Origin of the sequence: Streptomyces sp. NPDC005820, from assembly GCF_040630255.1 — a bacterium.
Lineage (GTDB): Bacteria > Actinomycetota > Actinomycetes > Streptomycetales > Streptomycetaceae > Streptomyces.
In genome coordinates this window covers 113,769-169,861 of sequence record NZ_JBEXXE010000008.1, presented here as the reverse complement: position 1 = coordinate 169,861, position 56,093 = coordinate 113,769, and the positions used below count along the sequence as shown (strand labels likewise).

At 71.4% G+C, this 56,093-nt stretch carries 53 protein-coding genes and 4 pseudogenes (2 of these 57 cut by a window edge); 40 read left to right on the top strand and 17 right to left on the bottom strand.

The features are described from left to right. On the bottom strand, positions 1-181 hold the start of the coding sequence (locus tag ABZ464_RS12365; protein WP_359274791.1) for an FCD domain-containing protein. Its footprint begins 554 nt before the window's first position; the window shows 181 of its 735 coding nt (coding positions 1-181); its start codon is at positions 179-181; the stop codon falls past the left edge of the window. Between the two features lie 93 nt (positions 182-274). Between ABZ464_RS12365 and ABZ464_RS12360 the strand changes: the two genes are divergently transcribed. The 3 genes from ABZ464_RS12360 to ABZ464_RS12350 are packed head-to-tail and all read left to right on the top strand — an operon-like array spanning position 275 to position 3,821. Further along, on the top strand, positions 275-1,636 hold the full coding sequence (locus ABZ464_RS12360; RefSeq protein WP_359274789.1) for a glutamine synthetase family protein: 1,362 nt from the start codon (positions 275-277) through the stop codon (positions 1,634-1,636). Between the two features lie 11 nt (positions 1,637-1,647). Next, positions 1,648-3,033, top strand: coding sequence for an aldehyde dehydrogenase family protein (locus tag ABZ464_RS12355; protein ID WP_359274786.1), 1,386 nt, complete (start codon positions 1,648-1,650; stop codon positions 3,031-3,033). Further along, the gene (locus ABZ464_RS12350; RefSeq protein WP_359274783.1) at positions 3,030-3,821 is read left to right on the top strand and encodes a 3-oxoacyl-ACP reductase; all 792 of its coding nucleotides are present in this window, start codon (positions 3,030-3,032) and stop codon (positions 3,819-3,821) included. The genes ABZ464_RS12355 and ABZ464_RS12350 overlap by 4 nt, the downstream gene beginning before the upstream one ends. 13 nt (positions 3,822-3,834) lie before the next feature. Here the strand turns inward: ABZ464_RS12350 and ABZ464_RS12345 are convergent, their stop codons facing one another. Continuing rightward, the gene (locus ABZ464_RS12345; RefSeq protein WP_359274780.1) at positions 3,835-5,037 is read right to left on the bottom strand and encodes an amino acid deaminase/aldolase; all 1,203 of its coding nucleotides are present in this window, start codon (positions 5,035-5,037) and stop codon (positions 3,835-3,837) included. Between the two features lie 2,650 nt (positions 5,038-7,687). Here ABZ464_RS12345 and ABZ464_RS12340 point away from each other — a divergent pair. After that, positions 7,688-8,527, top strand: a complete 840-nt coding sequence (locus tag ABZ464_RS12340) for a hypothetical protein (protein WP_359274778.1) — start codon at positions 7,688-7,690, stop codon at positions 8,525-8,527. Further along, positions 8,524-9,750, top strand: a complete 1,227-nt coding sequence (mycP, locus tag ABZ464_RS12335; RefSeq protein ID WP_359274775.1) for a type VII secretion-associated serine protease mycosin — start codon at positions 8,524-8,526, stop codon at positions 9,748-9,750. The genes ABZ464_RS12340 and mycP overlap by 4 nt, the downstream gene beginning before the upstream one ends. A gap of 19 nt (positions 9,751-9,769) precedes the next feature. On the opposite strand, the gene ABZ464_RS12330 is transcribed toward mycP, so the two are convergent. Next, on the bottom strand, positions 9,770-10,753 hold the full coding sequence (locus tag ABZ464_RS12330) for a serine hydrolase (RefSeq protein WP_359274772.1): 984 nt from the start codon (positions 10,751-10,753) through the stop codon (positions 9,770-9,772). 150 nt (positions 10,754-10,903) lie between these two features. Between ABZ464_RS12330 and ABZ464_RS12325 the strand changes: the two genes are divergently transcribed. After that, positions 10,904-11,635 carry an SseB family protein gene (locus tag ABZ464_RS12325; protein ID WP_359274770.1) on the top strand — a complete coding sequence of 244 codons (732 nt, stop codon included), beginning with the start codon at positions 10,904-10,906 and terminating at the stop codon, positions 11,633-11,635. 17 nt (positions 11,636-11,652) lie between these two features. Here ABZ464_RS12325 and ABZ464_RS12320 read toward each other — a convergent pair whose 3' ends face one another. Beyond that, positions 11,653-12,027 (bottom strand): DUF1844 domain-containing protein, encoded by a 375-nt coding sequence (locus ABZ464_RS12320; RefSeq protein WP_359274767.1) that lies wholly within the window; start codon positions 12,025-12,027, stop codon positions 11,653-11,655. A 398-nt stretch (positions 12,028-12,425) separates the two neighbouring features. Between ABZ464_RS12320 and infC the strand changes: the two genes are divergently transcribed. The 10 genes from infC (at position 12,426) to ABZ464_RS12270 (ending at position 23,169) form a co-directional block, all read left to right on the top strand. Then, the gene (gene infC / locus ABZ464_RS12315) at positions 12,426-13,115 is read left to right on the top strand and encodes a translation initiation factor IF-3 (protein WP_359275025.1); all 690 of its coding nucleotides are present in this window, start codon (positions 12,426-12,428) and stop codon (positions 13,113-13,115) included. 111 nt (positions 13,116-13,226) lie between these two features. Beyond that, a complete protein-coding gene (gene rpmI, locus ABZ464_RS12310) occupies positions 13,227-13,421 on the top strand; it encodes a 50S ribosomal protein L35 (RefSeq protein WP_004933563.1) in 195 nt (64 codons plus the stop codon). Positions 13,422-13,516: 95 nt separating this feature from the next. Then, the gene (gene rplT, locus ABZ464_RS12305; RefSeq protein WP_007495403.1) at positions 13,517-13,900 is read left to right on the top strand and encodes a 50S ribosomal protein L20; all 384 of its coding nucleotides are present in this window, start codon (positions 13,517-13,519) and stop codon (positions 13,898-13,900) included. A gap of 196 nt (positions 13,901-14,096) precedes the next feature. After that, positions 14,097-14,948, top strand: a complete 852-nt coding sequence (locus ABZ464_RS12300; protein ID WP_359274764.1) for an RNA methyltransferase — start codon at positions 14,097-14,099, stop codon at positions 14,946-14,948. A 55-nt stretch (positions 14,949-15,003) separates the two neighbouring features. Next, positions 15,004-16,092, top strand: a complete 1,089-nt coding sequence (locus ABZ464_RS12295) for an ATP-binding protein (protein WP_359274761.1) — start codon at positions 15,004-15,006, stop codon at positions 16,090-16,092. A gap of 133 nt (positions 16,093-16,225) precedes the next feature. Continuing rightward, complete coding sequence (pheS, locus tag ABZ464_RS12290; RefSeq protein WP_359274758.1) at positions 16,226-17,347, top strand: phenylalanine--tRNA ligase subunit alpha; 1,122 nt, start codon at positions 16,226-16,228, stop codon at positions 17,345-17,347. Next, positions 17,347-19,860, top strand: a complete 2,514-nt coding sequence (pheT, locus tag ABZ464_RS12285) for a phenylalanine--tRNA ligase subunit beta (protein ID WP_359274755.1) — start codon at positions 17,347-17,349, stop codon at positions 19,858-19,860. The genes pheS and pheT overlap by 1 nt, the downstream gene beginning before the upstream one ends. Before the next feature lie 189 nt (positions 19,861-20,049). Beyond that, entirely contained in the window at positions 20,050-21,024 is a 975-nt protein-coding gene (locus ABZ464_RS12280; protein ID WP_359274752.1) for a PP2C family protein-serine/threonine phosphatase, read from the top strand. A gap of 201 nt (positions 21,025-21,225) precedes the next feature. Continuing rightward, positions 21,226-22,566: a transcriptional regulator gene (locus ABZ464_RS12275; protein ID WP_359274751.1), complete on the top strand. Its 1,341-nt coding sequence runs from the start codon at positions 21,226-21,228 to the stop codon at positions 22,564-22,566. 66 nt (positions 22,567-22,632) lie between these two features. Next, a complete protein-coding gene (locus ABZ464_RS12270; protein WP_359274748.1) occupies positions 22,633-23,169 on the top strand; it encodes an NUDIX hydrolase in 537 nt (178 codons plus the stop codon). A 4-nt stretch (positions 23,170-23,173) separates the two neighbouring features. Here ABZ464_RS12270 and ABZ464_RS12265 read toward each other — a convergent pair whose 3' ends face one another. Together ABZ464_RS12265 and ABZ464_RS12260 are read right to left on the bottom strand one after the other, a co-directional pair. Further along, positions 23,174-23,431, bottom strand: a complete 258-nt coding sequence (locus tag ABZ464_RS12265) for a hypothetical protein (protein WP_359274745.1) — start codon at positions 23,429-23,431, stop codon at positions 23,174-23,176. A 182-nt stretch (positions 23,432-23,613) separates the two neighbouring features. Continuing rightward, on the bottom strand, positions 23,614-24,471 hold the full coding sequence (locus ABZ464_RS12260) for a 3-hydroxybutyryl-CoA dehydrogenase (RefSeq protein ID WP_359274743.1): 858 nt from the start codon (positions 24,469-24,471) through the stop codon (positions 23,614-23,616). A 187-nt stretch (positions 24,472-24,658) separates the two neighbouring features. On the opposite strand from ABZ464_RS12260, the gene ABZ464_RS12255 reads away from it, so the two are divergent. Further along, positions 24,659-25,903 (top strand): family 10 glycosylhydrolase, encoded by a 1,245-nt coding sequence (locus ABZ464_RS12255; protein WP_359274740.1) that lies wholly within the window; start codon positions 24,659-24,661, stop codon positions 25,901-25,903. A gap of 12 nt (positions 25,904-25,915) precedes the next feature. Here the strand turns inward: ABZ464_RS12255 and ABZ464_RS12250 are convergent, their stop codons facing one another. Continuing rightward, positions 25,916-26,119 carry a DUF1918 domain-containing protein gene (locus tag ABZ464_RS12250; RefSeq protein ID WP_340382228.1) on the bottom strand — a complete coding sequence of 68 codons (204 nt, stop codon included), beginning with the start codon at positions 26,117-26,119 and terminating at the stop codon, positions 25,916-25,918. A 305-nt stretch (positions 26,120-26,424) separates the two neighbouring features. Further along, positions 26,425-27,339 (bottom strand): DMT family transporter, encoded by a 915-nt coding sequence (locus ABZ464_RS12245; protein ID WP_359274738.1) that lies wholly within the window; start codon positions 27,337-27,339, stop codon positions 26,425-26,427. Between ABZ464_RS12245 and ABZ464_RS12240 the strand changes: the two genes are divergently transcribed. From ABZ464_RS12240 to ABZ464_RS12230, 3 genes are all read left to right on the top strand, one after another. Next, a complete protein-coding gene (locus tag ABZ464_RS12240; protein ID WP_359274736.1) occupies positions 27,338-28,786 on the top strand; it encodes a PLP-dependent aminotransferase family protein in 1,449 nt (482 codons plus the stop codon). The two genes, ABZ464_RS12245 and ABZ464_RS12240, sit on opposite strands and share 2 nt — an antisense overlap. Before the next feature lie 41 nt (positions 28,787-28,827). Beyond that, positions 28,828-29,280 (top strand): GNAT family N-acetyltransferase, encoded by a 453-nt coding sequence (locus tag ABZ464_RS12235; RefSeq protein WP_359274733.1) that lies wholly within the window; start codon positions 28,828-28,830, stop codon positions 29,278-29,280. A gap of 124 nt (positions 29,281-29,404) precedes the next feature. Then, a complete protein-coding gene (locus ABZ464_RS12230; protein WP_358994971.1) occupies positions 29,405-29,998 on the top strand; it encodes a histidine phosphatase family protein in 594 nt (197 codons plus the stop codon). Between the two features lie 155 nt (positions 29,999-30,153). Here ABZ464_RS12230 and ABZ464_RS12225 read toward each other — a convergent pair. Continuing rightward, positions 30,154-30,726, bottom strand: a pseudogene (locus ABZ464_RS12225) (MFS transporter); the annotation flags it as partial. 204 nt (positions 30,727-30,930) lie between these two features. Here ABZ464_RS12225 and ABZ464_RS12220 point away from each other — a divergent pair. The 4 genes from ABZ464_RS12220 to ABZ464_RS12205 all read left to right on the top strand — a co-directional run bounded on the left by ABZ464_RS12220 (position 30,931) and on the right by ABZ464_RS12205 (position 32,781). Then, on the top strand, positions 30,931-31,530 hold the full coding sequence (locus ABZ464_RS12220) for a flavodoxin family protein (protein ID WP_359274730.1): 600 nt from the start codon (positions 30,931-30,933) through the stop codon (positions 31,528-31,530). A gap of 47 nt (positions 31,531-31,577) precedes the next feature. Beyond that, positions 31,578-31,970, top strand: a complete 393-nt coding sequence (locus ABZ464_RS12215; RefSeq protein WP_359274727.1) for a nuclear transport factor 2 family protein — start codon at positions 31,578-31,580, stop codon at positions 31,968-31,970. A gap of 149 nt (positions 31,971-32,119) precedes the next feature. Beyond that, on the top strand, positions 32,120-32,536 hold the full coding sequence (locus tag ABZ464_RS12210) for a hypothetical protein (RefSeq protein WP_359274724.1): 417 nt from the start codon (positions 32,120-32,122) through the stop codon (positions 32,534-32,536). Continuing rightward, entirely contained in the window at positions 32,533-32,781 is a 249-nt protein-coding gene (locus tag ABZ464_RS12205; protein WP_359274721.1) for a hypothetical protein, read from the top strand. The genes ABZ464_RS12210 and ABZ464_RS12205 overlap by 4 nt, the downstream gene beginning before the upstream one ends. A gap of 32 nt (positions 32,782-32,813) precedes the next feature. Here ABZ464_RS12205 and ABZ464_RS12200 read toward each other — a convergent pair whose 3' ends face one another. Then, positions 32,814-34,259: a DUF1996 domain-containing protein gene (locus tag ABZ464_RS12200; protein ID WP_359274719.1), complete on the bottom strand. Its 1,446-nt coding sequence runs from the start codon at positions 34,257-34,259 to the stop codon at positions 32,814-32,816. Between the two features lie 83 nt (positions 34,260-34,342). Beyond that, complete coding sequence (locus tag ABZ464_RS12195; protein WP_359274716.1) at positions 34,343-35,557, bottom strand: beta-propeller fold lactonase family protein; 1,215 nt, start codon at positions 35,555-35,557, stop codon at positions 34,343-34,345. Between the two features lie 186 nt (positions 35,558-35,743). On the opposite strand from ABZ464_RS12195, the gene ABZ464_RS12190 reads away from it, so the two are divergent. The 4 genes and pseudogenes from ABZ464_RS12190 to ABZ464_RS12175 all read left to right on the top strand — a co-directional run. Next, a complete protein-coding gene (locus tag ABZ464_RS12190; RefSeq protein ID WP_359274715.1) occupies positions 35,744-36,889 on the top strand; it encodes a molybdopterin-dependent oxidoreductase in 1,146 nt (381 codons plus the stop codon). Further along, on the top strand, positions 36,886-37,290 hold the full coding sequence (locus ABZ464_RS12185; protein WP_359274712.1) for a hypothetical protein: 405 nt from the start codon (positions 36,886-36,888) through the stop codon (positions 37,288-37,290). Before ABZ464_RS12190 ends, ABZ464_RS12185 begins: the two co-directional genes overlap by 4 nt. Positions 37,291-37,387: 97 nt before the next feature. After that, positions 37,388-38,011: a hypothetical protein gene (locus ABZ464_RS12180; protein WP_359274710.1), complete on the top strand. Its 624-nt coding sequence runs from the start codon at positions 37,388-37,390 to the stop codon at positions 38,009-38,011. Positions 38,012-38,054: 43 nt separating this feature from the next. Further along, positions 38,055-38,285: pseudogene (locus ABZ464_RS12175) on the top strand (hypothetical protein); the annotation flags it as partial. A 1-nt stretch (position 38,286) separates the two neighbouring features. Here ABZ464_RS12175 and ABZ464_RS12170 read toward each other — a convergent pair. Together ABZ464_RS12170 and ABZ464_RS12165 are read right to left on the bottom strand one after the other, a co-directional pair. After that, positions 38,287-39,399: a HAMP domain-containing sensor histidine kinase gene (locus ABZ464_RS12170; RefSeq protein ID WP_359274708.1), complete on the bottom strand. Its 1,113-nt coding sequence runs from the start codon at positions 39,397-39,399 to the stop codon at positions 38,287-38,289. Then, on the bottom strand, positions 39,389-40,114 hold the full coding sequence (locus ABZ464_RS12165) for a response regulator transcription factor (RefSeq protein WP_359274705.1): 726 nt from the start codon (positions 40,112-40,114) through the stop codon (positions 39,389-39,391). Before ABZ464_RS12165 ends, ABZ464_RS12170 begins: the two co-directional genes overlap by 11 nt. 112 nt (positions 40,115-40,226) lie before the next feature. Between ABZ464_RS12165 and ABZ464_RS12160 the strand changes: the two genes are divergently transcribed. Genes ABZ464_RS12160 through ABZ464_RS12145 form a run of 4 tightly spaced genes read left to right on the top strand, consistent with a single transcriptional unit; the run spans position 40,227 to position 43,619 of the window. Beyond that, entirely contained in the window at positions 40,227-40,679 is a 453-nt protein-coding gene (locus tag ABZ464_RS12160) for a hypothetical protein (protein ID WP_359274702.1), read from the top strand. An 11-nt stretch (positions 40,680-40,690) separates the two neighbouring features. Continuing rightward, the gene (locus ABZ464_RS12155; protein ID WP_359274700.1) at positions 40,691-41,332 is read left to right on the top strand and encodes a DUF2064 domain-containing protein; all 642 of its coding nucleotides are present in this window, start codon (positions 40,691-40,693) and stop codon (positions 41,330-41,332) included. Continuing rightward, complete coding sequence (locus tag ABZ464_RS12150; protein ID WP_359274697.1) at positions 41,329-42,195, top strand: class I SAM-dependent methyltransferase; 867 nt, start codon at positions 41,329-41,331, stop codon at positions 42,193-42,195. Before ABZ464_RS12155 ends, ABZ464_RS12150 begins: the two co-directional genes overlap by 4 nt. After that, positions 42,192-43,619, top strand: a complete 1,428-nt coding sequence (locus ABZ464_RS12145; RefSeq protein ID WP_359274694.1) for a glycosyltransferase 87 family protein — start codon at positions 42,192-42,194, stop codon at positions 43,617-43,619. Before ABZ464_RS12150 ends, ABZ464_RS12145 begins: the two co-directional genes overlap by 4 nt. A gap of 132 nt (positions 43,620-43,751) precedes the next feature. Here the strand turns inward: ABZ464_RS12145 and ABZ464_RS12140 are convergent, their stop codons facing one another. From ABZ464_RS12140 to ABZ464_RS12130, 3 genes and pseudogenes are all read right to left on the bottom strand, one after another. Further along, a complete protein-coding gene (locus ABZ464_RS12140; protein ID WP_359274691.1) occupies positions 43,752-44,636 on the bottom strand; it encodes an aldo/keto reductase in 885 nt (294 codons plus the stop codon). A gap of 13 nt (positions 44,637-44,649) precedes the next feature. Further along, a pseudogene (locus tag ABZ464_RS12135) lies at positions 44,650-45,240 on the bottom strand (ATP-binding protein); the annotation flags it as partial. A gap of 97 nt (positions 45,241-45,337) precedes the next feature. Further along, positions 45,338-45,751: pseudogene (locus ABZ464_RS12130) on the bottom strand (XdhC family protein); the annotation flags it as partial. 392 nt (positions 45,752-46,143) lie between these two features. On the opposite strand from ABZ464_RS12130, the gene ABZ464_RS12125 reads away from it, so the two are divergent. From ABZ464_RS12125 to ABZ464_RS12100, 6 genes are all read left to right on the top strand, one after another. Continuing rightward, entirely contained in the window at positions 46,144-46,905 is a 762-nt protein-coding gene (locus ABZ464_RS12125; protein WP_359274688.1) for a DeoR/GlpR family DNA-binding transcription regulator, read from the top strand. 82 nt (positions 46,906-46,987) lie between these two features. Further along, a complete protein-coding gene (locus ABZ464_RS12120) occupies positions 46,988-48,343 on the top strand; it encodes a sugar ABC transporter substrate-binding protein (RefSeq protein WP_359274686.1) in 1,356 nt (451 codons plus the stop codon). A gap of 95 nt (positions 48,344-48,438) precedes the next feature. Next, positions 48,439-49,398: a sugar ABC transporter permease gene (locus tag ABZ464_RS12115; RefSeq protein WP_359274683.1), complete on the top strand. Its 960-nt coding sequence runs from the start codon at positions 48,439-48,441 to the stop codon at positions 49,396-49,398. Beyond that, positions 49,395-50,282 carry a carbohydrate ABC transporter permease gene (locus ABZ464_RS12110; protein WP_359274680.1) on the top strand — a complete coding sequence of 296 codons (888 nt, stop codon included), beginning with the start codon at positions 49,395-49,397 and terminating at the stop codon, positions 50,280-50,282. Before ABZ464_RS12115 ends, ABZ464_RS12110 begins: the two co-directional genes overlap by 4 nt. Continuing rightward, positions 50,279-51,268: a zinc-dependent alcohol dehydrogenase family protein gene (locus tag ABZ464_RS12105; protein WP_359274678.1), complete on the top strand. Its 990-nt coding sequence runs from the start codon at positions 50,279-50,281 to the stop codon at positions 51,266-51,268. Before ABZ464_RS12110 ends, ABZ464_RS12105 begins: the two co-directional genes overlap by 4 nt. Before the next feature lie 298 nt (positions 51,269-51,566). Further along, complete coding sequence (locus ABZ464_RS12100; protein WP_359274675.1) at positions 51,567-54,056, top strand: alpha-L-arabinofuranosidase C-terminal domain-containing protein; 2,490 nt, start codon at positions 51,567-51,569, stop codon at positions 54,054-54,056. A 43-nt stretch (positions 54,057-54,099) separates the two neighbouring features. On the opposite strand, the gene ABZ464_RS12095 is transcribed toward ABZ464_RS12100, so the two are convergent. Then, on the bottom strand, positions 54,100-54,762 hold the full coding sequence (locus ABZ464_RS12095) for a hypothetical protein (RefSeq protein ID WP_359274672.1): 663 nt from the start codon (positions 54,760-54,762) through the stop codon (positions 54,100-54,102). Between the two features lie 229 nt (positions 54,763-54,991). Here ABZ464_RS12095 and argC point away from each other — a divergent pair, with 229 nt between their 5' ends. Together argC and argJ are read left to right on the top strand one after the other, a co-directional pair. Further along, positions 54,992-56,020, top strand: a complete 1,029-nt coding sequence (gene argC, locus ABZ464_RS12090) for an N-acetyl-gamma-glutamyl-phosphate reductase (RefSeq protein ID WP_359274669.1) — start codon at positions 54,992-54,994, stop codon at positions 56,018-56,020. Beyond that, positions 56,017-56,093 carry the beginning of a bifunctional glutamate N-acetyltransferase/amino-acid acetyltransferase ArgJ gene (argJ, locus tag ABZ464_RS12085; protein WP_359274666.1) on the top strand. The gene runs 1,075 nt beyond the window's last position, so the window shows 77 of its 1,152 coding nt (coding positions 1-77); it begins with the start codon at positions 56,017-56,019; its stop codon lies off the right edge, out of view. The genes argC and argJ overlap by 4 nt, the downstream gene beginning before the upstream one ends.

Sequence of the window (56,093 nt, the reverse complement as noted above, 5' to 3'; positions counted from 1 at the left end):
TGATCCCGAGCCGCTCCGCCAGGTCCCGCTCGGCCGGCAGCCGCTCACCGCCGGGCACCAGGCCCAGCCGTACGACCTGCATGATCTGCTCGAGAGCCTCCTCGAAGCCGTTCCCCGCGCGCACCGGCCGCAGCACCGGGGTCAACCGGTCCTCGAGGCCGCCGTCCGCGTCCACCGACATCCGGCCGTGCCCCCTTCCCAAGCAATGGTTCTCAGCAATACCTTATCTCCCGGTCAGCAGATCCAGCAGAGGAAGCCCGAAGGAGGCCCTCCCGTGGCAGACCGCACACCCCCGCTCGCCGTCGAGGAACTGCACGCCCTCGTCGCGAGCGGTGAGATCGACACCGTCGTCCTGGCCTTCCCCGACATGCAGGGGCGGCTGCAGGGCAAGCGGTTCGCCGCCCGTTTCTTCCTCGACGAGGTCCTCCACCACGGCACCGAGGGCTGCAACTACCTCCTCGCCGTCGACACCGAGATGAACACCGTCGACGGCTACACCATGTCGTCCTGGGACCGGGGCTACGGCGACTTCGCCATGCACCCCGACCTGTCCACCCTGCGCCGCGTGCCCTGGAACGCAGGTACGGCGATGCTGGTCGCCGATCTCGCCTGGAACGACGGCTCACCGGTCGTCGCCGCCCCGCGCCAGATCCTGCGCCGCCAGCTGGAGCGCCTCGCCGAGCACGGCCTCACCGCCCAGGTCGGCACCGAGCTGGAGTTCATCGTCTTCAAGGACAGCTACGAGCAGGCCTGGGACGCGAACTACCGGGGGCTGACCCCCGCCAACCAGTACAACATCGACTACTCGGTCCTCGGGACCGGACGGATCGAACCCCTCCTGCGCCGCATCCGCAACGAGATGGCCGGCGCCGGTCTCACCGTCGAGTCCGCCAAGGGCGAGTGCAACCCCGGTCAGCACGAGATCGCCTTCCGCTACGACGAGGCCCTGGTCACCTGCGACCAGCACGCGATCTACAAGACCGGCGCCAAGGAGATCGCCGCCCAGGAGGGCTGCTCGCTCACCTTCATGGCCAAGTTCAACGAGCGCGAGGGCAACTCCTGCCACATCCACCTCTCGCTCACCGACGCCGACGGCCGCAACGCCTTCGCCGCCGAGGACGGCGGGATGACCGACACCATGCGGCACTTCCTCGCCGGCCAGCTCGCCGCCCTGCGCGACTTCTCGCTGCTCTACGCCCCCAACATCAACAGCTACAAGCGGTTCCAGCAGGGCTCGTTCGCCCCGACCGCCGTCGCCTGGGGCCACGACAACCGCACCTGCGCGCTCCGGGTCGTCGGACACGGCCGCTCGCACCGGTTCGAGAACCGGCTGCCCGGCGGGGACGTCAACCCGCATCTCGCGGTCGCCGGACTGGTCGCGGCCGGGCTGTACGGCATCGAGCAGCGACTGGAGCTGCCCGAGGCCTGCCCCGGCAACGCCTACACCGCCGAGTACGCGCACGTCCCCACCACCCTCCGCGAGGCCGCCGAGCTCTGGGAGACCAGCCCGGTCGCCAAGGCCGCCTTCGGTGACGAGGTCGTCGCCCACTACCGCAACATGGCACGCGTCGAGCTGGAGGCCTTCGACGCCGCGGTCACCGACTGGGAGCTGCGCCGCTCCTTCGAACGCCTGTGAAAGGTCCTGTCTTGTCCGACCCGCACGAGCTCATCGTCCTCAACCCGGCCACCGAGGAGGTCGTCGCCACCGTCCCCGCCGCCGACGCGGCCGCCGTGGACGCCGCCGTCGTACGTGCCCGAGGGGCACAGGCGACGTGGGCCGCGCTCGCACCCGCCGACCGCGCCCGCCTCCTGCGCCGGTTCGCCGACACCGTGGACGCGCACGTCGAAGAGCTGGCGCACCTGGAGGTCCGCGAGGCCGGCCACCTCCTCGGCAACGCCCGCTGGGAGGCCGGCAACGCCCGCGACCTGCTGCTCTACGCGGCCGGCGGCATCGAACGCCTCACCGGCCGGCAGATCCCGGTCCCCGGCGGCTGGGACGTCACCTTCCACGAGCCGCTCGGCGTGGTCGGCGTGATCGCCCCCTGGAACTTCCCCCTGCCGATCGCCGCCTGGGGCTCCTTCCCGGCCCTCGCGGCCGGCAACGCGGTCGTCCTCAAGCCCGCCGAGACGACCCCGCTCACCGCCCTGCGGCTCGCCGAACTCGGGCTCGAAGCCGGCCTGCCCGAGGGCCTGTTCCAGGTCCTTCCCGGCTACGGCGCCGTCGCCGGCCGTGCGCTCGTCGACCACCCCGGCATCGCCAAGATCGTGTTCACCGGCTCCACCCGCACCGGCCGCGAGGTCATGGAGCGCTGCGCCCGCCAGGTCAAGCCGGTCACCCTCGAACTCGGCGGCAAGAGCCCCAACGTCGTCTTCGCCGACGCCGATCTGAAGCGGGCCGTCGACCCCTTCTCCTTCCTCGACAACTCCGGCCAGGACTGCTGCGCGCGCACCCGGATCCTCGTCCAGGAGTCGGTGTACGAGGAGGTGGCCGACCTTCTCGCCGCCGCGCTGTCCGCCGTCGTGGTCGGCGACCCGGCCGACGAGGCCACGCAGATGGGTCCGCTGATCTCCCGTCAGCAGGTGGACCGGGTACGGTCGTTCGTGCCCGACGACGCCCCCGGGCTGCGGGGCGGCGCCCCCGAAGGGCCCGGCTTCTGGTTCCCGCCGACCGTCCTCACCGGCGCCGCACCCGACTCCGACGCGGCCCGCGAGGAGATCTTCGGCCCCGTCGCCGTGCTCCTCCCGTTCACCGACGAGGCGGACGCGATCCGGCTCGCCAACGACACCCCCTACGGCCTCTCCGGCTCCATCTGGACCCGGGACGTCGGCCGCGCCCTGCGCGTCTCGCAGGCCGTGCGCGCGGGGAACCTGTCCGTGAACTCCCACTCCAGCGTCCGCTACTGGACCCCGTTCGGCGGCTTCAAGCAGTCCGGAGTCGGCCGCGAGCTGGGCCCGGACGCCCTGACCGCCTTCACCGAGACCAAGAACGTCTTCATCAGCACGGAAACCAGCACGGAGGGGCCCGCACAGTGACCGCATCCACCGAAGAGATCGTCTGCCGTCGCCTCGTCGGCCGTACGGCCGTCATCACCGGAGCCGGCAGCGGCATCGGCCTCGCCACCGCCCGCCGGCTCGCCTCCGAGGGCGCCCACGTCGTCTGCGGCGACGTCGACGAGGCCCGCGGCAAGGCGGCCGCCGAGGAGGTCGGCGGGATCTTCGTGAAGGTCGATGTCACCGACCCCGAGCAGGTCGAGGCCCTGTTCAAGACGGCGTACGACACCTACGGCAGCGTCGACATCGCCTTCAACAACGCGGGCATCTCGCCGCCCGACGACGACTCCATCCTGGAGACGGGCCTGGAGGCCTGGAAACGCGTCCAGGAGGTCAACCTGACCTCCGTCTACCTGTGCTGCAAGGCCGCCATCCCCTACATGCGGCGCCAGGGCAAGGGCTCGATCATCAACACGGCGTCGTTCGTGGCCAGGATGGGCGCGGCCACGTCCCAGATCTCGTACACCGCGTCCAAGGGCGGCGTCCTCGCCATGTCCCGTGAGCTGGGCGTGCAGTTCGCGCGGGAGGGCATCCGGGTCAACGCCCTCTGCCCGGGACCGGTCAACACCCCACTCCTGCAGGAGCTGTTCGCGAAGGACCCGGAGCGCGCCGCCCGGCGGCTGGTGCACATCCCGGTGGGCCGGTTCGCCGAGGCCGAGGAGATCGCCGCGGCCGTGGCCTTCCTGGCCAGCGACGACTCCTCGTTCGTCAATGCCGCCGACTTCCTGGTGGACGGCGGGATCGCCGGGGCGTACGTCACCCCGCTGTAGGCACCGTGGGCGCCTACAGGAAGGTGTGGCCCTCACCGCGGTAGGTGGGCACGGTCGCCGTGACCGTGTCCCCCTCCACGAGGTGCAGCACGTCGAACCGCTCGCACAGCTCACCGGCCTTCGCGTGCCGGAACCACACCTTGTCGCCGATCAGCAGATCGTCGGCGGGGGAGCCGATGAGCGGGGTCTGCACCTCGCCGGGGCCCTCCTGGGGGTCGTACCGCAGCCCCTCCGGGAGGTACGGCACCGGCAGCCGGTCGGGCCCTGCCGCACCGGAGGCCGGGTACCCGCCGCCGAGGACGGTCACGACGCCGACCCCCGGCCGCCGTACGACGGGCTGGGCGAACAGGGCCGCCGGACGCCCGGTGAACGACGTGTAGTTGTCGAACAGCCGCGGCACGTACAGCCCCGACCCCGCGCCGATCTCCGTCACCGCGTCCTCGGCCGCCGTGTGCTGCACACTGCCGGTGCCGCCGCCGTTCACGAACTCCAGATCCGGGGCGACGGCCCGCACCGCGCGCACCACGGCGGCGCGCCGCTCGGTGAGTTCACGGCGGGCCGTGGCCTGCATCAGCCGGATCGCCCGGGACCGGAAGGGCCGGCCCGCCACGTCGTCGCCGACACCGGCGATATGACCCTCGTACGCCATGATCCCCACGAGCTTGAACCCCGGCCGCCGGGCCACCGCCCGTGCCACTTCGGCGACCTGGGCGGGGGAGTGCAGCGGGGAGCGCAGGGCGCCGACCCGCACCCGGCCGCCGAGCAGCTTCAGCGAGGTGTCCAACTCCAGGCAGACCCGGATCACTTCGGTGCCGCCGGCCCGTGCCGCGTCGATGAGGTCGAGCTGGGCGACGTCGTCGACCATGACCGCGACGGCGGCCGCGAGCTTGGGGTCGGCGGCGAGCTCGGCGAAGGCCGTGCGGTCGGCGGAGGGGTAGGCGAGCAGAATGTCGTCGAAGCCGGAACGGGCGAGCCACAGGGACTCGGCCAGGGTGAACGACATGATTCCCGCGAAGCCGTCCTTGGCGAGGACGCGCTCCAGCAGGGTCCGGCAGCGCACGGACTTGCTGGCCACGCGGATCGGCTTGCCGCCGGCCCGGCGGCGGAGGTCCTCGGCGTTGGCGTCGAAGGCGTCCAGGTCGACGATCGCGAGAGGGGCGTCGAGATGCTCGGTGGCCCGGTCGTAACGGGCCCGGTCGGCGGCGCGCGCAGTCATGAACGAAGCCTGCCAGACTCGATTACCGCAGGGTAGGGGGATGTTCCGGGCAGATGCCCCGTCGGTCACGGACTGGTTCCCGTTCGCTCGGCAACAAGCCGTAGAGTGACGCGCACGCACGGAGGACGGCTCCGGCCGGAGATCCGCGCCGGGATGCCGCTCCCTTCGCGCGGGTATGCGTGCCTGAACGGACCACCGTGTCCGCACCGGGCCGCCCGGGCACGCGCAGGACGGCCCGCGTACGAGAACGACGGCCCGGGCCAGAGGAAACGGGGGGTGCATGAGTACGGAAGCACGCCGCGCCTCGATTCCCCCGCGCCCGGCGCAACCGCCCTCGGTGGGCGAGGGCCACGAGGAACAGCCGACCGCCGCACCCGGGGAGAAACCCGCGAACGACACAGCGGAGCCGTCCGGCGCCGACGAGAACGGCGTTGCGGGCCCGGCGGGGCCGCGAAACACCGGGCACCCTCGGCCGCCCCGCCCCACCGGAGCCACGGCCCCGAGGATCCCGGCCCCCTGGGTCCGCCCGTACGCCCCGTCCGCCGCCCAGGAGCCGAGCGCCGCCCCACAGCCCCCCGCGCCGACCAGCCCCACCTCCTCGAACCAGACCCTCAACTTCTCGACCCCCTTCAACACGGACGCCGTGCGTGGCGTGAGTTCGGAGCAGGTGAACGGCTCCGGCCCCGGCTCTGTGGGTGGAGTGGGTTCGGAGGGCGTGAGCGGCTTCGGCCCGGGCTCTGTGGGTGGTGTGGGTTCGGAGGGCGTGAGCGGCTTCGGCCCGGGCTCTGCGGGTGGCTTCGGTTCGGACCGGGTGAACGGCTTCGGTTCGGACTCCGTGAGCGCGCCGCCTCCGCCTCCCGCGTCCGCCCGCTTCCCGGACACGCCGCCTCACCCCGGCGGCCCGGCTCCGCGCCGCCCCGACACCCCCCGCCCGCCGCGGCCCCCGGCGCCGCCCGCCGCGCGCCCATCCGGCGCCCGTCCGGGCGCCTCGGGCACCACCGGCCCGAGCAACGGCTCCCTCATGGACCGACCGCCCGGCACGCCCGGAACTTCCGCCACTGGGACTCCTCGCACTCCCTCGGCCCCGGAGACCCCGCGCAGCGCGGACCGCGACCGCCTGGCCCCCCGCCCCGCCGCCTCGGGCACCGACCGCAGGGGAAGCGGCGTCGATCCGCGTCCCGCCGCTCCGCCCCCCGACCGCACGGGAGGCGGCCCAGCCCCGCGTCCCGCTTCCCCGACCGCCGAGCGCGCGGGAAGCGGCGTCGATCCGCGTCCCGCCGCTCCGCCCACCGACCGCGCGGGAGGCGGCGCTGTCCCGCGTCCCGCTTCCCCGACCGCCGAGCGCGCGGGAAGCGGCGTCGATCCGCGTCCCGCCGCTCCGCCCACCGACCGCGCGGGAGGCGGCGCTGTCCCGCGTCCCGCTTCCCCGACCGCCGAGCGCGCGGGAAGCGGCGTCGATCCGCGTCCCGCCGCTCCGCCCACCGACCGCGCGGGAGGCGGCCCAGCCCCGCGTCCCGCTTCCCCGACCGTCGACCGCGGGGGAAGCGGCGCCACCCGGCGCCCCGGTGCTCCGACCGACGACCGCGCGGACGGCACCACCGATCTGCGTCGCGGCGGTCCCGGTGCCACGCGTGTCCCGGAACCCGGTGAACCGGGCGGCGCCCGTACCCCGGGCTCGTCGACTCCCCGGCCCTCCGACTTCTTCGGCGCGCGTCCTGCGACGGCCCCCCGTTCCACCGGGCCCGCCGACGGCAGCGGCTCGAGTCCCACCGCTCCTGTCTCCGGCAGCGCCTGGAGCCCGCTGCCCCGCAGTTGGGTGCCGAGCCCGAGTGCCGCCGTGGAACCGGAGACGGGGCAGGTCCCGGGTTCCGCCCGGCGTGCTGCCTCCCCGCAGCCGTCGGCGGCCGATCCGGACTCCCAGCCGGCCTGGTCGCCCACCTCCGCGATCCCGCCCCCCGACTTCACGGTCCCGCCGCCGCCACCCCGCACGGCGCCCCCGAAGCCCACCACCCGCCCCACCGCCGGGCCCCCCGACCCGACCAGCTCCCCATCCGGCCCGGGCACCTCGGCCCGCCCGACATCCGGCCCGGGCACCTCGGCCCGCCCCACCACCGTCACCGGAGCGCCCGCCCGCCCCACCACGGCGACGGGAGCCCCCGGCCGCCCCGCGTCCGAGTCGGGCACGTCCGCCCGTCCCCCCGCGTTCGGCGATGCCTCCCCGGGCACCTCCGCCCGCCCCACCCCCGAGCAGGGCACCTCCGCTCGGCCTCCTGCCACACCCGGCGCACCCCCGCGCCCCACTGCCGCACCGAACACACCCCCGCGCCCCATGACCGCGCCTTCCACCGCCCCGGGCACCTCCGCGCGCCCCTCCGCAGGACAGGCCACCCGGAAAGGCCCCACCTCCGGACCGAACACCCCTGCCCGCCCCACGGCTGCGCCGGACCCGTTCACCACCCCCTCCACCACGCCAGGCGCGTCCACCCACCCCTCCGCCGGGCCGAGCCCCCGGCGTGGCCCCACCACCGGACCGACTCCCCCCACGCGCCCCACCACCGGACCGACTCCCCCCGCACCCCCCGTCACCCCCCTCGAATCGCCCGCAACCGGTGTCGTCTCGCCCGACCCCTCTCTTTCCTGGAGCGCTCCCATGGCTCCCGGGAGTGTGCCCGGTGCCACGCGGCCCGTGGTGTCGTTCGCGCGGCCCGAGGGGTTCGGGGACGTGCCCCGGGCGGTCGGGCGGCGGGGCCGGGCCGTGGTGGCCGCCGCCTGTGTCGTGCTCGGGCTGGGGCTCATCGGCGGTGCCGTCACCGGGAGTTGGCTCATCGGGGACGCGGAGGGAAGCGGCGCGCGGGACACGTACGCCGCGGCCGGTGGACTGTGGCACAGCGTTCCCGTCGACGAGCTCTTCCCGGTCACCATCGACGGGCAGGGCGCCGGCCCCGGGGGCGCCGACCGGACCTGGACGCGGATCGCCGTCGCCCCGGACAGCGGCTGCGCCGACGCCTTCGACCCACTGCTGCGCCAGGCCCTCACCCCGGGCGGCTGCCAGCGGCTCCTGCGCGCCACCTACACCGACGCCACCCAGAGCTACGTCACCACCGTCGGCCTGCTGTTCACCACCGCCGACGCGGCCGGCATGCGCGCCCTCGACACCCGCTTCGACAAGGAGGGCCTGGCCCGCCGCGCCGACCTGATGCCGAAGCCGTACGCCGCCAAGGGCACCGCCGCCGCCTCCTTCGGCGACAAGCAGCGCGCCTCGTGGACGATCTCCGTCCTCACCGACGCCCCGGTCGTCGTCTACGCCGTCTCCGGCTGGGCCGACGGCCGTACCGTCGACAGCCCCGAGCCCGCCTCACAGGCCACCGCCTCCGGCGCCACCACGGCCCCCGCCCAGGCCGGCCTCGGCAACGAGGCCCAGGGCCTCGCCGACCGCATCGAGCGGAGCCTGCGCAAGACCGCCGTCACGCCCTCGGAGCAGCCCTCATGAGCCGCCGCAGTCCCCGCAGCCGTCACCGCAGCAGGGCCGGGCTGCTCTGTTGTCTGCTCGCCGGCTCCGTCGCCCTGCTGCCCGCCGCCCCCGCGTACGCCGACAGCATCCGCGCCCAGCAGTGGGCCCTCGACGCCATGCACACCCAGGAGGCCTGGCAGACCACCAAGGGCAAGGGCATCACCGTCGCCGTCCTGGACACCGGCGTGGAGGCCGACCACCCCGACCTGGAGGGCAACGTCCTCGAAACCAAGGACATGGTCGGCTTCGGCGCGAAGGAGGGCGACCCGTCCTGGGCCGTGCACGGCACCGCCATGGCCGGCATCATCGCCGGTCACGGCCACGGGTACGGCGACGAGGACGGGGTCATGGGCATCGCGCCCGAGGCCAAGATCCTCCCCGTCCGCGTGATCCTGGAGGACGAGGACCCCCAGCGCACCAAGGCCCGCAACAGCCGCGGCAACGCCCTCGCCGAGGGCATCCGCTGGGCCGCCGACCAGGACGTCGACGTCATCAACCTCTCCCTGGGCGACGACTCCGCCTCCGCCCACCCGGAACCGGCCGAGGACGAGGCCGTGCAGTACGCCCTGAAGAAGGGGGTGGTCGTCGTCGCCTCGGCCGGCAACGGCGGCGAGAAGGGCGACCACATCTCCTACCCCGCGGCCTACCCGGGCGTGATAGTCGCCACCGCCGTCGACCGGTACGGCACCCGCGCCTCGTTCTCCACCCGCCGCTGGTACGCCACGGTCGCCGCCCCCGGCCAGAAGGTCGTCATCGCCGAGCCCGACCACAAGTACTACGAGGGCTGGGGGACCAGCGCGGCCTCGGCGTTCGTCTCGGGGGCGGTCGCGCTCATCAAGGCCGCCCACCCCGGGCTCACCCCGGCGCAGATCAAGAAGCTCCTCGAGGACACCGCCCGCAACGCCCCCGTCGGCGGCCGCGACGACTCCCGGGGCTTCGGTTTCATCGACCCCGCCGCAGCGATCCGGGCCGCGGGGTCCCTCAAGCCGGAGGGCCTGAAGTCCGCGTCCTACGGCAAGGAGTACTTCGGCGCGGGCCCCGACGCCGCCCGCGCCGACGACGACACCTCCGGCTGGGCCGCCCCTCTCGCCGGGGGCGCCGGAGTGGTCCTCCTGCTCGGCGCGGTCATCCTGTGGCGAGGCCGCCGCGAGCCGGGCGAGTTCGAGACCTTCGAGTCGTACGAGTCGTACGAGACCTACTAGCGGGCCCGTCGCAGTACGGCTATTCCGTGGCCGACGCCGACGCGCTGTCGTCCGCGAACGCCGACACCGCCGCCTTCGCCGCCGCCTCCACCAGCGAGATGCCCCTGGCCTGCGTCGCGTTGCCGTTCGACAGCACCGCCACCAGGTACGTGTGCCCGCCGGTCGGCACCCGCCCGATGCTGTTGATGTCCCACAGCCCGGTGGTGCTCCTGGCCAGCCAGCCGTTCTTCAGCGCCCACGACGAGCCGTCGGCCGCCGCCGAGACACCCCAGTGCTGGTCGGTCGCTATCTGCTGCATCAGGCCCTGCAGGTACGACCGCGACGCCTCGCTCAGCTCCGAGTCGTCCCCGAAGACCTGCTGCAGCAGCCTGAGCTGGTCGGCGGCCGTGGTCTGGGTGAGCCCCCACAGCATGTCGTCGCCGCCCTCGGTGCCCGTGAGCCCGAACCGCTCGTTCGCCGCGTCCAGCCCCTCCGCCTTGCCGATGATCCGCCACAGCTCCGACGCCGAGGTGTTGTCGCTGTTCTCGATCATCGCGGTGGCGTACGTCTTCTCGTTCGCCGTGAGATGCCGGCCCGCGTCCTGCGCCTGGAGCAGCAGCGTCGCCAGGATGTCCACCTTCACGATGCTCGCCGTGTCGAAGGCGGCGGAGCCGTGGGTCGCGCTGTCCCCGGAGTCCACGTCCAGCACGGCCACGGACACCTTCGCGTCCGCCGGCACGGTCACCGACTTCATCGCCTCGGCCAGCAGCGCGTCGTAGTCCACTGCGGGTGCCGCCACCGACTCCACGCTCACCCCTCCGTCCGCCGAGCCCGACGCGGACGCCGACGGCTCCGCGGAGGACGACGATACGGCCCCCTCGCCGGAGTGCGCCTGTGCCTTCACATAGACGGTGCCGCCCGCGGTGGCGCCGAGGACGGCCACGGTGGCGAGCGCGGTGTAGAGGAGGGGACGGCGCCGGGACGGGCGGGCGCGGCGGCCGCTACGGGCTCTGCGAGTCTCCATGCCCGTGATGGTGGTGGCGGCGACTGTGCGGGCCGTTAGACGAACGTAAGAGGTACGTCAGCGAAGCCTGAGAATCCTGTGAAAGCCGTCTCGCTCGCGTTTCGGGCCCCGCACAAGCCCAGCAGCATCCCCCCGATAAGGTCGGTGACCGTGGCGAACAAGAACATTCCCGACCCCGGCTACTCCGACGACGACGGCTCCGCCGACCCCCGGCTGAGCGCGGCGCTCGCCGCCTGGGCCGAGGACCGCACCGCCGTCGGACCCGTCCTGGCGGCCCTCAGGGGCACCCGGCTGCTCGTCCCGGTGGTGGCCGTGCTCGGCGAGGTCGAGGAGGACGAGAACGGGCTGCGCCGCGAGAAGACCAGCGACATGGCCGTCCCCACCCTGAAGGCCGGGGGCCGCACCGCGCTGCCCGCCTTCACCTCCACCGAGTCCCTGGCCCGCTGGGACCCGGCGGCGCGACCCGTCGCCGTACCCCTGCACCAGGCGCTGCGGGCCGCCGCGCACGAGAAGGCGGACACCGTGGTGCTCGACCTGGCCGGGCCGGTGGCGTTCGAACTGACGGGACCGGCGCTGCTGGCGCTCGCGGAGGGCCGTACGACGATCGATCCGCTCGCCGATCCGGCCGTACGGGAAGCGGTGCGCGCCGCGGTGGCCGCCGAGCCGGACGTCGTCCGCGCGCACCTCGGGCCGGGCCGGGCGGACGGCACCCTCGCCCTCGTCCTCGACCCGTCCGCCGCCCCCGCCGAGGCCGCCCGCGCGGTGGCCGGCCGCCTCGCCGCCGACGAGACACTGAGGGCCCGCCTGGTGCGCGGCCTCGACCTGGCACTCCTGCCGGCCGGGACCACGCCGCCGGGCGAGCCCCTGTACGTACGCGGATGAGCGGACGATCCGGCGGACTAGCCGTAGACGGGCCCGGTGTACTTCTCGCCCGGGCCCTGGCCCGGCTCGTCCGGGACGATCGACGCCTCGCGGAACGCCAGCTGGAGCGACTTCAGGCCGTCGCGCAGCGGGGCCGCGTGGAAGGAGCTGATCTCGGTCGCGCTCGCGTCGAGCAGCCCGGCGAGGGCCGTGACCAGCTTGCGGGCCTCGTCGAGGTCCTTGTACTTGTCGCCCTCCTCGGTGAGCCCGAGCTTGACGGCCGCCGCGCTCATCAGGTTGACGGCGACCGTGACGATCACCTCGACGGCCGGGACCTCGGCGATGTCGCGGGTCATCTCGTCGAAGTCGGCGGAGGTGGGGTCCGGGGAGCCGGCGGGGGAGGTCTCACTCATGCCCCACACGATAGGCGCAGGCCGCCCGGACCCCCGCACCGAGGCTCGATTCGCCGTTCCCGGCACGGGCTGGTAATCTCGATTAACGACCGGTCGGACACGCGTGCCACCCAGCAGGCGGGCCCGGCCCACAAGTGGAGGCTCCGAACTCCCACCCGACCGCCCCTCAGGGACGGCGGGTCACCCCGGTCAGGCGGCCGCCATCGTTCCGTACGGACGATGGAGTCGCCCGGTAGTGCGCCCCGCGATGCTCGCGACGGTGCTCCGGTAGTGCTTGGAGCCCCCGCATGTGATCGTTCGGGGCATTTTTTGTGCTTCGGCGTGGTTATAGGTCTAACGACACAAGACGTTACGCGGCCGTCCGCCAGACGCTCGCGTGGTGCTATCGAGGAGGATCCATCAGCGCCGAGCCCCGCATCAACGACCGGATTCGCGTTCCCGAGGTGCGACTTGTCGGTCCCAGTGGCGAGCAGGTGGGCATCGTCCCCCTGGCCAAGGCACTGGAGCTTGCGCAGGAGTACGACCTGGACCTGGTCGAGGTCGCGGCGAACGCCCGCCCGCCGGTCTGCAAGCTCATGGACTACGGGAAGTTCAAGTACGAGTCGGCCATGAAGGCCCGTGAGGCGCGCAAGAACCAGGCGCACACGGTCATCAAGGAGATGAAGCTCCGGCCGAAGATCGACCCGCACGACTACGACACCAAGAAGGGTCACGTCGTCCGGTTCCTCAAGCAGGGCGACAAGGTCAAGATCACGATCATGTTCCGTGGTCGCGAGCAGTCCCGGCCCGAGCTGGGCTACCGACTGCTGCAGCGCCTCGCGGAGGACGTCCAGGAGCTCGGGTTCGTCGAGTCGAACCCCAAGCAGGACGGCCGCAACATGATCATGGTCCTCGGTCCGCACAAGAAGAAGACCGAGGCGATGGCCGAGGCCCGTCAGGCGCAAGAGGCCCGCAAGGCCGAAGCGAAGGCCAACCCCGGCCGCTCGCAGAACCCCGCGGACGCCGAGTACATCGACGACGAGGCCACTGAGGCCACCGAGACCACCGAGGCCGCCGAGGCCCCTGCCGAGGCTTCCGCCGAGGCGTGATCCGCGGGACGTAAGTCCCCTGGATGCAACCCATACAGCAGCGACGCTCCACCCAGTGCCCGGTTTCACGACCGGGCACCGGAGCGCCACCGACGAGGAGAGAACGGCGCTATGCCGAAGAACAAGTCGCACAGCGGTGCCAGCAAGCGCTTCAAGGTCACCGGCTCCGGCAAGGTGCTCCGTGAGCGCGCCGGCAAGCGCCACCTGCTCGAGCACAAGTCGTCCCGCGTGACGCGTCGCCTCACCGGCAACGCCGAGATGGCCCCGGGCGACGCCGCGAAGATCAAGAAGCTTCTCGGCAAGTGAGGTCGGGCGCACCGCGCCTGACCCACGCACACCGGGACCCAATCGATTCCGGGCCGTGTGACGACAACCGCGGCCCCGCTACAAGGAGTTAACAAGTGGCACGCGTCAAGCGGGCAGTCAACGCCCACAAGAAGCGCCGGGCGATCCTCGAGGCGGCCTCCGGCTACCGCGGTCAGCGTTCGCGCCTGTACCGCAAGGCCAAGGAGCAGGTCACCCACTCGCTGGTCTACAACTACAACGACCGCAAGAAGCGCAAGGGCGACTTCCGTCAGCTGTGGATCCAGCGCATCAACGCCGCTGCCCGCGCCAACGGCATCACCTACAACCGCTTCATCCAGGGCCTGAAGGCCGCGAACGTCGAGGTCGACCGCAAGATCCTGGCCGAGCTCGCCGTGAACGACGCCGGTGCGTTCGCCGCGCTCGTCGAGGTCGCGCAGAAGGCGCTGCCGTCGGACGTGAACGCGCCCAAGGCCGCGTGACGCCTCGCCGGCTTTGAGCCGACGTGACCGAAGGACCCGCAGGTTCCATCCTGCGGGTCCTTTGCTGCTGACGCCCGCTGAGGCCGCCGTTCGGGTGCGGGTCGCCTGTGGCTGATCGCGCCCACGCGGCGGAGCCGCACATCGATAGAGCCCCGCGCCCCTGCAACCCACCCAGCTTTCGAAGGTGAACCAGAACATGCCCCCCGCCAGCCCCGAGCTGATCTCCCCCCGTTCTCCCCGTGTGGCCGCCGCGCGGCGGCTTGCCCGGCGGAACTTCCGGGGGAAGGAGCGGCTGTTCCTCGCGGAGGGGCCGCAGGCCGTGCGGGAGGCGGCGGGGTACGGCGCGGACACCCTCACCGAGCTGTTCGCCACCGTCGAGGCCGCGGAGCGGTACGCCGACATCGTCGGGGAGGCCCGAGCCGCCGGCGCCCGGATCCATCTCGCCGACGAGCAGGTCATCGCGGACATCTCGACGACGGTCACCCCGCAGGGGCTCGTCGGGGTCTGCCGGTTCGTCGACACGCCCTTCGAGGAGATCCTCGCCGCCCGGCCCCGGCTGGTCGCCGTACTGGCGCATGTCCGCGACCCCGGCAACGCCGGCACCGTCCTGCGCTGCGCGGACGCCGCCGGCGCCGAGGCCGTCGTACTGACCGACGCGTCCGTCGATCTGTACAACCCGAAGGCCGTCCGGGCCTCCGTCGGGTCGCTGTTCCATCTGCCCGTCGCCGTCGGCGTGCCCGTCGAGCGGGCCGTGGCCGGGCTGAAGGAGGCCGGGGTGCGGATCCTCGCCGCCGACGGGGCCGGTCGGGACGACCTCGACGACGAGCTGGACAAGGGCACCATGGGCGGGCCCACCGCCTGGGTGTTCGGCAACGAGGCCTGGGGGCTCCCGGAGGAGACCCGCGCTCTCGCCGACGCCGTCGTCCGCGTCCCGATCCACGGAAAGGCCGAGAGCCTGAACCTCGCGACCGCCGCGGCCGTATGTCTCTACGCATCGGCCCGTGCACAGCGCGCCTCCGGAGGGTGCCGCTCCGTCACCGAGAGCTAGTAGGGTGACGAGCTCGGGGCGCCTCTTACGGGAGGGCGGGAGGTGAGGTACGGGGATGAGTGTCGGCACTGCCGGTGACCTGGCCGAACTCGGCATCGACCCCGACGACCTGCCGGACGGGCTGGTCGTCGCCGACGAGCACGGGCGGGTGATCTGCTTCAACGCCGCCGCCGTCCGGATCACCTCCGTACCGGCGCAGGAAGCCCTCGGACAGCGGCTCGACAAGGCGCTCCCGTTGGAGGACCTCGAAGGCCGCCGCTGGTGGCAGCTCACGGACCCCTACACGGGGCTCGCCATCCGGACCGGCCAGCCCGAGCGGAATCTGCTGCTGCCCGGCGGCCGCGAGGTGCTCGTCACCGCGCGCTACGTCCGCACCGCACCCACCGGACCCGTCCGCCGGGTCGTCGTCTCCGTGCGGGACACCGAGGCCCGCCGCCGCACCGAGCGCAGCCACGCCGAGCTGATCGCCACCGTCGCCCACGAACTGCGCTCCCCGCTCACCTCCGTCAAGGGCTTCACCGCCACCCTCCTCGCCAAATGGGCCCGCTTCACCGACGACCAGAAGCGGCTGATGCTGGAGACGGTGGATGCCGACGCCGACCGTGTCACGCGGCTCATCGCCGAGCTGCTCGACATCTCGCGGATCGACTCCGGGCGGCTGGAGGTGCGGCGCCAGCCCGTCGACATAGGCGCGGCCGTCGGACGGCACATCCAGGCCTACGTCGCCGCCGGGCAGCCCGCCGACCGGTTCCTGCTCCGTCTCGAGCAGCCGCTGCCCGCCCTGTGGGCCGACCCCGACAAGGTCGACCAGGTCCTCAGCAACCTCATCGAAAATGCGGTGCGGCACGGCGAGGGAACCGTCACGATTGACGTCACGCCCGCCGCGTCCCCCCGGGAAGGGGAGGACACCGGCACGTCGGTCACCGTGAGCGACGAGGGTGCCGGCATCCCGGAGGAGTCCATGAACCGCGTCTTCACCCGCTTCTGGCGGGGCAGCAAGCGCGGTGGCACGGGCCTCGGGCTGTACATCGTCAAGGGCATCGTCGAAGCCCACGGCGGCACCATCACGGTCGGCCGCGCCCCCGGCGGGGGCGCCGAGTTCCGATTTACGTTGCCCGTGGCCGCCCCGGCGTATCTCGCCTGACGGCCCGCGGGCTCTTCGTATACCTCAACCCCGTTAGACTCGGCCTTTGGCACCTTTGTGTCCCGAAAGCCATGACGCACTGGCCGCGAGTCGGTGACGGGGACCATCCAGCCAATCGGAAGCACGGGAAGAGATGTCGGCACCGAATAAGTCGTACGACCCTGTCGAGGTCGAGGCGTTGAAACCGGAAGAGATCGAGCGCATGCGGGACGAGGCGCTCGCCGCCTTCGCCGCCGCGGACTCCCTCGACGCGCTCCAGGAGGCCAAGGTCGCCCACACCGGCGGCACCTCGCCGCTGGCCCTCGCGAACCGCGAGATCGGCGCGCTGCCCCCGCATGCCAAGGCCGCCGCCGGCAAGGTGGTCGGCCAGGCCCGCGGCGCGGTGAACAAGGCCCTCGCCGGCCGCCAGGAGGAGCTGGAGGCCGAGCGTGACGCCCGGGTGCTGGTCGAGGAGGCGGTGGACGTCACCCTGCCGTACGACCGCGTACCGGCCGGCGCCCGCCATCCGCTCACCACGCTCTCGGAGCGCATCGAGGACATCTTCGTGGCCATGGGCTACGAGGTCGCCGAGGGCCCCCAGGTCGAGGCCGAATGGTTCAACTTCGACGCCCTGAACATCGGCCCGGACCACCCGGCCCGCGGCGAGGCCGACACCTTCTTCGTCCAGGGCCCGGACGGCGGCACCGAGTCCGGTGTCGTGCTGCGCACCCACACCTCGCCCGTGCAGATCCGCTCCCTGCTCTCGCGCGAGCTGCCGGTCTATGTGATCTGCCCCGGCGTCGTCTACCGCACCGACGAGCTGGACGCCACGCACACCCCGGTGTTCCGCCAGGTGGAGCTGCTCGCCGTGGACGAGGGCCTGACCATGGCCGACCTCAAGGGCACCATGGACCACATGGTCCAGTCGCTGTTCGGCGAGGGGATCAAGACCCGGCTGCGGCCCAACTTCTTCCCGTTCACCGAGCCGTCCGCCGAGATGGACATGGTGTGCTACGTCTGCCGCGGCGAGTCCGTCGGCAACCCCGACCGCCCCTGCCGCACCTGCTCCAGCGAGGGCTGGATCGAGCTCGGCGGCTGCGGCATGGTCAACCCCAAGGTGCTCACCGCCTGTGGCGTCGACCCCGAGAAGTACAGCGGCTTCGCCTTCGGTTTCGGCATCGAACGGCTGCTGATGTTCCGCCACAACGTCGAAGACATGCGAGACATGGTCGAGGGTGACACCCGGTTCACCCGACCCTTCGGGATGGAGATCTGATGCGGATCCCGCTTTCCTGGCTGCGGGAGTACGTCGACCTCCCCGCCACCGAAACCGGCCGTGACGTGCAGGCCAAGCTGGTGTCCGCCGGCCTTGAGGTCGAGACCGTCGAGCAGCTCGGCGCCGACCTCAAGGGCCCCCTCGTCGTGGGCCAGGTGCTCACCATCGAGGAGCTGGAGGGCTTCAAGAAGCCGATCCGCTTCTGCACCGTCGACGTGGGCACGGCCAACGGCACGGGCGAGCCCCAGGAGATCGTCTGCGGCGCCCGCAACTTCGCCGTCGGCGACAAGGTCGTCGTCGTCCTCCCGGGCGCCGTCCTGCCCGGCGGCTTCGCCATCGCCGCCCGCAAGACGTACGGCAGGACCTCGCACGGCATGATCTGCTCCAGCGACGAGCTGGGCATGGGCGACGACGGCACCAAGGGCATCATCGTGCTGCCCCCGGAGACCGAGGTCGGCAAGGACGCCATCGAGCTCCTCGAGCTGGTCGACGAGGTCCTGGACATCGCCGTCACCGCCAACCGCGGCGACTGTCTGTCCATCCGCGGCGTCGCCCGCGAGGCCGCCATCGCCTACGGTCTGCCCCTGCGCGACCCCGCCCTGCTCGACGTACCGGCCCCGAACGCCTTCGGGTACCCGGTGCGGGTCTCCGAGCCGCTCGGCTGCGACCGCTTCACCGCCCGCACCGTCACCGGTCTGAGCCCCGAGGCCCGCTCCCCGATCTGGCTGAAGCGCCGGCTGCAGAAGGTCGGCATGCGCCCGATCTCCCTCGCCGTCGACGTCACCAACTACGTGATGATGGAGCTCGGCCAGCCGCTGCACGCCTACGACCGCGCACTGGTCCAGGGCACCATCGGCGTCCGCCGGGCCGGGGAGGGCGAGCAGATCGTCACCCTCGACGGGGTGACCCGCACGCTGCACGCCGAGGACCTCGTCATCACCGACGACCGCGGCCCGATCGGCCTCGCCGGGGTCATGGGCGGCGCCAACACCGAGATCGCCGACCACGACAACACCGAGCAGTCCACCGGTGACGTCGTGATCGAGGCCGCCCACTTCGACGCGGTGTCCATCGCGCGCACGGCCCGCCGGCACAAGCTGTCCTCCGAGGCCTCCCGTCGCTTCGAGCGGGGCGTCGACCCGGCCGCCGCCGCGGCCGCCGCGCAGCGCACGGTCGACCTGCTGGTGCTGCTCGCGGGCGGTACGGCCGACGCGGGCGTCACCGAGGTCGTCACCCCCTCCGGCCCGCACACCATCACCGTCCCGGCCAACCACCCCGACAAGGTCGCGGGCGTCGGCTACGGCCGCGAGACGGTCGTGCGCCGCCTCCAGGAGATCGGCTGCGACGTCTACGGGCAGGACGAGCTGATCGTCACCGTCCCGTCCTGGCGGCCCGACCTCGCCGAGATCAACGACCTGGCGGAGGAGGTCATCCGCCTGGAGGGCTACGAGAACCTGCCCTCCACGCTGCCCAAGCCCCCGTCGGGCCGCGGCCTCACCCACCGCCAGCGCCTGCACCGCCGCGTCGGCCGCGCCCTGGCCGGCGCCGGCTATGTCGAGGCGCCGAACTACCCGTTCGTCGGCGAGGGCGTCTTCGACCAGCTCGGACTGGCCGCCGACGACCCGGCCCGCCGCGTCGTCAGGCTCACCAACCCGCTCAACGACGAGGAGCCCGCCCTCCGTACGTCGCTGCTGCCGGGCCTGCTGGGCGCCCTGCGGCGCAACGACGGCCGGGGCAGCCATGACCTCGCGCTGTTCGAGACGGGCCTGGTCTTCCACCCGCGCGAGGGGGCCGGCGTCGCCGGTCACCTCCCGGTCGACCGCCGCCCGACGGACGAGGAGCTCGCCGCGCTCGACGCCGTCCTCCCCGAGCAGCCGCGCCATGTCGCCGTCGTCCTCGCGGGCGCCCGCGAGCAGGCCGGCTGGTGGGGCAAGGGCCGTCCGGCCGACTGGGCCGACGCGATCGAGGCCGGTCGCGCCGTCGCCCGTGAGGCCGGTGCCGACCTGATCGTGCGCGGCGGCCAGTACGGCCCGTGGCACCCCGGGCGCTGCGCCGAGTTCGTGGTCGTCGCCGACGGCACCGAGCGCGTCGTCGGCCACGCGGGCGAGCTGCACCCCCGGGTGCTGAAGGCGTTGGGCCTGCCCGCGCGCACCTGCGCGATGGAGCTGAACCTCGACGTCCTGGAGGCGGTCGGCGACGACACCCCGCAGGCGCCGAGCATCTCCACGTTCCCCGTGGCCACGCAGGACGTCGCCCTCGTGGTCGACTCCTTCGTACCGCACTCGGACGTCGAGGCCGCGCTGCGCGAGGGCGCGGGTGAACTGCTGGAGGGGATCCGGCTGTTCGACGTGTACGTCAACGACGAGCAGCTGGGTGACGGCAAGAAGTCGCTCGCCTATGCGCTGCGCTTCCGCGCGGGGGACCGGACGCTGACGGTGGATGAGGCTTCGGCTGCGCGGGATGCGGCTGTTGCTCTCGCGGGGGAGCGGACGGGGGCGGTCCTGCGGGGCTGATGTCGTTCGCCGGGTGCGGGTGGGTCGTGGTTTGTCGCGCAGTTCCCCGCGCCCCTGGGTGGCTTCACTCATCCGGGTGACAACTTCGGGCGAACTGGTCCTTCTGGGCCATCCCGTCGACAGAATCGGACCGGCCCTTTCGGGGTCGGTCCGATCTGCTGTGCGGCCTGGGACGGGGGGCCAACGACCATGTTCGGCATCAGGCGGCCGTTGCGCAGCGCCCTGTCGCTGGGGTTGCCCACGGCCTGGGGCGCCCTGGCGATCGCGTACAAGCTGACCTGTCCGCTGGCCCAGCAGGACGGGCTGGCCGCCAGGATCGCCACGAGCGCCGTGTTCTTCGCGGTCGGCACCGGGCTCGTACTCCATGTCCGACAGGCCCTGTTGCGGGAACTGAAGCAGGTCAGAAGGGTCGCCGGGGCCGCCCAGAACGTTCTCCTACGACCCCTGCCGCCCCGCGTCGACGGACTGGACGTCGCCGCGGCCCGGCTCTCCGCCGACCGCGGCGCCACCGTCGGCGGCGATCTCTACGAGGTCATCGCGACCGAACACGGCGTACGGGTCGTGATGGGCGACGTCCGCGGCCACGGCCTGCCCGCCCTCGGCACGGTGGCCGCCCTGCTCGGCTGTTTCCGTGAGGCCGTCCATGACGAGCCCGACCTGGTCGTCGTACTGCGCAGACTGGAACGGGCCTTGGCCAGACGCCTGCGGGAGGGCGACTCGGACACCCCCCTCGCCGAGGAGTTCGTCACGGTCCTGCTGCTGGAGATCCACGAGAACGGGGAGACACACGCCTTGAACTGCGGCCACCCCTGGCCGTACCTGCTGAGCGGCACGACCGTGGAGCCGTTGTCGCGGGCGGATCCCCTGCCGCCGCTGGGCCTGTTCCCCCTACCGCCGCACCTTCTGCCGACGTTCTGCGGTCACCTGCTCCGAGGTGACTCGATGGTCCTCTTCACGGACGGTGCGGAGGACGCGAGGGACGGACACGGAAGCTTCTTCTCCCTGACGGAGGCACTCACCAAGGCGGCCGACGACCACCCCGTCTCCCCACAGCGGATCCTCCGCACGACCCTCTCCGCCCTCCTGCGCCACACAGCGGGCAGACCCCATGACGACATCGCCCTACTGGCACTTCAGAACGAGCGGATGCAGCCCAACCCCTGATCCCCGAACCCGCAACGCCGGGCCGCCGCTTATTGAGGGGGAGCCGACGGCCCGGCGAACCTCTTGCGAGGCAATCCAGTCAACCGGGCCGGGAACTCTCCGCGACAGCGCGCACACAGCACGGATACGCGCACTCCGTTCACACCCCGTGTGAAGACGCACCCACTACTCTGGCGGCACCGAGGCACCGGGGGGCACCCAATGCAGCCCAACACTCTGCTCGACGCGATCCTGGACGAGGCGGGCATCTCGCACGCGGGCCTCGCCGCCCACGTCAACCAGGCCGGACGGGCCCGCGGGCTCGCCCTGCGCTACGAGCACACGGCGATCGCCCGCTGGCTGAAGGGACAGCGGCCCCGCGGCCAGGTCCCCGACCTGATCTGCGAGGTCCTCGCAGGGCGTCTGCACCGGCCGGTCACCCTCGACGACATCGGCCTCGGCGTACCGGGCGAGCCCTCCGCCCCGCACGGCACCTCCCTCTCCGGCTTCGTCGAGCGGGCCACCGCCCTGTGGCGCTCCGACGAGCAGCAGCGTCCCCACCTCCTCGGCGCCCCCGCCGTGACCGGGACGCCGGCCGTGATGCCGGTGTGGGAGTGGGAGAACCCGCCCGAGGACGTCGACGTCTCCCGGGGTGGCCGACACCGCGTCACCTCCGCCGACATCGAGATGCTGCGCGCCGCCCGCGCCCACTACGAGCAGATGTACCGCAAGGCGGGCGGCATCGCGACCCGCAGCCGTATCGTCGGCTTCCTCAACGCCGAGGCCGCGCCCCTGCTGCGCGGCAGCTACACCGACGAGACGGGGCGTCAACTGCACCGGGCGACCGGCGGGTTGGTGGCCGTCGCCGGGATCTGCGCGTACGACTCCGATGCGCACGGCCTCGCCCAGCGCTACTTCCACCAGGCGCTGCGGCTGGCAAAGGCCAGCGGGGACCGGGGTCTTGGCGCGTACGTCATCGCGCTCCTCGTCAACCAGTCGCTGTTCATGCGGGAGTACCGGCAGGCCGTGGCCTTCGCGGAGGCGGCGCTGCGGGCGGCCGGCAAGCACATCACCCCCGCCCTGGCCTCCGATCTGTACGCGATGCAGGCCAAGGCGTACGCCCACCTCGGCGACGGTACGAGCGCGTTGTCGTGCATCCGGCGGGCGGAGACGGCCGCCGAACGCATCCGGCGGGGCGTCGAGCCCGACGAGACCGGCTATGTCCAGCCCGGTCTGGTCAACGTCCAGGTGGCGGAGGCGCTGCTCAGCCTCGGCGAGATCGCTGCGGCCGCCGAACACGCCCAGGCCGCCGTCGGCACACCCGCGCACGACCGGGGCCGGGTGCACCGGCTCGCCATGCTCAGCACGATCGAACTGCGCCAGGGCCATGCCGACAAGGCCGTGGTCACCGCCGTCCAGATGGCCGAACAGGCCAGGGGAATGGAGTCCCAGCGGCTGCGCGACAGACTCCGGGCGGTGCGTGAACACCTGGTGCGCAGTGGCTGCTCGGGGACGTCCGAAGCAGCCGAACTCATCGACGGAGCACTGCGCGTACCGCTGTAGACCTCCGGGGCACTCCACAGTCCCTGCTGCGATATTGCCACTCACCCGACGGAAGGTGGCAGAACCGTGCAGTGGACGAAACAGAACGAACAAACTGTGTATGAAAACCGCTGGTTCAGCGTCAACCTGGCCGATGTGGAGCTGCCGGACGGCCGGCACCTGGACCACTTCCTGATACGGCTGCGGCCCGTCGCCGTGGCCACCGTGGTCAACGAGGCGAACGAGGTCCTGCTCCTGTGGCGTCACCGCTTCATCACCGACAGCTGGGGCTGGGAACTCGCGGCGGGCGTCGTCGAGGACGGCGAGGACATCGCCCGCGCGGCCGCCAGGGAACTCGAGGAGGAGACCGGCTGGCGGCCGGGGCCCCTGCACCACCTCATGAGCGTGGAACCGTCCAACGGTCTCACCGACGCCGTCCACCACATCTACTGGTCGGACCGGGGCGAGTACGTGGGACACCCCGTGGACGACTTCGAGTCGGACCGCCGGGAGTGGGTCCCCCTGAAGGTCGTACCCGACCTGGTCGCCCGGGGGGAGGTCCCGGCCGCCAACATGGCGGCCGCGTTGATGCTGTTGCACCATCTCAGGCTGACGGGCGACTAGGAGACTAGCGGGCCAGCGCCTGCCAGACCGTCACGACCAGGGCCCCCAGGGCCGTGAGCGCCGCGAGCGAGGGCAGCGGCCAGCGCGCGTGTTCCAGCGAGACCATGCGGGTGTTCAGCTCGTCCAGTTCCTTGGCGGTCTCCTCGGTGCGATGAGTGATCAGGGCCAGCCCGCCCTCGACGCGGGCGTAGGCCACGTCCAGCCGGCGACGTAACTCTGCGAGTTCTCCATGGACGACGGGATGCTCGGGATCGGCGGTCACGTGTCCGCTCCTTTCCGTAGTCGACTCACATCCCTGCATGTGCATGGTGAGTCAACTCGCCTGGTGGGCCGGTGGGGAGCGTGTGCGTATGGCATATGCGGGCCCGGCGCGCACACGGTGTGTGAAACACGCGGGCCCGGCACTCCGAGGAGCGCCGGGCCCGTGCCGATCACGGTGGGTCATCAGTACGTGTAGAACCCCGAGCCGGTCTTACGGCCCAGCCGGCCCGCGTCCACCATCCGCGCGAGCAGCGGGGGAGCGGCGTACAGCGGCTCCTTGTACTCGTCGTACATCGACTGCGCGACCGAGGCGACCGTGTCCAGGCCGATCAGGTCGGACAGCCTCAGCGGGCCCATCGGGTGGGCGCAGCCCATCTCCATGCCGTTGTCGATGTCCTCGCGGCCGGCGATGCCCGTCTCGAACATCCGGATCGCGGACAGCAGATACGGGATCAGCAGCGCGTTGACGACGAAGCCCGAGCGGTCCTGCGCGCGGATCGCGTGCTTGCCCAGCACCTTCTCGGCGAACAGCTGCGCCCGGCCGATCGTGCCCTCGGAGGTGGTCAGCGCCGGGATCAGCTCGACCAGCTTCTGCACGGGGGCCGGGTTGAAGAAGTGGATGCCGACGACCTGGTCGGGCCGCGAGGTGGCGACCGCCAGCTTCACCAGCGGGATCGAGGAGGTGTTGGAGGCCAGGATGGCGTCCGGGCGGGTCACCACCTGGTCGAGGACCTGGAAGATCTCCGTCTTGACCTGCTCGTTCTCCACGACGGCCTCGATGACGAGGTCCCGGTCGGCGAACTCGCCGAGGTCCGTGGTGAAGCTGAGGCGGGCCTGTGTCTCGTCCCGCTCCGCCTCGGTGATCTTGCCGCGCTCGGCGGCCTTGGCCAGGGAGCCGAACAGCCGGGTCCGGCCGAACTCCAGGGCCTCGCCGGTGGTCTCGGCGACCTTGACGTCGAGTCCGGCGCGGGCGCAGACCTCCGCGATGCCCGCACCCATCTGGCCGCAGCCCACGACTCCGACGCGTTCGATGTCCGTCACATCGTCCCCTTCGCTGACTCTGACTCTGCCCGTTGTCTGTGACAGGTCTGCCGGGTCCCGGTCGGCCTGCTCCGATCGTGCACGTTACTAGCAAGTATCGATGATCGATCGCCGGGGTCGGTGCATGCTGTGCGCGGAGACGATCCGTGACCGAGCGGATCCATGGAGTGACACAGGGATGAGTGCGATGGGGCGACTGACCCGGAGGGCGTTCGCGCTTGCGGCGCTGTCGGCGTTCACCACGACGGGCGCGGCGGGCTCGGCGGCCCCCGCTCCCGCGCGGGGCGGAGCGGGAGAGGGCCGGGCGACGGCCGAGATGCGGGGCGTGTGGCTCGCGACGGTGGCCAACCGCGACTGGCCGTCCAGGCCGGGACTGACGGCCGCACAGCAGCGCAAGGAACTGATCGACTGGCTCGACCTGGCGGTCCGTGACCGGCTCAACACGGTGGTCTTCCAGGTGCGGCCCACGGCCGACGCGCTGTGGCCCTCCCCGTACGAGCCCTGGTCGCAGGTCCTCACCGGCACCCAGGGCAGGTCCCCGGGCTGGGACCCGCTCGGCACCGCCGTCACCGAGGCCCACGCCCGCGGCCTCGAACTGCACGCCTGGTTCAACCCGTACCGGGTCGCCACCCATGCCGACCGCTCCCGGCTGGTCGCCGCCCATCCGGTCCGCAAGCACCCGGACTGGGCGGTGGAGTACGGCGGCAGGCTCTACTACAACCCGGGACTGCCGGCGGTCCGCGCCTTCGTCCAGGACGCGATGCTGGACGCGGTGAAGAAGTACCCCGTCGACGCGGTCCACTTCGACGACTACTTCTACCCCTACCCGGTCGCGGGCCAGAGCTTCGACGACGACGACGCGTACGACGCCCACGGCGGCGCCTTCACCACCCGGGCCGCCTGGCGGCGGGACAACGTCAACAGGCTGGTGCGGGAGATGGCCGCCCGGATCAAGGCCGTGCGGCCGAGCACACAGTTCGGGATCAGCCCGTTCGGGGTGTGGCGCAACGCCTCCACCGACTCACGCGGCTCGGACACCCGCGCCTTCCAGTCGTACGACGAGATCTACGCGGACAGCCGGAAGTGGGTGAAGGAGGGCTGGATCGACTACGTGGTCCCGCAGCTGTACTGGGAGATCGGCAACTCCGCCGCCGACTACGCCAAGCTCGTGCCCTGGTGGGCGGAGGTGGCCAAGGGCAGCCGGACCCGGCTCTACCTCGGCGAGGGCCTGTACAAGGCGGGCGCCTCGGGGCAGCCCGCGGCCTGGTCGGCCAAGGCCGAACTGAGCAGGCACCTCACACTGGCGAAGAAACACCCGCAGGCACGCGGGCATGTCTTCTTCGCCGCCAAGGACGTACGGACGGACCGGATCGGAGCGATGGCAAGGGTGGTCGCCGACCACTACACGCAGCCGGCGAAGCCCCCGCGCTGATACAGCGCTGTTCTACCGCCGTTCCTCGGACGTGGTCCGGTGACGGATTTCGGTGTCCGGGCCGGGTGAGCACACGCCCACATGCCCGTCGGTGAAGCGGACGCGGAACGGTGGGTTGCCGTCCTGGCCCAGTACTTCGACGATCTCGCCGACCTTGTCGTGTTGGCCGACCACCCTGCCGTGCTGGACAAACTGGTCGCCCGCGGTTGCACGCATCTGCGGGGCCTCCTCGCCGTGTGAAGGGAGCAGTGGTCCGTGATGTCGATTCTAGGGTCTGCCTCCCGAATCCCGCCGGGAGCCGCGGGCCCCGGCATCCCAGGGCCTCTCGTCAGGCCCTGGGGCCTGTCGTTTGGATCATGCCGCAGACGCGGGGTCTGGCACGCGCATCTGCCGCGTTGTCGTCGGTTGCCGATGCTCCGCGTCGACGCCCTCCTTCGCCTTGCAGCTGCACGCACCGGACCCCGCTCACCGGCACCGAACAGCCTCGTCGATGTCCTGCGGCCTGATCCAAACGACATGCCCTAGCCGCGCGCCCGCTGGGTGACGGCGATGCAGACCAGCACCGCGGCCGCGGTCAGCGGTGCGGCGGGCGTGAGGTGCTCGCCCAGCAGCAGCACCGACCACACCAGTGTGAGCAGCGGCTGCGCCAACTGCAACTGGCTGGCCTTCGGGATCCCGATGGCCGCCATGCCCCGGTACCAGACGACCAGGCCGAGGAACTGCGAGCCCGCCGCCACCCACAGCAGCCCGGCCACGCTGTGCGCGGTCAGCGCGACGGGCTCGTACGTCACGGCGAGGGCGGCGGCGGGCACGCCGAGCGGCAGACAGAACACCAGCGCCCAGCCGATCACCTGCCAGCCCGGCATCACCCGGGCCAGCCGCCCGCCCTCCGTGTAACCGGCCGCGCACACCAGCAGCGCCCCGAACAGATAGAGATCTGCGCCGGTCACCGCCCCGCCGCTCTGCTGCACGGTGAACGCCAGCACCGCCGCGGCCCCCGCGAGCGCCGCCGTCCAGAAGGTGCGCGAGGGCCTGGTGCCCATGCGCAGGGCCGACAGCAGCGCGGTGGTCAGCGGCAGCAGACCGACCACGACGGCGGCATGCGCGGTGGTGGAGGTCCGCAGCGCGAGGGTGGTCAGCAGCGGGAAACCGACGACCACTCCGCCGGCCACCACCGCGAGCCCCGCCCAGTGCCGTCGCGCGGGCACCGGGACCCGCAGCGCCAGCAGACAGCCGCCCGCGATCACCGCGGCCAGCACGCTGCGCACGGCCACCAGCGACCAGGGGCCGAACCCCTCCAGCCCCCAGGCGGTGGCGGGAAACGTCAGGGAGAAGGCGACGACCCCGAGAGCGGCCTGGAGGGTGCCGAGGCCACGGGCGGGAGGGGTGCTGACCGCTATCGTGGGGGGCGCGATAGCGCTACTCTGTGTCTTCATGCAAGAGCGTAGCAGTGTGGGTGAACTGGCGGATCAGCTGCGAAGGGAGCTGGACCGCTACTCTCCCGGTGGAAAGCTCCCGTCGAGCCGGGCGCTGATCGAACGCTTCCGGGTGAGCCCGGTGACCGTCTCCCGGGCGCTCGCCCAACTGGCCGCCGAGGGACTGGTGGTGACCCGGCCGGGGGCCGGCGCGTTCCGGGCCCGGCCACGCCCCGCGACCACACCGACCGGGGACACCTCCTGGCAGGAGGTCGCCCTCAGCGCGGACGGCGCCGCCGACCTCGTCCCGCGCTCGGTCGACGCCACCGGCGTCACCGTCTCCCTGGCCGCCCCGCCGCCCGGCGTGGTCGAGTTCAACGGCGGCTATCTGCACCCCTCGCTGCAACCCGAGCGCGCCATGTCCGACGCCCTGGCCCGCGCCGGACGCCGGCCCGGCGCCTGGGGACGGCCCCCGATGGAGGGCCTGCCGGAGCTGCGGGAGTGGTTCGCCCGCACCATCGGCGGAACCGTCGGCCCGGCCGAGGTACTGGTCAGCGCCGGCGGCCAGGCGGCCCTCACCACCGCGCTGCGCGCCCTCGCCCCGCCCGGCGCGCCGGTCCTCGTCGAATCGCCGACCTACCCCGGCATGCTCGCCATCGCCCGCTCGGCGGGCCTGCGTCCGGTCCCCGTCCCGGTCGACCCGGACGGCGTGAAGCCGGACCTGCTGGCCGACGCCTTCCGGGCCACCGGCGCCCGGGTCTTCATCTGCCAGCCGCTGTTCCAGAACCCGACCGGCGCCGTCCTCGCCCCCGCCCGCCGCGGCGAGGTGCTGCGCATCGCACGGGAGGCGGGCGCCTTCGTCGTCGAGGACGACTTCGTCCGGCGGCTCGCGCACGAGGACGCGGGTCCGCTGCCGCGCCCGCTCGCCGCCGACGACCCCGACGGGGTCGTCGTCCACGTCGGCTCGCTCACCAAGGCGACCTCGCCCAGCTTCCGGGTGTGCGCCCTCGCCGCGCGCGGCCCGGCGCTGGAACGGCTGCGCGCGATCCAGGTCGTCGACACCTTCTTCGTGCCCCGCCCGCTCCAGGAGGCGGCCCTGGAACTCGTCGGCTCGCCCGCCTGGCCACGCCATCTGCGGACCGTCGCCGCCGAACTCCGCGCCCGCAGGGACGCGATGACCGCCGCGCTCCGGCTGCAGCTGCCCGAACTCGCCCTCCCGCACATCCCGTCCGGCGGCTACCACCTGTGGCTCCGACTGCCCGACGGGACGGAGGAGAGCGCGTTGACGGCCGCCGCCCTGCACGCCGGTGTCGCCCTCACCCCGGGCCGCCCGTACTTCAGCGCCGAACCCCCGGCCGCCCACGTCCGGCTGAGCTTCGCGGCCGTCGCGGGCACGGAGGAGATCACGGAAGGGGTACGACGGCTGCGCGCGGCCTGCGACGAGGTGCTGCCCGAAATCGGTCGATAAATCGTTCGACATGACGCGCCGCCCGCTGTGAGGATCCGGCCATGAACGCCGTCCCACCCCTCGCCGAGGGCTACGAGATCTCCGCCGACCCGTCCCGCATCGACGCCGGGCGCGTGCACCGCTGGCTCTCCACCGACGCGTACTGGGCCATCGGGCGCGAGCGCGAGAAACAGGACAGGGCCATCGCCGGCTCGCTGAACTTCGGGGTCTACGACTCCGCCTCCGGCGAGCAGGTCGCCTACGCGCGCGTGGTGACCGATCTCGCGACCTTCGCCTGGCTGTGCGACGTCTACGTGGACCCGGCGGTGCGCGGCAAGGGCATCGGCACCTCGCTCGTCGCCGCCGTCCGCGACCATCTGCTGCCGCACGGGTTGCGCCGGATCCTGCTCGCCACGCAAGACGCCCACGGGGTGTACGAGAAGGTCGGCTTCGAGGCGCTGGAGGAGCCGGACCGGTGGATGGCGCTGATCTTCGCGAAGCTCGGCGTGACGTGAAGCCGTATGGTGAGGATCGTTTTCTCAGGACTTGTCCGGCACTTCTTGACTCGCCGGTAAGAATTCCGGCGCCTGTCGCCCGACACCCCTTGACCTGCTCAGTTGCTCGGCTCACCATCACCGCATGCCACTTCGGGTGACGTTCGTCGCAGCCGCGCGCAGCTCGCCCCTGCTCGCGGAGCGCTTCGAGGACGACCGGCCGCTGGACCAGGCGGGCTGGGACGAGGTGCAGCGGGTGGTTCCCGACCTTCTGCCCCTCGCCGCCGCCGAGCTGCGCTACTGCTCGCCCACCCCGAGCAGCCGTATCACCGGCGACGCCCTCGGCTATGCCCCGCTCGTGCAACTCGCCCTGCGCGACTGCGCGATGGGCCGCTGGCGAGGTCTGACCCTGGGCGAGGCGATGGCCCGCGAGCCGGCGGCCGTGGACGCCTGGCTGGCCGACCCGCTGGCCACCCCGCACGGCGGCGAGTCCCTCCTGGACTTCATCACCCGGGTCGGTGACTGGCTCGACACCCGCCCGCTCGGGGACGGCGACCGGATCGTGGCGGTCGCCGAACCCGGCGTGATCCGGGCGGCGGTGGTGTACGCGCTCAAGGCGCCGCCGTCGACGTACTGGAACATCGATGTGCGCCCCCTGTCGACGACCACCGTCACCGGCCGGGGCGGGCGCTGGAACCTGCGCCTGGAAGGGGCGTCGGTTCAGCCCACGCGCGCGTAGTCCGTGGTGAGCAGCGGGTCCTCGGCGGGGCCACCGACGCGTCCGAATCTCGTAGTGCAAGGCATGGCCGACGGCGCGGAAGGCGTCCTCGTAGGCGGCCGGCGCCCTCTCATCCCGGCCCGGCGCCGCCACGCCGCGGGATCGGCCGCGCCACCCAGCGCGACGGCACCGACAGGGAGGTTGATGTAGAAGACCCAGCGCCAGCTCAGACGATCCACGAACAGACCACCGAGTAGCGGCCCGAGGACACTGGTCGCGCCGAAGACAGCGCCGAACAGGCCCTGGTAGCGGCCCCGGTCCCGGGGCGGCACGATGTCGCCGACGATCGCCATCGACAGAACCATCAGCCCGCCGCCGCCGAGGCCCTGCAGCGCACGGAAGGCGATCAGCTCGGACATGTTCTGCGCCAGGCCGCACAGCGCCGACCCGACCAGGAAGATCACGATCGCTGCCTGGAAGAGCTTCTTGCGCCCGTACTGGTCGCCGAGCTTGCCCCACAGCGGGGTCGCCGCGGTCGAGGCGAGCAGATAGGCCGTGACGACCCAGGACAGACGGCTCATCCCGCCGAGATCGCCGACGATGGTCGGCAGCGCGGTGGAGACGATGGTCTGGTCGAGTGCCGAGATGAGCATGCCGAGCAGCAGCGCGCCGAGGGAAACCCGCACCCCGTGCCGACGCCCCGCTGCCGACTGGGCGTGTACCGCCTCTTCGCCCACGTCCTGGGCCATTGCCGCCTCCTGACATCACATTTCACTGATCCGCTGAGGCGCACCTCGAGGCCACAGGCCCGAACTCCCGGGCGGCTGACGCCAAAAAACGATAGCCGCGAGGCTTTGAATCCGCCCGGGTACGAATTCCTCCCCCTCACACCGCTCGCATCCGGTGCCATGCTGGCCGCGTCCCCGATTCAAGAACCGGAAAGCAGCACCACCATGTCTTCTTCCGACCGTCCCGTCGTCGCTGTCGCATTTCACTCCGGCTACGGCCACACCGGCGTACTGGCCGAGGCCGTGGCACGCGGTGCGGCCGAGGCCGGGGCCCAGGCCTTGTCCATCCCCGTGGACACGATCACCGACGAGCAGTGGGCCCAACTGGACGCCGCGGAGGCGATCATCTTCGGCTCCCCGACCTACATGGGCACCGCCTCGGCGGCCTTCCACGCGTTCGCCGAGGCCGGCAGCCAGCGGTGGTCCGTACAGACGTGGACCGACAAGATCGCCGCAGGGTTCACCAATTCCGGCGGCAAGAGCGGCGACAAGTCCTCCACCCTCGGCTACTTCTCCACCCTGGCCGCCCAGCACGGCATGCACTGGGTCAACCTCGGTCTGCTGCCCGGCTGGGGCAGCACCACGGGCAGCGAGAACGACATCAACCGTCTCGGCTACTTCCTCGGCGCCGGCGCCCAGACCCCGACCGACACCGGTCCTGAGGGCGTCCACAAGGCCGACATCGCCACCGCCGAAGCCCTCGGTGGCCGCGTCGCGCGCGTCGCCTCGATCTTCAAGGCCGGTCTCACCACCGTCAGCGCCTGATGTCCGCCATGCCCGCGACAGCCGATCCGCAGTCGAAGGAGCACGCCATGTCCACTTCGGCGAACATCTCCCTGGTTCGTCGGTTGTACGAGTCCCGTATGGCCCCGGAAGTCGTCGCCGAGGTCGTGGCGGCGGACATCGTCTGGGACATCACGCCCGGCTTCCCGGGTGGTGGGGTCCACCAGGGCTGGGACCGCGTCGTCCGTGACTTCTTCGGCCCGATGCAACCGAACTTCGCGTCCTTGGGATCCGTCCCCGAGCAGTACTACACCGACGAGGACGGTCACGTGTTCGTGCTCGGGCACTACCACGCCGAGACGAGGAGCGGGAACAGGGCGGACGTGCGGTTCATCCACCTGTGGACGATCCGTGAGGGCAGGATCGCCGGCCTGGTGCAGGCCGCGGACAGCCATGTGCTGCAGCAGGCACTGAACGGCTGAGCCCGCGCCCGCAACCGGATCACAGCAAGCGCCCCTTCACCACTTCCACGGCGCGATGTCCAGGCGCGGACTCTTCCCCTCGTCCGCCTGGACGTCGTGCGATTCTGGGAAACATCTTCGTCACCTCCGGCGTCATCCTCGTCACGCTGGTGACCCAGGGGCTGCTGCTGCCGGTGGCGATGCGCTGGGCCAAGCTGCCCCCGGACACCTCCGTCGACGAGGAGCGCAGCCTCGCCGAGACCGCCGCCATCGAAGCGGCGCTCGGGGCGATACCGAAGCTCGCCGCCGGCCTCGGCACCGGCCCCAAGACCGTCGAGTGGCTACGCCAGGAGTACGAGGGACGCCTGGCGTCCGCGCAGGCCCGGAGCACGGGCGCCGAGGACCATCCGGCGCTGCTCATGCACCAGGACTACACGGCGCTGCACCTGGCTCTCATCGCCCACAGGCGGGACACCGTCATCCGGCTTCGCGACGAACACCACATCGACGACACCGTGCTGCGCGGCCTCCAGGCCGACCTCGACAGCGAGGAGCTTCGCCTGTCAGGAGGCGCGACGGTCGAGTGACCTGCGGGCGTCGGAAGAGCGGGTTCACGGAGCCCCGTGCCCTGGTCGCACTCGGCGTCGCCGTCGCCGCGCCGGCCGCCTTCGTCCTGGTCGAGGCCGGTGCGGCGCATCCGATGGTGCCGCTGGAGATGTTCCGCGACCGCACCGTCGTCAACCCGGTCATCGGTCTGCCAATGATGATCGCGAGCATGGTGGCCCTGACCGCGCTGCCCGCAACGGCGGGGCATGAGCCGGAGGGTGAATGAGAGGGGTCCCGACATCCTCGACGCAGACGCGGTCATCGGCACTTTCGGCCGGTGTTGATGCACTGGACCATGCGGTTCATCAGCTTCTCGTCGAAGACGTTGATGAAGTCGCCGTGGTCCGTGATCGGCTTGTGCATCTGCTCGGGGAAACCGTCCACCGCGTAGAACGGGCTGGACGCTCCGTTGTCGCCGAGGCTGGGCGCGTCCACGTCGTAGACCAGACGCTGGACCAGCTGCGGGATGGCCTTGAAGCCGGCCGGGCAGCCACCGGTCCTGGGGTCGGCGAAGGCGACGTGCGAGCGGTGGTTGGCGCTGTCGACGTCCCGGCCGTCCCAGCAGCTCTGGAACCTGGAAGTACGGACCAGGCTGCTGCCCTTGGGGCAGACCGGGTACTTGTCGGTCAGCTGCCGGTTCTCGAAGCCGGTGCAGCTCCACGAGGCGTTGGCGTTCGCGGTGCCGTTGGTGAACGCCTTGGCGTCACCGGTGATGATCCGCAGGAACCTGGGCATGGCCACGACCTTGCCCCGCGGGCTGCCGACGAAGTTCAAGGTGACCCGCGAGGCCGTCAGTATGCGACCGGTGTTGCCCTCGGCTCCGCCACCGAGCTTCCCGGCGTCGAACTCCTGGGTGCCGTCCTGGAGGCGGAGCACCGGCCAGTAGTACGTGGACCTGTCCCCCTGGTTGCGGCAGCTCGTCCCGGCAGCGGCGAACTCCTCGTTGCTGGTGAACGCGTTGTTGTCCTGGTTGCCGACGTAGTCGTGTGTGTGGTGCGCGCCGTTTCCGACACCCGGGGCGACGATGACGTTGTCGGAGTTGTGCAGCTTGTTCGCGTTGACGCCGCACTGTGTGGTGAAGACGCCCCGGGAAGCGCCGCGCGCCTTGCGCGGGCTCCTCACATTCGGCCGGACCGTGGTGATGTCCACGAAGTCGGCGGCCACGGGGCCGTTCGCGCTTTGCCGGTCGGTGCCGTTCTGGCCGGTGCCCTGCTGGCTGCCGGACGCCTGGAGCGTACAGGCGGCGAGCGATTCGAGGCCCTGCGGCCTGGTCCCCGTCCTGCCGATGGCGATCGCGATCCGGTCGATGGTCGCGACCCGCTTGTCCTTCAACGGCCCCATGATCGCGTTGTTGGCGAAGTTGCCGTCCTGCTGGATCGCCCGGGCCGAATCCTGCAGCCGCTGGTACGCCTCGGCCACTTGCCTGTCGAGGAGCGCGAGTTCCCTGTCCACCTGCGCCCTGGCCTGGCTGGGGACCGAGGTCAGCTTGGCCCCGACATCCGGGCAGCTGATGGTGGCCGCTCCGGCGGCGAACACCTGTGTCTGGCCCGTCGAGGCGCGTTTCGTCGCGTTGCCGGCTCCGCTCTCGTCGGCGGAGGCGTACATGTTGATCGTTATCAGCGCTCCTGCCCCCAGGGCCAGGCCCGCCAGGGCGGCTACGGCTCGATTGGCTGTCCTGGATCGCTTGGGTGTGTGGTGGCGCACGGGGACTCCTATGTGGTTCTCGAATTCAGGTGTATGCGTCGGAGCGGTGGGTTCCGAGGGTTCGTGTCGCGGCTACGGCTTCTTCACACCGCGGTGATGCCTTCCATGCCGGAGTCGGCGAAGGCGGGCAGGCCGGTGGCGGTGGTGACCTTGGTGAGCGAGCCGTCGCCGCCGATGCGGAAGCCGTCCACGGTGCCGGAGGTGGCGTTCTGCACGTAGAGGAACTTCTCGTCCTTCGTCACCGCCAGGTCGATGACTCCCTGGGACTGGGCCGAGGGCGGTGTGGCGATCCCTTGCGCGTGGGTGAGGGCCAGCCGGCCGTGCCGGTCCATGCGGTAGCCGGTCACGGTGGAGTTGCCCGTGTTGCCGCCGTAGAAGAATGCTCCGGCGCGTTCCAGCCAGCACAGGGTGTTCTGGCCGTTCGCCAGCGGGCGCTGCAGGAGCTTGAGGCGACCGTCGGACCGCACCGTGTAGGTGCTGACCGTCGACTTCGCGGCCTCCGCGACGAGCATCCGTCCGCTCCGGTCGAAGGTGATCGCGAAGGGGACTTCGCCGGCGGAGCGGCTGACCACGGCCTTCTCGGCGGGCCGGCCGTCGCGGCCGACCGGGAAGACCTCGATGGTGTTGGCCGACTTGGTGGTGACCACCAGCGCTCGGCCGTCCGGGGTGAACGCGACCTGGCCGGGCGAGCTGCTGAACAGCGGCACCTTCTCGTTGTCCAGCCCCAGGGAGCGACGCGAGCCCGGCAGGGGCCTGAGCCCGTCGGCGGTGATCCGGAAGCCCTGCACACTGCCCGCGCCACCCGCGTTCATGACGTAGGCGACTCGGCCGGACACCGTGATGGACGACGGGAAGTCACCGCCGGAGCCGACCACTCGACGGTGGGTCAGTTTCTGCCCCCGGACCTGGAAGGAGGTCACGGTGCCACTGCCCGCGTTGACCGCCAGCAGCAGTCCCGACCGGTCGTCGTACACCAGGGAGCCCTGGGAGGCGAGGGAGTCGGTGGGCGCGTCCACCTGGTCGCCGCCCTTGCCGCCGGTCCGGTAGCGCCCCGCGGGGGTGAGCTTCCCGTCGGTCCCGCGCCGGAAGACGTGGATGCTGTTGCCCTCGAGTTCGTTGCCCTGTACGAAGACGGCGTGATCGGCCCCGGCCGTCTGCTCCTCTGCCCGACGATGGGCGGGCTCACCGGCCGAGGCGATGGTCATCGTCGCGGCGGCCGCCGCAACCGCGAGGATCCCCGCTCCCGCGACCGTCAGCCGAACCCGCAGAGGTGACCTGCGCCTTGTATGCCTGCTCATGCGCTGCTCCCGAAACCTTTCGCCGACACCGCTCCGGGTGAGCGGCGAAGTCAGCGTTGCCGCTGGGGCAGTTGAGGCGGCAGAGATTTCGACCCCACGTCAGAGTCTCGTAAGGAGTGACCGCGCTTCCGACGTCTCTGTTCCGTAAGAGTTCAGATGTTCCGGTGCGGCCGGGCGCCGAGTGGGATGGAGGGCATGAAACTCAGTGTCTCTCCGCCGGTGTTCAAGGGCGGACTGCATGATGCCCGTACGGCGACCTCGATCGGCCGCTGGCTGGGCGCGGCGTTCGCCGTGTGCTTCGTCACCGGGCTGGTCAGCCACTTCATGCAGCATCCGCCGGTCTGGCCGGCCGGCGACATCCCGAGCCGTCCGGTCTGGGGATACCGGCTCACTCAGGGCCTGCACGTGGCGTCGGGCATCGCGGCGGTCCCGTTGCTCCTGGCGAAGCTGTGGACGGTGTACCCGCGGTTGTTCGCATGGCCGCCGCTGAGGTCGGTCAAGCATGCTCTGGAGCGGCTTTCGGTCGCGGTGTTGGTGGCCGGAGCCCTGTTCGAGCTCGCGACCGGGCTGCTGAACACGGCCCAGTGGTACCCGTGGCCGTTCTCCTTCGTGCCCGTGCACTACGCGGTGGCGTGGCTGGTCGTCGGCGCGCTGGTGCTGCACATCGCGGTCAAGGCGCCCGAGATCAAGGCGCACTGGACTCGGCGGTCGGCCGGGACGCTCGCCCTGCCCGCACAGGACGCACCCGACCGGCGCTCGCTGCTGGCCGCGGTGGGCGCGGCCGTCGGGGCCGTCACGCTCACCACGGTGGGGCAGTCGTTCACCCCGCTGAAGGACTTCCTCCTGTTCGCACCCCGTCACCCGGACAAGGGCCCGCAGGGGCTGCCGGTCAACCGGACCGCCGCCGCGGCCGGGGTCGGCCGGATCGCCGCCGAGGAGTACCGCCTGACGGTGGCCGGCCCGCGGCCGTACACCCTGACCCTCGAGGAGTTGCGGGCGCTGCCCCAGCATGAGGTCGAGCTTCCGATCGCGTGCGTGGAGGGCTGGAGCAAGTCGGCGCACTGGACCGGCGTACGGGTCGTGGACCTGCTGGAGCGGACGGGGGCACCGGCGCATGCGCGGATACGGGTGGTGTCGTTGCAGCTGAGGGGCGGCTACCGGGTGTCGGAGATGGGGCACGAGCACGCGCGTGACCCGCTCACCCTGCTCGCCCTGCGCCTGAACGGCGAGGAGCTCGACCCCGACCACGGCTACCCGGTGCGGCTCATCGCTCCCAACAGGCCGGGCGTGCTGCAGACCAAGTGGGTCGGCCGACTGGAGGTGCTGGCGTGAAGGCGGTGCGTACGACGGCGGGCGCGGTCGGCGTGGTGCTGATGGGCGTCGGGGTGTCGCTGATGACGGATGTCCGCGATCTACCGGATGTGCTGGTGTGGATGGGTGGGGCGGTCGTCCTGCACGACGCGGTGATCGCCCCCTTGGTGTTGCTGGCCGGGCTGCTCCTGGTGCGCGGCGGTGTGCGCGGGCCGGTCCGTGGCGCCCTGCTGGTCTCGGGGGCGTTGACGGTGGTGGCGCTGCCCGTGCTGCTCCGGCCCGGGCGGACGGCCAACTCGTCGGTGCTGCCGCTGGACTACCCGCGCAACTGGCTGATCGCACTGGTGGCCGTCGCCACGGTGACCGTGCTCGTCCTGGCTGTGCGGGGGTTCGGGCACCGCCGTCGGCCGTCTGACGAGTGACGTTCCTCGTCCGGTCGAAGCACGTGCCGTCTTACGGGTGTCTTACGTGCCGCGCGCGGGCGCCGCGGGGCACCGGGGTGCCGCCTAGCGTGACCGGATGCGATCCCTCCACACCTTTCGGGTGACGGCCCTGGTGACCGCCGCTCCGCTGCTGCTGGCCGCCGCCGGCCTGATGCACCCCCGGCATCTGACGGCGGTGACGGCAGGACACTGGGCAGGGCTGCACATCGTCCTGCTGCCTGTCTTTCCGCTCCTTGTCCTCGGCTTGCTGGTCCCCGTGCGGGGACGGCCGCGTCGCGACGTGGAGGGGGCCCTGACGGTCCTCTCCTGGGCCGGATGTCTCTGCTTCGCCGCCTACTACTCCGGACTCGACGCGGTGGCCGGCATATCCGCCGGCACTGTCGTCGACCACGGCGTCCACGGGGCCGCCGGACGGCTGTTCGCCACGGGTGACGCGTTGGGCCGTACCGGGGTGTACGGGCTCGGCGTGGCCTCGCTGGCCACCTGCGCGGTGCTCTGGCGGCGGCACGGTGTGCGGGTACTGCCGGGTGCCGTGGTCCTGTTCGCCACCTGCTGGTCATTCGTCGACAGCCACATCTTCTGGCCCAGGGGCGTGTTCACCATGCTCGGTTTCGCCGTGGCCTTCGCCCTGCTGACCGTGGCGGCGTCCCGGCCCGCCGAGGGCGCGCCGGGGGAGCCGGGAAGGGCCGGCGACCTCTGACGTTCTCGCGCCGGGGAGACGGTGACCGACGCCCCCCTTGCCGCGACGGCCGGTGTGGGCGCGTTCGATGCCGGTCCACGGCGAGGGGCGGTACGCGTGCTCGCGGCACGGCGTCGTACGGCCCGGGCCGCGAGCACGACGTGTACGGCCAGCATGCCGCGCGTCACTCCCTGAGCGGGCGTGGCATCCCTGTTCCGGTCCGTCCGCTTGCGCGGCGAGGCCCCGCGTGCGTGTCGTCGAGGACGGCGGGCAGCGGCGGGAATTCGTCCACGTCCTCAGACCGCGGCGGGCAGGTGCACCTCGAACCGGCAGCCTCCCGGCACGTTGCGCACCGCCGCGCGTCCCTGGTGGGCTTCCACGATGCCGCGCACGATCGCCAGACCGAGCCCGGCGCCGGCCGGCGGGGTACGGGCGTCGGTGCCCCGCCAGCCGGTGTCGAAGACGCGGGGCAGGTCCTCCGGGGCGATCCCGCCGCACCCGTCGGTCACCGACAGCACGACCCGGTCGGCCTCACGGCGGGCCGCGACGGCGACCGTGCCGTCGGCCGGTGTGCGGCGGATCGCGTTGACCAGCAGATTGGCAAGGACACGGGACATTTCGCGGCCGTCGACCTCCACCGGCACGGGTTCGACGCCGTGGCCGACGAGCCGTACGCCGTGCTCCCTGGCCAGTGCGTCGACGCCGGCGATGGCATCGCCCACGAGGTCGTAGACCGACATCCTGGCAGGGGACAGGGCGAGCACGCCGGCCTGGATCCGGGAGAGTTCGAACAGGTCGCCGACCATCGCGCTCATGCGCCCGACCTCCGAGCGGATGCGGGTGAGGTAGACGCGTGGACTGTCGACCATGCCGTCCTCGAGGGCCTCCGTCATCGCCTGAAGGCCGGCCAGCGGCGTGCGCAGGTCGTGGGAGATCCAGGCGACCAGTTCCCGTCGAGAGGCTTCCAGGGTCCGCTCCCGCTCCCGGGAGGCGGCGAGCTTGGCGCTCGTGGCGGCCAACTGACGTGCCATCTGGGCGAGTTCAGCGGTGGGTGCGGCGGCGGGCGGGGTGAAGCTGCCGTCGTCCCCGAAGGCGCGGGCGGCCTCGGTCAGCTCCCGGCTGCCCCTCACGACGCTGCGGCCCAGGAGGAGTGCCACGACGAGCGAGACGACCGCGGCCATGGCGCCCACCATCGTCACCACCCACAGATCGTGGTCGGACAGGAACATCGCCCAGGACACCAGCATGGTTCCGGCGAGCATCGCCGCCACGGTGACGGCGGCGACCACGGCCAGGGACACGGCGACGGACCGGTTGCGCACCGTCCGCAGGACGGCGGCTCCCATCAGTCCCGCACCCGTGGCGCCGATCGCCGCGTAGAGCGCGATGAGGAGCGTGTCACTGACCATGCCCGGGCTCCGTTTCGTGTGCCGGGGGAGGGTCGAAGCGGTAGCCGACGCCCCACACCGTGCTGATCAGGAGGGGGCGGGCCGGGTCTTCCTCGACCTTCTCGCGCAGTCGCCGCACATGCACGGTGACGGTCGACAGGTCGCCGAACTCCCAGCCCCAGACCCGCTGCATCAACTGCTCCCGGCTCGTCGCCTGCCCGGGGTGCCGGATGAAGAACTCCAGCAGGTCGAACTCCCTGATGGTCAAGGACAGTTCCGAGCCGCCACGGGTGGCGCGCCGGGCCGTGGGATCCAGGGCGAGCGGGCCGGAACGCAGCCACGGCTCCGCGATCTCGGCCCGTGCCGATGCCGCCGCACCGGCTCGACGGAGCACGGACTCCACCCGCAACACCAGTTCGCGGGGACTGAACGGCTTGGTGACGTAGTCGTCCGCGCCGACCTCCAGGCCGAGGATGCGGTCCTCCTCGTCGCCGCGCGCGGTCAGCATGATCACCGGGAGTGGTCCGGTCGTACGGATGCGGCGGCAGACCTCCAGCCCGTCCATGCCGGGCAGCATCAGGTCCAGCACCACGAGGTCGGGTGGTCGGGCGGAGGCCCTGGCCACGGCGGTCGGGCCGTCGGCGGCCACGTCGACGGTGAATCCTGCCCGGTCCAGATATCCGGCGACGACCTCGGAGACGGTCGGGTCGTCGTCCACGACGAGTACGCGTTTCACGCCCCGAGTCTCACACCCGGATCCCGCCACGGACGGACCCGGTGATCGACGTCAGGGTTCCGTAAGGAGGCGACGCCCCTTATGCCGGTTTTGTGTCCGTAGGGTGAGTGAGGTGATCGAGACCTCCCCCTCTTCCGTGGACGTCGTGCCGCCCTGCCTCGACGAGGCCGGAGCCCTGCCGTGGGTGCTGCACCGGATTCCGCCCGGCCGGCGTGCGATCGAACCGAAGCGCGGCTTCGGCGCCGCCTGCCACGCGGGCCTCACCGCCGCCGCCGCCACCGCCACCGCCGACGTCGTCGGCTTCTGCGACTGCGACTGCGACGCCTCCCCCGACCCCGGCCCGCTGCCCGCCGGCGCCCGTTCCCGCCTCGACGGCACCGCGGATCTGGTCCTCGGCCGACGACGGCCCACCGCCCGCGGTGCCCGGCCCGTACACGCACGGCTCGCCGACCTGGAGCCGGCCCGTCTCACCTGGCGGGCCGTGCGCGACATGCGAGCCGTTCTCGCCGAGCGGCCGGCCGACGCCCCGGCCCCCGGCCCGCAGGTCACGGGAGGCGCGCTGTGAACTCTCCTGCCGTGGAAGCGAGTTCGGCCACCCTGTTGGTCATCGCCAAGGAGCCGGTGCCCGGCCGCGTCAAGACCCGCCTCACCCCGCCCTACACCCCGCAGGAGGCGGCCGTCCTCGCCGAGGCCGCGCTGACCGACACGCTCCACACGATGCTCCGGGTCCCCGCCCGGCGCCGGATCCTCGTCCTCGACGGTGCCCCCGGTCCCTGGCTGCCACCGGGATTCGAGGTCGTGCCGCAGGCGTCCGGCGGGCTCGACGAACGCCTCGCCGCCGCCTTCGAGCGCTGCGACGACGGTCCGGCGCTGCTGGTCGGCATGGACACCCCGCACCTCACCCCCGATCTGCTCGCCGGTGTCGGCCGCGACGGTCACGACGCCTGGTTCGGCCCGGCGGCCGACGGCGGGTTCTGGGCGCTGGGCTTCGCCGATCCGGCCCGTGCCGGGGACCTCGTACGCGGTGTCCCGATGTCCACCGACCGCACCGGGGCCGTACAGCGCCACCGGCTCGTGGAGGCAGGACTGACCGTCGGCGACCTCCCCCCGCTGCGCGACGTGGACACCGCCGCCGACGCCGCCTCGGTGGTCGCCTGCTGCCCGCCCGGATCCCGCTTCGCCGCCGCTCTCGCCTCCCTCGCGGAGACCGTCCGATGAGCGGCACCGCACCACGGACGTCCACGGTTGTCACCGGCCGCACCGAGCCGGTGGAACCCATCAGGCCGGAACGCGCCCTCCTCGACGTCAGGCTGCCGTCCCCGTCGCGTGGACCCGGCCACCGTCCCGGTCTCCGTACACCCGTCGGTCCGGGGGAGACCTGGACGGACGACCTCTACGGTCACGCCCTGCGCACCGGCCGGGGCCCGTTGTTCCTGCGCCGCATGACAACGGGCCCCGACGGGACGGCCGAGCTGCTGTCCCTGGACGTGGAGCGCTTCTGCGCCCCTCCCGACGCCGCCGACCGGGGCGTACTGCGTCGCTGCTCCGGACCGGTCCTGGACGTCGGCTGTGGACCGGGACGCCTGGTGGCCGCGCTCGCCGACCTGGGCATACCGGCGCTCGGAGTGGACGTCAGCCCGGCCGCCGTCACCCGGACCCGCCGTCACGGCGGAACCGCCCTGCGGCGGTCCGTCTTCGACCCGCTGCCCGGCGAAGGACGCTGGGCCACGGCCCTGCTGATGGACGGCAACGTCGGCATCGGCGGCGACCCCACGGCCCTGCTCGCCCGCCTGCGTGACCTGCTGCGCCCCGGCGGGTGCCTGCTGGCCGAGGCCGCTCCGCAGGACGTGGACGAACGTCTCGTCGTCCGCGTCGAGGACGGTGACGGCCGGCACGGACGCCCCTTTCCCTGGGCCCGGGTGGGCACCACCGCCCTGCTGCGCGCGGCCGACGCCACCGGCTGGATCCCCACCGGCCGGTGGACCACCGACGCCCGTCCCTTCCTGGAACTGCGCCGCCCGGACACGCGGCTCGACGCCGCGCCACCTCCCGTGTCGTACGGGGGGCCGGCCCGCCCATGACCGACGTCGTCACCCTGCACCGGCGGGATCCCGCACCCTCGCCCGCACACCCCACCGCCCGGAGCACGCACCTGCGGACCGCCGTGACCGCGGTCCTTCTCGCGGCACTGACCGCCGTGATCGCCCTCACCCTCCGGGCCGGCGACAACAAGAGCGCCGCCGGCCGGCTGCTGGCCGGATACGCCGTGGCCTGGGCCCTGTTCGCCGCCGCCGCGTGGACGGTGCGCAAGGTCCCGGTCCGCGCCGCGACCGTCCTCGTGCTCGTCGGCTCGGCCGCGGTCGCCCTGGCCGGGCTCACCGCGCAACCGCGCACCAGCAACGACATGTACCGCTACGCCTGGGACGGCCGCGTCCAGGCCGCCGGGATCTCCCCGTACGCCCACCCGCCCGCCGCACCCGAACTCGCCCGCCTGCGCGACCAGTGGCTGTTCCCCACGCGAGAAGCCTGTGAGGGCTGGGGGCTCACGCACACCCGCAACGGTGTCTGCGTCCGTATCAACCGGCCCACCGTCCCCACCATCTACCCCCCGGTCGCCGAGGGCTGGTATCTCGCGGTGCACACGCTGTCCCCGCCGGACAGCCGCCACAAGCCCCTCCAGGTCGGCGGTGCCGTCCTGGCCTTCGGTACGACGCTCGCCCTGCTCCGCGTCCTGCGCCGGCGCGGTGACCCACGGCGGGCCCCGGCCCGGGCCGCGCTGTGGGCATGGTGCCCGGCGGTCGCCCTGGAAGCGGTCAACAACGCCCATATCGACACCCTCGGTGTCCTGTTCCTCGTGCTCGCGCTCGGCACCGCCACCGCGGGAACGCGCCGCGGCGCGCTGCTCGGCGCCGCGATCGCCGTGAAACTCCTGCCGGTCCTCGCCCTGCCCGGAGCCCTGTCCGGGCAACGCGGACCGGTCCGCGTCCTGCGCGTCGTCGGGGCCGCCGTCGCCACCGTGGCGCTCGCCTACGTGCCCTACGTCGTCGCCTCCGGCACAGGGGTCCTGGGCTATCTGCCCGGCTATCTCCACGAGGAGGGATACGAACCCGGGCATGTGCGCCGCTTCGCCCTGCTGAGGCTCCTGCTGCCGGACGCCGCCGCGGGAGTGACCGCGGCCGCCGTGCTGGCGCTGCTCGGCCTGTACGTGTGGTGGCGCGGGGACCCGGACCGCCCCTGGCGCGGCGCCCTGCTGCTCACCGGCACCGCCCTGCTCGTCTTCTCCCCGAGCTATCCGTGGTACTCCCTGCTCGTGATCGCTCTCGTGGCCATGGACGGCCGCTGGGAATGGCTGACCGTCACCCTCGCCGGCACCGCCCTGTACCTCGCGGGCCCTCTCCTGCCCGGCTTCCCCGTCCAGGCCTGCGCCTACGGCGCCGCGGCGGTCGCCGTCATCACCGGCGCGTGCCTGCGGCCCCGCGCGGGCTCGCCGCGACGGACGGACTGACAGCCGTACCCCAACGAACGCAGTCGGCCTCTGTGAGCCGAATCTCCGGCGCGTGCCGGCAGACTCGCGTGAGAGGTCGTGGTCTCGGTGAACGATCGGCGTCGACAGGCCCCGCCTGGACAGGGGCGTCTTCTAGGCGTCAGGGATGACCATGTCGAACACTTCGGGGCGGGCCACGTCCGGGTCGGGTCCGTGCCGGACACCGGTGTCGAGGGCGTCGATCGTGGCGAGTTCGTCGTCGGTGAGCGCGAAGTCGAAGACGTCGAAGTTCTCGGCGATCCGCCGGGGATCGGTCGACTTCGGGATGGCAGAGCGCCCCTGCTGCGAATGCCACCGGAGCAGGACCTGCGCCGGACTCTTGCCGTGCGTGTGAGCGAGGGCGGTGATCGCGGGGTCGTCCATGACTTTGCGACGGTGATCTCCCCAGCCGGGATAGAAGGTGATCCCGCCGATCGGCGACCACGCCTGCGTGAGGATGCCGTGCTCGGCGTCGGCCTGCTGCACGGCCGGCTGGGTGAAGTAGGGGTGCAGCTCGATCTGGTTGACCGCGGGCACCACGTTCGTGCGCCGGATCAGCTCGGCCAGATGGCCCGGCATGAAGTTGCTGATGCCGACGGCCCGCACCTGTCCCTGGGTGAGGAGCTTCTCCAGGGCGGTGTACGCGGCCACGGTCGCGTCGAATCGGCTCGGGGCGGGCTGGTGCAGGATCAGCAGGTCCAGGTACTCCACGCCGAGCTTGCGTGTCGCCTTGTCGAAAGCGCGCGGCGTCGCGTCGGAGCCGTAGTCGCCGACCCAGACCTTGGTCTCGAGGAAGACCTCTGAACGGTCGAGTCCCGAGCGGCGCAGGCCCTCTCCGACCTGCCGCTCGTTCTGGTAGACCGCGGCAGTGTCGATGTGGCGATAGCCGGTGGCCAGCGCGCTCGCGACAGCGTCGGCCGTGTCCTGAGGGCTGCTCTGGAAGACTCCCAGGCCCAGGGCCGGCATGGTGACACCGTTGTTGAGGGTGAGGTTGATCATGGATTCACGACCTTCAGGACGGCAGGTCTGCCGGTAGCGGCAGGAACACCTGGAACCAGGTCTCTCCCGGGCGGCACTCCACCCGGATGTCGCCATGGTGTTTGTTCACGACGATGCGGTAGGAGATGTCCAGCCCGAGCCCCGTTCCCTCACCGACGGGTTTGGTGGTGAAGAACGGCTCGAAGGTGCGAGGTCGCACATCCGGGGGGATGCCCGGCCCCGTGTCGCCCACTTCGGCCAGGAGCCGGTCGCCGTCCCGCCGGGTGCGCAGGGTCAGGGTGCCTTCGGCGCCCATGGCGTAGAGGGCATTGACGATGAGGTTGGTCCACACCTGGTTGAGTTCCGCGCCGTACGCCAGGACGCGCGGCAGGTCCGGCTCGTACTGTCGCACCACGGTGACGCCGGGCGGGATCTTGGCCCGCAGCATCGTCAGGGTCGCCTCCAACAGCGTGTGGACGTCGACGGTCTGCTGCGGCGCCCGGTCCAGCTGGGAGTATTGCCTGGCCGCGTCGACGAGGCCGGAGACACGGGATACCGAGTCCCCGATCTCCGCCACCAGTAGCTCGGTGTCGATGCTGTGGGTGATCCAGCGCAGTGCGCCTGGCGTGCAGCAACGCCTGCGTCTGTGCGGTCACTTGCCGACTCAGCGGGCCGGGCAGGCCACCGGGATGAGCGTCCGCACCGTCGACGTGGACCATGCCGCCCAGCAGGGCTTCCGGCCCGTCGACCACCTGGGCGACAGCGGCGGGTCTGCCGTCGATCACGGCGGCCAGGACGTCGGCGAGGTACGGGTGCGCGGCCGGATCGATCCGCTGAACGAACACGTCGAGTTCGCCGCCGCACGTCAGGCCTACGGCGAAGGCGTCGTCGTCGGAGTAGCCGAACCGGGCTCGTCGTGCCGGACCACCGTCCTGCAGCAGGTGCAGGCACAGCTCGTGGACGGCGCCCTCGACACAGCCCCCGGAGATGCTGCCGACCGCATTGCCGTCGGCGTCGACCGCCAGGGAGGTGCCGAGCGGAAGAGGCGCACTTCCCCGGACACCGACGACCGTGGCCAGAGCGAAGGGGTGGGGTCCGCCGGACCAGCGGTGCAGGGTTTCCGCGATGTTCAGCATGCTCTTGTACTCCATGAGCAGTGGATGGGCCGCTGGTGGAGCGTCCACCGGGAGCTTCGCCGAGAGAGCACAGCGGACATGACCATTGCCTTCGGGTCGGCCGTCTTGCCGGGAGTCTTGCACCACCGGCAGAGTCCGTGACGGGGAAGGATTCCTACCCCCCACGACTTCCGCTCCAGTAGAAACGGGCAGCTGACGGGCACGCTCCGGCTACCGAACGGGCAGCGATTCTCCGCGCCACCGACCCCTCCAGGCCGTCATTCCGGGAATCCGCACCGCGGGAAACGGGCACATTCGGTCATGAACTGCTCAACGACGAACCTGGCTAGTACCGCTGTTCCCCTTGTAGAAATTTGACCACCGAAGCGGAGCCGTGAAATGGAGGTGTCGCTGTGGACGCCGATGAACGAAGACGGGCAATTCTGGAGGCGGCACGCCGTTCGGGATCCGTGGACGTCGTACAGCTGGCGGAAGACCTCACGGTTTCCAAGGAGACCGTGAGGCGCGACCTGACTCTCCTGGAGCGGCACGGGCTGGTCCGCCGTACCCATGGCGGTGCTCATCCCGTGGAAAGCGCGGGATTCGAGACCACTCTCGCCTTCCGGACCATCACGCACGTCCCCGAGAAGACCCGCATTGCCGCCGCCGCGGCCGAACTGCTCGGGGACGCCGAGACCGTCTTCATCGACGAGGGCTACACCCCGCAGCTCATCGCCGCAGCCCTACCCCGTGACCGGTCACTGACGGTGGTCACCTCTTCGCTGGTCACCGCCGGCGAACTGTCCTCTGCCGAGAACATCACCGTGCTGCTGCTCGGCGGCAGGGTGCGCAGCGGGACGCTGGCCACGGTCGACCACTGGGCGACCCGTATGCTGTCCGGCTTCGTCATCGACCTGGCGTACGTCGGCGCGAACGGCATCTCCCGGGACCACGGACTCACCACCCCCGATCCCGCGGTCAGCGAGGTCAAGGCTCAGGTCCTCAAGGCCGCCAGACGCCGGATCTTCTCCGGCGTCCACACGAAGTTCGGTGCCGTGAGCTTCTGCCGCTTCGCGGAAGTGGCGGAGTTCGAGGCGATCATCACCGATGCCGGGCTGCCCGCCTCCGAAGCACACCGCTACTCACTGCTCGGCCCCGAAGTCATCCGGGCCTGAGCCGCGTTCATCACCCCATCCCCTCCCCGCAAGCCCGTGGGCTTGGTTCCCCATGCCCTCGAGACATCCCCTGGAGTCAGTCATGCGCATACGGAGAACGATCCATGTCCTCGCCGCAGCCGCGGCCACGAGCTCGCTGCTGGTCGCCTGTAGCGGGGCGGGCGGTTCATCGAGCTCCGGTGGCGGCGGCAAGTCCATCAACGTCCTCATGGTCGGCAATCCGCAGATGGAGGACATCGCCAAGCTCACGAAGGACACGTTCACGAAGGACACCGGCATCAAGGTGAACTTCACGGTCCTTCCCGAGAACGAACTGCGCGACAAGGTCACCCAGGACGTCGCGACCCAGGCCGGCCAGTACGACGTCGCGACCGTCGGCGCCTACGAGATCCCGATCTGGCAGAAGAACGGCTGGCTGCACGAGCTCAGCTCCTACGCCGCCAAGGACACGGGCTTCCACGAGGCCGACCTGCTCAAGCCGGTGGTCACGTCGCTGTCCGGCTCGGACGGCAAGCTCTACGCCCTGCCGTTCTACGGCGAGTCGTCCTTCCTGATGTACAACAAGGACGTCATGACGGCGAAGGGCATCACCGTGCCCGAGCACCCGACCTGGCAGCAGGTCGCCGACATCGCGGCCGAGGTCGACGGCGCCGAGCCCGGCATGAAGGGCATCTGCCTGCGCGGCCTGGCAGGTTGGGGTGAACTCGGGGCGTCGCTGACGACCGTGGTCAACACCTTCGGCGGCACCTGGTTCACCAAGGACTGGAAGGCACAGGTCAACAGCCCCGAGTTCAAGAAGGCGACGAACTTCTACGTCGACCTGGTCAGGAAGCACGGCGAGGCAGGCGCCCCGCAGGCCGGGTTCACCGAGTGCCTGAACGCCATGAGCCAGAAGAAGGTCGCGATGTGGTACGACGCGACCAGTGCGGCCGGGTCACTGGAGGACCCGAGCTCCAGCAAGATCGCAGGGCATGTCGGCTACGCCTACGCGCCGACCGTCGCGACCAAGAGCAGTGGCTGGCTGTGGAGTTGGGCCTGGGCGATGCCCAAGACCACCAAGAACGCCGACGCCGCCTCGAAGTTCATGCTGTGGGCCTCCGGCAAGGACTACGAGAAGCTGGTCGGCGAGAAGCTCGGCTGGTCGCGTGTCCCGGCCGGCAAGCGGGCCAGCACGTACGAGATCCCGCAGTACCAGAAGGCCGCCGCCGCGTTCGGTGACATCACCCTGAAGTCCATCGAGGGAGCCGACCCGTCCGACCCGGGCGTCCAGCCACGGCCGACCGTGGGCGTCCAGTACGTCGCCATCCCCGAGTTCCAGGACCTGGGCACCAAGGTCACCCAGGAGATCTCCGCCGCCATCGCCGGCAGGACCAGCGTGGACAAGGCGCTCGACGACGGCCAGAAGCTCGCCGAGGACGTCGCCAAGAACTACCGGTGACCTCTGTGAACAGCCCGGCCGGCCCTCCCCCCGGCCGGGCCCCGCTTCCCCCTACCCGGCCGCGAGCCGGTCGCCTCACCGGCGGAGGAAAGTCCATGACCACGCTCACCGTTCCCCCCGAAACAGCGTCACCGCCCAGGCGTCCGCGCCCCTCCACCGGCGTCGGCAGGTGGAAGCGCCGCGTCCCGCTGCTGCCGGCGCTCGTCTTCACCGTCATCGTCACCCAACTGCCCTTCGTGGCCACGATCGTGATCTCCACGCTCCAGTGGAACATCCTCAAGCCGGGCGAGAGGCACTTCGTCGGCCTGGCCAACTTCACGTTCGTCTTCACCGACGAGCGACTGCGCACCGCGGTCCTGAACACCGTCGTGCTCACCGCGTCCGTCGTGCTCATCAGCGTGGTTCTCGGTCTCGGCCTGGCGATGCTGCTGGATCGCCGGTTCGTCGGACGGGGCCTGGCGCGCACGATGCTCATCGCGCCGTTCCTGGTCATGCCGGTCGCGGCGGCGCTGCTGTGGAAGCACGCCCTCTACAACCCCGACTACGGCCTGCTCAACGGCACCCTCAACGCCGTCCACCGCCTCTTCGGCGCGGAGAACGGCCCCACGATCGACTGGGTGTCCTCGTACCCGATGCCGGCCGTCGTGATCTCGCTGGTCTGGCAGTGGACGCCGTTCATGATGCTGATCCTCCTGGCCGGTCTGCAGGCGCAGCCCGGTGACGTCCTGGAGGCGGCGAAGGTCGACGGAGCCTCGGCCATGGCGACCTTCCGGCACATCACGCTGCCGCATCTGCGCCAGTACATCGAGCTGGGCGTCCTGCTCGGCACGATCTACATCGTGCAGACCTTCGACGCGGTCTACACGATCACCCAGGGCGGCCCCGGCTCGCAGACGACCAATCTGCCGTACGAGATCTACCTGACCATGTTCCGCAAGTACGAGTACGGCCAGGCGGCCGCCGCGGGTGTGGTCGTCGTCCTCGGCTCGATCGTGATCGCGACCTTCGCGCTGCGCACCATCGCGTCGCTGTTCCGCGAGGAGGTGTCCCGATGAGCGCTCACACGACGGTCGTCGCGCCCGGCGCGAGGCTGCGGAAGCTCGTTCGCCGACGTGACCACCACGGCGGTACGCCGAAGCTGTCTCCCCTGTGGACCTTCGTCGCCTGGCTCGCCACGCTGGCGTTCTTCGCGCCGGTGGCGTGGATGGTCCTCACCTCGTTCCACCAGGAGTCGGACGCGGCGACCAACCCGCCGACCCCCTTCGCCTCCCTCACCTTCGACCAGTACAAGCTGCTGTTCAGCCGGGACATCACCCCCTTCCTCCTCAACTCGGTCATGGCGAGCGTCATTTCGACGGTCCTGGTGCTGGCCCTCGCGGTGCCGGCCGCCTACGCGCTGTCCATCAAGCCGGTCGAGAAGTGGACCGACGTGATGTTCTTCTTCCTGTCCACCAAGTTCCTGCCGGCCATCGCGGCCCTGCTGCCCGTGTACCTGATCGTCAAGGACGCCGGGATGCTGGACAACGTGTGGACGCTGATCATCCTCTACACGGCCATGAACCTGCCGATCGCGGTGTGGATGATGCGCTCGTTCCTCGCCGAGGTGCCCAAGGAGATCCTGGAGGCAGCCGAGGTCGACGGCGCGGGCCTGCCCACGGTCCTGCTGCGGATCGTAGCCCCGGTCGCCATGCCGGGACTCGCGGCCACCTCGCTGATCTGCTTCATCTTCAGCTGGAACGAGTTCATGTTCGCCGTGAACCTCACCGCGACGAACGCCTCCACGGCCCCGGTCTTCCTGGTCGGGTTCATCACCAGCGAAGGCCTCTTCCTCGCCCGGCTGTGCGCCGCCGCCACGCTCGTGTCCCTGCCGGTCCTCATCGCCGGTTTCGCCGCCCAGGACAAACTGGTCCGCGGCCTGTCCCTAGGAGCAGTCAAGTGAAAGCCGCCGTCATCGAAGCTCCCGGCAAGGTCACCGTCACCACGGTGCCCGACCCCACGCCCGGGCCGCGCGACGTCGTGGTCGACGTGGCGGCCTGTGGCCTGTGCGGCACCGACCTGCACATTCTCCAGGGCGAGTTCGCGCCGACCCTGCCGGTCGTACCGGGTCACGAGTTCGCGGGCGAGGTCGTGGGCCTGGGCAGCGAGGTCACCGAGCTGAAGATCGGCGATCGAGTGGCCGTGGACCCCTCGCTGTACTGCAACGAGTGCCGCTACTGCCGCCTCGGCCGCAACAACCTCTGCGACCGCTGGCAGGCGATCGGCGTGACCCGATCCGGTGGCGCTGCCGAATACGCCGTGGCACCCGTCGCCAACTGCGTACGGCTGCCCGATCACGTGGACATCCAGGACGCCGCCCTGATCGAACCGCTGTCCTGCGCGGTACGCGGCTACGACGTGCTGCGCAGCAGGCTCGGCGCCCATGTGCTCATCTACGGCAGCGGGACGATGGGCCTGATGATGCTGGAACTGGCCAAGCGCACCGGTGCCGCCTCGGTGGACGTCGTCGACGTGAACCCGGAGCGGCTGGCCACGGCGGAGAAACTGGGCTGCTCCCGAGCGGGCCTGTCCGCCGACGAGCTGGGGCGGCCTGCCGGCTGGGACGTGGTGATCGACGCGACCGGCAACGCCGCCGCCATCCAGGACGGTCTGGAGCGGGTCGCGAAAGCCGGAACCTTCCTTCAGTTCGGGGTCTCCGACTACGCGACCACGGCCAGGATTTCGCCGTACCGCATCTACAACCACGAGATCACGATCACCGGATCCATGGCGGTGCTGCACAGTTACGAGCGGGCTGCGGAGCTCTTCGCCACCGGTGTGCTCGATCCCCAGGTGTTCATCAGCCACCGGATGCCACTGGCGGAGTACCCCACCGCGCTGGACCGGTTCGCCGCCGGCCAGGGCCGCAAGATCGTCGTGCTGCCCTGACCCCGGGTGCGACGAGTCGCCGAACGGGCCTGACGACACCGGCGTGTTCGGCGCGTGCGTAGAGCTGTACGACGGTCTGGCGTCGTGGTCGCCGACGACCAGGCCGTCGAAGCCGAGCCGGCCGCGCGGCTGTTCTGTGAGCAGCCGTCAAGCCGACGATACGTGCCCGCCCCATTGACGCGCTCATGCCCCGTCTCTATCTTGCCGTTCGAAGTGTTGACCAGTGTTCAGTATGTCGAACATGGCGAGCGCTGATCAGCCACAACTGCACACCGACCCCAAGAGCCGCGGAGCGTACATGCCACGCACCACCCGCAACCGTCTGAGACTCGCCCTCGGAGCAAGCGCTTTCCTCCTGGCCGTCGGAGGTGTCCCCGCCACCCCCGCCGGAGCCGCCGACACCACCGACTACGCCATCACCGTCGACCCCACCGCCAAGGGCGCGAAGATCGACGACACGATGTACGGCGTCTTCTTCGAGGACATCAACCGGGCCGCCGACGGCGGTCTGTACGCCGAGTTGGTGCAGAACCGGTCCTTCGAGTACGCGACCGTCGACAACCGCTCGTACACCCCGCTGACCTCCTGGACGGTCTCGGGTTCGGCGAACGTCGTGAACGACGACGGCCGGCTCAACGACCGCAACCGCGACTACCTCTCCCTGGCCGCCGGTTCGTCCGTGACGAACGCCGGTTACAACACCGGGGTGCACGTCGAGGAGGGCAAGAAGTACGACTTCTCGGTGTGGGCCCGCGCCGAGGCCGGTACGACGCTGACGGTCTCCCTCCAGGACGCCGACGGCACGCTGGCCACCGCCCGCCGGGTCGCCGTGCGCACGGGCGGCTGGGCGAAGTACCAGGCCACCTTCGTCGCCACCCGCACCAGCAGCACCGGCCGGCTGACCGTGGCCTCCTCGGACGCGGCCGCGCTCGACATGGTGTCGCTGTTCCCGCGCGACACCTACAAGCACGAGCCCAACGGCCTGCGCAAGGACCTCGCCGAGAAGATCGCCGCCCTGCACCCGGGCTTCGTCCGCTTCCCCGGCGGCTGCCTGGTCAACACCGGCTCCATGCAGGACTACAGCGAGGCCTCGAACTGGCAGCGCGCCCGCTCCTACCAGTGGAAGGACACCGTCGGCCCGGTCGAGGAGCGGGCCACGAACTCCAACTTCTGGGGTTACAACCAGAGTTACGGCCTCGGCTACTACGAGTACTTCCGCCTCGCCGAGGACATCGGCGCGATGCCGCTGCCCGTCGTCCCGGCCCTGGTGACCGGCTGCGGCCAGAACAAGGCCGTCGTCGACGACGCCCTGCTCAAACGGCACGTCCAGGACACCCTCGACCTCATCGAGTTCGCCAACGGCCCGGTCACCTCCACCTGGGGGAAGCTCCGCGCACGGATGGGCCACCCGAAGCCCTTCCACCTCACCCACATCGAGGTCGGCAACGAGGAGAACCTCCCGAACGAGTTCTTCGCCCGCTTCAACGAGTTCCGCACCGCGATCGAGGCCAAGTACCCGAACATCACGGTGATCTCCAACTCCGGCCCGGACGACGCCGGTTCGACCTTCGACACGGCCTGGCAGCTCAACAGGGACGCCAAGGTCGACATGGTCGACGAGCACTACTACAACAGCCCGCAGTGGTTCCTGCAGAACAACGACCGCTACGACTCCTACGACCGCAGCGGCCCGAAGGTCTTCCTCGGCGAGTACGCCTCCTGGGGCAACGCCTTCAAGAACGGCCTCGCCGAGGCCGCCTTCATGACCGGCCTGGAACGCAACGCGGACGTCGTCAAGCTGGCCTCCTACGCCCCGCTGTTCGCGAACGAGGACTACGTCCAGTGGAGCCCGGACATGGTGTGGTTCAACAACCACGCCGCCTGGAACTCCGCCAACTACGAGGTCCAGAAGCTGTTCATGACCAACGTCGGCGACCGCGTGGTCCCCTCGACGGCCACCGGCACCCCGTCCCTCCAGGGCCCGATCAGCGGCGCCGTCGGCCTGTCGACCTGGGCGACGACGGCGGCGTACGACGACGTGAAGGTCACGGACGCGAGCGGCGGCACGCTGCTCAGCGACGACTTCTCGGGCGACGCCTCGCAGTGGAGCCACACCGGGGGCGGCAGCTGGTCCCTCCAGGACGGGCAGTACGTCCAGACCGACGTCGCCGCCGAGAACACCATGGTCTCCGCCGGTGACGTGAACTGGCACGACTACGACCTGCACGTGAAGGCCACCAAGAAGTCCGGCAAGGAGGGCTTCCTCGTCGCCTTCGGCGTCAAGGACACCGGCAACTACTACTGGTGGAACCTCGGCGGCTGGAACAACACCACCACCGCCGTCGAGCAGGCCGTGGACGGCGGCAAGTCCACCCTGATCTCCAAGGCCGGGACCATCGAGACGGGCCGCGCCTACGACATCGACGTCAAGGTGCGGGGCCGCCAGGTCACCCTCTACCTCGACGGCCAGGAGTGGGGCAGCTTCACCGACGACAAGCCGGCCGAGCCGTTCCGCCAGGTCGTCACCAAGGACAGGAAGACCGGCGACCTGATCGTCAAGGTCGTCAACGCCCAGTCGGCCGACGCCCGCACGGCGATCGACCTCGGCGGCGCGAAGGTCTCCGCCAAGGCCCGGGTGACGACCCTGACCGCCGCCCCGAACGCGGTCAACACGGAGACGGCGACCCCGGTCGCGCCGGTGACGTCCACCTTCACCGGCGTCGCCGACAGGTTCACGTACACCTTCCCGGCGAACTCGATCACGTTCCTGCGGATCAAGCAGAGGTAGCCGGTCCGGGCGGGCGCGGTCGGCAACCGGCCACGCCCGCCCCTCAGCCGCCGTTCCGGCGGAACCAGCCGCGCTTGGCCGCAGGCGCCTGCGGCGCCGGCGGGGCCGGGGCGACCGGTCCGTCGAACGGCGGCAGCCCCTTGAAGCGGTCGTCGAAGGTCACCGTCGGCGTGATCCGCGCCAGCGCGGCCCGCACCAGGGTGAGCGGATGCTCCGGGAACCGCGCGTCCCACTGCTCGTCGTCGCCCGTGTGGGACGGCAGACCGCCGATCCCGCCCTCCACGTACGGGTGCGGCCGGAAATAGGCGTCCGGCCCCACCTGGGCCATGATCACCGCCTCCCGCATCCCCGTCATCGAGCCCTCGGCGGCCTGCACCTTCACCACGGTGCTGCACGCCGCCCTGGGGATCGTGACACTGCCGATGAAGGCCTGCCCCGGCCGGCTGCCCAGCGGCACCTTCACCAGCTGGCGCACGGCCGGGACGCCGTCGACGGCATCGGGCACCGCCTCGATGAGACCGCCGCCCGCCCCGGCCGTGAGGTGCGCCAGCCCCGCCCGGAGCCGCTGGAACTCGTGCAGCGGGGCCGGCAGGTCCGGCACCACCGGGAAGAAGTGGACCGACAGCACCAGCCCCGCGTCATCGGTCCACACCCCCGGCTCACGCTCGGTGAAACCGGTGAGATCGAGGCCGGTTATCGGCGTCATGGCGATCACGGTGAATCCCTCTCCTCGCAGTCTTCGCAGTCTCGTCGTCCTCTTCGGCCCGCGTGCTGAAGTCGGGGAGACGGGGGGCACTGAGTCCTCCGGCTTCTGGGCATGATCGCGGAGTGACCGATTCTGTCATCGGCGGGACGGGCCACCCTGCGTGGATCACGCATGGATTGCATAAAAGTGCAGCGAAACGTATAGTCATGCCATCAAGGAGGAGGAGTCCATGGCGGTACGTGCGGCAGTGGCCGGAGCGAGCGGGTATGCGGGCGGCGAAGTGCTGCGCCTGCTCCTCGCGCACCCCGAGGTCGAGATCGGCGCCCTGACCGGCAATTCCAACGCCGGCCAGAAGCTGGGCGGACTCCAGCCGCATCTGCTGCCGCTGGCCGACCGGGTCCTGCAGGAGACCACCGCCGAGGTCCTCGCCGGACACGATGTCGTCTTCCTCGCCCTCCCGCACGGGCAGTCCGCCGCCGTCGCCGAACAGCTCGGCCCGGACGTCCTCGTCGTCGACATGGGCGCCGACTTCCGGCTCCGGGACGCGGCCGACTGGGAGAAGTTCTACGGTTCCCCGCACGCCGGGACCTGGCCGTACGGCCTCCCCGAACTGCCGGGCGGCCGCGCCGCGCTGGAGGGGTCCAAGCGCATCGCGGTCCCCGGCTGCTACCCCACGGCCGTCTCACTCGCGCTCTTCCCGGCCTACGCCGCCGGCATCGCCGAGAACGAGGCCGTGATCGTCGCCGCCTCCGGCACCTCCGGCGCGGGCAAGGCGCCCAAGCCGCATCTGCTGGGCTCCGAGGTCATGGGCTCCATGTCGCCGTACGGCGTCGGCGGCGGCCACCGGCACACGCCCGAGATGATCCAGAACCTGAGCGCGGCGGCGGGCGAGCCGGTCTCCGTCTCCTTCACACCGACCCTCGCGCCGATGTCCCGCGGCATCCTCGCCACCTGCACCGCCAAGGCGAAGCCCGGCGTCACCGCCGAGACCGTCCGCGCCGCCTACGAGAAGGCCCTCGCCGACGAACCCTTCGTGCACCTCCTGCCCGAGGGCCGGTGGCCCGCGACCGCGTCCGTCCACGGTTCCAACGCCGTTCACATCCAGGTCGCGTACGACGAGGCGGCGGGCCGCATCATCGCGATCAGCGCCATCGACAACCTCACCAAGGGCACGGCCGGTGGTGCCCTCCAGAGCATGAACATCGCCCTCGGGTTCCACGAGAACACAGGGCTCTCGACGATCGGAGTCGCACCGTGAGTGTCACGGCAGCCAAGGGATTCACGGCGGCCGGCATCGCCGCCGGGATCAAGGAGAACGGCAACCCCGACCT

What these genes read in the sequence shown, in the direction of transcription:
- ABZ464_RS12220 (WP_359274730.1), top strand. Translation starts at nt 30,931, where the DNA reads ATGTCTTCTTCCGACCGTCCCGTCGTCGCTGTCGCATTTCACTCCGGC.
- ABZ464_RS12170 (WP_359274708.1), bottom strand. Translation starts at nt 39,399, where the DNA reads ATGGTCAGTGACACGCTCCTCATCGCGCTCTACGCGGCGATCGGCGCC.
- ABZ464_RS12255 (WP_359274740.1), top strand. Translation starts at nt 24,659, where the DNA reads ATGGGGCGACTGACCCGGAGGGCGTTCGCGCTTGCGGCGCTGTCGGCG.
- ABZ464_RS12195 (WP_359274716.1), bottom strand. Translation starts at nt 35,557, where the DNA reads ATGAGCAGGCATACAAGGCGCAGGTCACCTCTGCGGGTTCGGCTGACG.
- ABZ464_RS12345 (WP_359274780.1), bottom strand. Translation starts at nt 5,037, where the DNA reads ATGACTGCGCGCGCCGCCGACCGGGCCCGTTACGACCGGGCCACCGAG.
- ABZ464_RS12145 (WP_359274694.1), top strand. Translation starts at nt 42,192, where the DNA reads ATGACCGACGTCGTCACCCTGCACCGGCGGGATCCCGCACCCTCGCCC.
- ABZ464_RS12330 (WP_359274772.1), bottom strand. Translation starts at nt 10,753, where the DNA reads ATGGAGACTCGCAGAGCCCGTAGCGGCCGCCGCGCCCGCCCGTCCCGG.
- ABZ464_RS12250 (WP_340382228.1), bottom strand. Translation starts at nt 26,119, where the DNA reads ATGCGTGCAACCGCGGGCGACCAGTTTGTCCAGCACGGCAGGGTGGTC.
- ABZ464_RS12245 (WP_359274738.1), bottom strand. Translation starts at nt 27,339, where the DNA reads ATGAAGACACAGAGTAGCGCTATCGCGCCCCCCACGATAGCGGTCAGC.
- ABZ464_RS12190 (WP_359274715.1), top strand. Translation starts at nt 35,744, where the DNA reads ATGGAGGGCATGAAACTCAGTGTCTCTCCGCCGGTGTTCAAGGGCGGA.
- ABZ464_RS12340 (WP_359274778.1), top strand. Translation starts at nt 7,688, where the DNA reads ATGGCTCCCGGGAGTGTGCCCGGTGCCACGCGGCCCGTGGTGTCGTTC.
- ABZ464_RS12100 (WP_359274675.1), top strand. Translation starts at nt 51,567, where the DNA reads ATGCCACGCACCACCCGCAACCGTCTGAGACTCGCCCTCGGAGCAAGC.
- ABZ464_RS12120 (WP_359274686.1), top strand. Translation starts at nt 46,988, where the DNA reads ATGCGCATACGGAGAACGATCCATGTCCTCGCCGCAGCCGCGGCCACG.
- ABZ464_RS12150 (WP_359274697.1), top strand. Translation starts at nt 41,329, where the DNA reads ATGAGCGGCACCGCACCACGGACGTCCACGGTTGTCACCGGCCGCACC.
- ABZ464_RS12235 (WP_359274733.1), top strand. Translation starts at nt 28,828, where the DNA reads ATGAACGCCGTCCCACCCCTCGCCGAGGGCTACGAGATCTCCGCCGAC.
- ABZ464_RS12320 (WP_359274767.1), bottom strand. Translation starts at nt 12,027, where the DNA reads ATGAGTGAGACCTCCCCCGCCGGCTCCCCGGACCCCACCTCCGCCGAC.
- ABZ464_RS12300 (WP_359274764.1), top strand. Translation starts at nt 14,097, where the DNA reads ATGCCCCCCGCCAGCCCCGAGCTGATCTCCCCCCGTTCTCCCCGTGTG.
- argC (WP_359274669.1), top strand. Translation starts at nt 54,992, where the DNA reads ATGGCGGTACGTGCGGCAGTGGCCGGAGCGAGCGGGTATGCGGGCGGC.
- ABZ464_RS12240 (WP_359274736.1), top strand. Translation starts at nt 27,338, where the DNA reads ATGCAAGAGCGTAGCAGTGTGGGTGAACTGGCGGATCAGCTGCGAAGG.
- ABZ464_RS12215 (WP_359274727.1), top strand. Translation starts at nt 31,578, where the DNA reads ATGTCCACTTCGGCGAACATCTCCCTGGTTCGTCGGTTGTACGAGTCC.
- ABZ464_RS12140 (WP_359274691.1), bottom strand. Translation starts at nt 44,636, where the DNA reads ATGATCAACCTCACCCTCAACAACGGTGTCACCATGCCGGCCCTGGGC.
- pheT (WP_359274755.1), top strand. Translation starts at nt 17,347, where the DNA reads ATGCGGATCCCGCTTTCCTGGCTGCGGGAGTACGTCGACCTCCCCGCC.
- rpmI (WP_004933563.1), top strand. Translation starts at nt 13,227, where the DNA reads ATGCCGAAGAACAAGTCGCACAGCGGTGCCAGCAAGCGCTTCAAGGTC.
- ABZ464_RS12275 (WP_359274751.1), top strand. Translation starts at nt 21,226, where the DNA reads ATGCAGCCCAACACTCTGCTCGACGCGATCCTGGACGAGGCGGGCATC.
- mycP (WP_359274775.1), top strand. Translation starts at nt 8,524, where the DNA reads ATGAGCCGCCGCAGTCCCCGCAGCCGTCACCGCAGCAGGGCCGGGCTG.
- ABZ464_RS12295 (WP_359274761.1), top strand. Translation starts at nt 15,004, where the DNA reads ATGAGTGTCGGCACTGCCGGTGACCTGGCCGAACTCGGCATCGACCCC.
- ABZ464_RS12180 (WP_359274710.1), top strand. Translation starts at nt 37,388, where the DNA reads ATGCGATCCCTCCACACCTTTCGGGTGACGGCCCTGGTGACCGCCGCT.
- ABZ464_RS12095 (WP_359274672.1), bottom strand. Translation starts at nt 54,762, where the DNA reads ATGACGCCGATAACCGGCCTCGATCTCACCGGTTTCACCGAGCGTGAG.
- ABZ464_RS12280 (WP_359274752.1), top strand. Translation starts at nt 20,050, where the DNA reads ATGTTCGGCATCAGGCGGCCGTTGCGCAGCGCCCTGTCGCTGGGGTTG.
- ABZ464_RS12110 (WP_359274680.1), top strand. Translation starts at nt 49,395, where the DNA reads ATGAGCGCTCACACGACGGTCGTCGCGCCCGGCGCGAGGCTGCGGAAG.
- ABZ464_RS12115 (WP_359274683.1), top strand. Translation starts at nt 48,439, where the DNA reads ATGACCACGCTCACCGTTCCCCCCGAAACAGCGTCACCGCCCAGGCGT.
- pheS (WP_359274758.1), top strand. Translation starts at nt 16,226, where the DNA reads ATGTCGGCACCGAATAAGTCGTACGACCCTGTCGAGGTCGAGGCGTTG.
- ABZ464_RS12230 (WP_358994971.1), top strand. Translation starts at nt 29,405, where the DNA reads ATGCCACTTCGGGTGACGTTCGTCGCAGCCGCGCGCAGCTCGCCCCTG.